The organism is Curtobacterium sp. PhB136 (assembly GCF_004346855.1).
Taxonomy (GTDB): Bacteria; Actinomycetota; Actinomycetes; order Actinomycetales; family Microbacteriaceae; genus Curtobacterium.
In genome coordinates this window covers 230,686-288,356 of the sequence record NZ_SMGH01000008.1, presented here as the reverse complement: position 1 = coordinate 288,356, position 57,671 = coordinate 230,686, and the positions used below count along the sequence as shown (strand labels likewise).

49 protein-coding genes and 1 other RNA gene (1 of these 50 running past the window's edge) are annotated in these 57,671 nt (G+C 68.5%); 25 read left to right on the top strand and 25 right to left on the bottom strand.

The features are described from left to right. Positions 1–883 carry the 5' portion of an MFS transporter gene (locus tag EDF27_RS15250; RefSeq protein WP_132049735.1) on the bottom strand. Its footprint begins 578 nt before the window's first position, so the window shows 883 of its 1,461 coding nt (coding positions 1–883); it begins with the start codon at positions 881–883; its stop codon lies beyond the left edge, outside the window. Between EDF27_RS15250 and EDF27_RS15245 the strand changes: the two genes are divergently transcribed. After that, positions 882–1,589, top strand: coding sequence for a TetR/AcrR family transcriptional regulator C-terminal domain-containing protein (locus EDF27_RS15245; RefSeq protein ID WP_132049733.1), 708 nt, complete (start codon positions 882–884; stop codon positions 1,587–1,589). The genes EDF27_RS15250 and EDF27_RS15245 overlap by 2 nt on opposite strands. 275 nt (positions 1,590–1,864) lie before the next feature. Here the strand turns inward: EDF27_RS15245 and EDF27_RS15240 are convergent, their stop codons facing one another. Further along, positions 1,865–2,272 (bottom strand): DUF2510 domain-containing protein, encoded by a 408-nt coding sequence (locus tag EDF27_RS15240; protein ID WP_243698378.1) that lies wholly within the window; start codon positions 2,270–2,272, stop codon positions 1,865–1,867. 439 nt (positions 2,273–2,711) lie between these two features. Further along, positions 2,712–3,200: a MarR family transcriptional regulator gene (locus EDF27_RS15235; RefSeq protein ID WP_132049729.1), complete on the bottom strand. Its 489-nt coding sequence runs from the start codon at positions 3,198–3,200 to the stop codon at positions 2,712–2,714. A 106-nt stretch (positions 3,201–3,306) separates the two neighbouring features. Here EDF27_RS15235 and EDF27_RS15230 point away from each other — a divergent pair, with 106 nt between their 5' ends. Then, the gene (locus tag EDF27_RS15230) at positions 3,307–4,098 is read left to right on the top strand and encodes an SDR family NAD(P)-dependent oxidoreductase (RefSeq protein WP_123704682.1); all 792 of its coding nucleotides are present in this window, start codon (positions 3,307–3,309) and stop codon (positions 4,096–4,098) included. Between the two features lie 76 nt (positions 4,099–4,174). Here the strand turns inward: EDF27_RS15230 and EDF27_RS15225 are convergent, their stop codons facing one another. Continuing rightward, positions 4,175–5,179, bottom strand: coding sequence for a hypothetical protein (locus tag EDF27_RS15225; protein ID WP_132049727.1), 1,005 nt, complete (start codon positions 5,177–5,179; stop codon positions 4,175–4,177). 176 nt (positions 5,180–5,355) lie between these two features. On the opposite strand from EDF27_RS15225, the gene EDF27_RS15220 reads away from it, so the two are divergent. Next, positions 5,356–6,582: a glycoside hydrolase family 76 protein gene (locus EDF27_RS15220; protein ID WP_165931520.1), complete on the top strand. Its 1,227-nt coding sequence runs from the start codon at positions 5,356–5,358 to the stop codon at positions 6,580–6,582. A 35-nt stretch (positions 6,583–6,617) separates the two neighbouring features. Beyond that, a complete protein-coding gene (locus EDF27_RS15215; RefSeq protein WP_132049723.1) occupies positions 6,618–7,643 on the top strand; it encodes an ROK family protein in 1,026 nt (341 codons plus the stop codon). Here the strand turns inward: EDF27_RS15215 and EDF27_RS15210 are convergent. Further along, positions 7,633–9,408, bottom strand: coding sequence for a class I mannose-6-phosphate isomerase (locus tag EDF27_RS15210; protein WP_132049721.1), 1,776 nt, complete (start codon positions 9,406–9,408; stop codon positions 7,633–7,635). The two genes, EDF27_RS15215 and EDF27_RS15210, sit on opposite strands and share 11 nt — an antisense overlap. Before the next feature lie 113 nt (positions 9,409–9,521). Then, positions 9,522–10,556, bottom strand: a complete 1,035-nt coding sequence (locus tag EDF27_RS15205; protein WP_132049719.1) for a LacI family DNA-binding transcriptional regulator — start codon at positions 10,554–10,556, stop codon at positions 9,522–9,524. Positions 10,557–10,683: 127 nt separating this feature from the next. Between EDF27_RS15205 and EDF27_RS15200 the strand changes: the two genes are divergently transcribed. The 5 genes from EDF27_RS15200 to EDF27_RS15180 all read left to right on the top strand — a co-directional run bounded on the left by EDF27_RS15200 (position 10,684) and on the right by EDF27_RS15180 (position 18,072). Then, positions 10,684–11,955, top strand: coding sequence for an ABC transporter substrate-binding protein (locus tag EDF27_RS15200; RefSeq protein WP_148070927.1), 1,272 nt, complete (start codon positions 10,684–10,686; stop codon positions 11,953–11,955). Then, positions 11,952–12,902 (top strand): sugar ABC transporter permease, encoded by a 951-nt coding sequence (locus EDF27_RS15195; RefSeq protein WP_132049715.1) that lies wholly within the window; start codon positions 11,952–11,954, stop codon positions 12,900–12,902. The genes EDF27_RS15200 and EDF27_RS15195 overlap by 4 nt, the downstream gene beginning before the upstream one ends. A gap of 13 nt (positions 12,903–12,915) precedes the next feature. Further along, positions 12,916–13,734, top strand: coding sequence for a carbohydrate ABC transporter permease (locus EDF27_RS15190; protein ID WP_132049713.1), 819 nt, complete (start codon positions 12,916–12,918; stop codon positions 13,732–13,734). Between the two features lie 54 nt (positions 13,735–13,788). After that, positions 13,789–16,908, top strand: coding sequence for a glycoside hydrolase family 38 C-terminal domain-containing protein (locus tag EDF27_RS15185; RefSeq protein ID WP_132049711.1), 3,120 nt, complete (start codon positions 13,789–13,791; stop codon positions 16,906–16,908). A 198-nt stretch (positions 16,909–17,106) separates the two neighbouring features. Further along, positions 17,107–18,072: a phosphotransferase gene (locus EDF27_RS15180; RefSeq protein WP_132049709.1), complete on the top strand. Its 966-nt coding sequence runs from the start codon at positions 17,107–17,109 to the stop codon at positions 18,070–18,072. Here the strand turns inward: EDF27_RS15180 and EDF27_RS15175 are convergent. Beyond that, positions 18,061–18,402 (bottom strand): hypothetical protein, encoded by a 342-nt coding sequence (locus tag EDF27_RS15175; RefSeq protein WP_132049707.1) that lies wholly within the window; start codon positions 18,400–18,402, stop codon positions 18,061–18,063. The two genes, EDF27_RS15180 and EDF27_RS15175, sit on opposite strands and share 12 nt — an antisense overlap. A gap of 97 nt (positions 18,403–18,499) precedes the next feature. Here EDF27_RS15175 and EDF27_RS15170 point away from each other — a divergent pair, with 97 nt between their 5' ends. After that, positions 18,500–18,805, top strand: coding sequence for a hypothetical protein (locus tag EDF27_RS15170; RefSeq protein ID WP_123653700.1), 306 nt, complete (start codon positions 18,500–18,502; stop codon positions 18,803–18,805). A 124-nt stretch (positions 18,806–18,929) separates the two neighbouring features. Here the strand turns inward: EDF27_RS15170 and EDF27_RS15165 are convergent, their stop codons facing one another. From EDF27_RS15165 to EDF27_RS15155, 3 genes are all read right to left on the bottom strand, one after another. Further along, positions 18,930–19,355, bottom strand: coding sequence for a hypothetical protein (locus EDF27_RS15165; RefSeq protein ID WP_132049705.1), 426 nt, complete (start codon positions 19,353–19,355; stop codon positions 18,930–18,932). Between the two features lie 298 nt (positions 19,356–19,653). After that, positions 19,654–20,319, bottom strand: a complete 666-nt coding sequence (locus EDF27_RS15160; RefSeq protein WP_132049703.1) for a response regulator transcription factor — start codon at positions 20,317–20,319, stop codon at positions 19,654–19,656. Further along, positions 20,316–21,485, bottom strand: coding sequence for a histidine kinase (locus EDF27_RS15155; RefSeq protein WP_165931519.1), 1,170 nt, complete (start codon positions 21,483–21,485; stop codon positions 20,316–20,318). The genes EDF27_RS15160 and EDF27_RS15155 overlap by 4 nt, the downstream gene beginning before the upstream one ends. Positions 21,486–21,630: 145 nt before the next feature. On the opposite strand from EDF27_RS15155, the gene EDF27_RS15150 reads away from it, so the two are divergent. Then, positions 21,631–22,200 carry a hypothetical protein gene (locus EDF27_RS15150; protein ID WP_132049699.1) on the top strand — a complete coding sequence of 190 codons (570 nt, stop codon included), beginning with the start codon at positions 21,631–21,633 and terminating at the stop codon, positions 22,198–22,200. Positions 22,201–22,519: 319 nt separating this feature from the next. Then, positions 22,520–22,852 (top strand): hypothetical protein, encoded by a 333-nt coding sequence (locus EDF27_RS15145; RefSeq protein WP_132049697.1) that lies wholly within the window; start codon positions 22,520–22,522, stop codon positions 22,850–22,852. A 313-nt stretch (positions 22,853–23,165) separates the two neighbouring features. On the opposite strand, the gene EDF27_RS15140 is transcribed toward EDF27_RS15145, so the two are convergent. The 3 genes from EDF27_RS15140 to EDF27_RS15130 all read right to left on the bottom strand — a co-directional run bounded on the left by EDF27_RS15140 (position 23,166) and on the right by EDF27_RS15130 (position 25,948). After that, on the bottom strand, positions 23,166–23,444 hold the full coding sequence (locus tag EDF27_RS15140; protein ID WP_132049695.1) for a hypothetical protein: 279 nt from the start codon (positions 23,442–23,444) through the stop codon (positions 23,166–23,168). 162 nt (positions 23,445–23,606) lie between these two features. After that, positions 23,607–25,505 carry an ABC transporter ATP-binding protein gene (locus tag EDF27_RS15135; protein WP_132049693.1) on the bottom strand — a complete coding sequence of 633 codons (1,899 nt, stop codon included), beginning with the start codon at positions 25,503–25,505 and terminating at the stop codon, positions 23,607–23,609. Between the two features lie 191 nt (positions 25,506–25,696). Beyond that, a complete protein-coding gene (locus EDF27_RS15130; RefSeq protein WP_123653692.1) occupies positions 25,697–25,948 on the bottom strand; it encodes a hypothetical protein in 252 nt (83 codons plus the stop codon). 78 nt (positions 25,949–26,026) lie between these two features. Between EDF27_RS15130 and EDF27_RS19780 the strand changes: the two genes are divergently transcribed. Next, positions 26,027–26,470 carry an HTH domain-containing protein gene (locus EDF27_RS19780; protein WP_165931518.1) on the top strand — a complete coding sequence of 148 codons (444 nt, stop codon included), beginning with the start codon at positions 26,027–26,029 and terminating at the stop codon, positions 26,468–26,470. A gap of 36 nt (positions 26,471–26,506) precedes the next feature. Here the strand turns inward: EDF27_RS19780 and EDF27_RS19775 are convergent, their stop codons facing one another. Beyond that, positions 26,507–26,671 carry a hypothetical protein gene (locus EDF27_RS19775; RefSeq protein ID WP_165931517.1) on the bottom strand — a complete coding sequence of 55 codons (165 nt, stop codon included), beginning with the start codon at positions 26,669–26,671 and terminating at the stop codon, positions 26,507–26,509. 126 nt (positions 26,672–26,797) lie between these two features. Between EDF27_RS19775 and EDF27_RS15120 the strand changes: the two genes are divergently transcribed. Together EDF27_RS15120 and sigJ are read left to right on the top strand one after the other, a co-directional pair. Next, the gene (locus EDF27_RS15120) at positions 26,798–27,961 is read left to right on the top strand and encodes an FAD-dependent oxidoreductase (protein ID WP_165931516.1); all 1,164 of its coding nucleotides are present in this window, start codon (positions 26,798–26,800) and stop codon (positions 27,959–27,961) included. Then, positions 27,952–28,848, top strand: coding sequence for an RNA polymerase sigma factor SigJ (sigJ, locus tag EDF27_RS15115; RefSeq protein ID WP_207909644.1), 897 nt, complete (start codon positions 27,952–27,954; stop codon positions 28,846–28,848). Before EDF27_RS15120 ends, sigJ begins: the two co-directional genes overlap by 10 nt. 13 nt (positions 28,849–28,861) lie before the next feature. On the opposite strand, the gene EDF27_RS15110 is transcribed toward sigJ, so the two are convergent. After that, entirely contained in the window at positions 28,862–29,224 is a 363-nt protein-coding gene (locus tag EDF27_RS15110; protein WP_123653688.1) for a hypothetical protein, read from the bottom strand. 119 nt (positions 29,225–29,343) lie between these two features. Between EDF27_RS15110 and prfB the strand changes: the two genes are divergently transcribed. The 9 genes from prfB (at position 29,344) to EDF27_RS15060 (ending at position 41,225) form a co-directional block, all read left to right on the top strand. Next, complete coding sequence (gene prfB / locus EDF27_RS15105; protein WP_123653687.1) at positions 29,344–30,453, top strand: peptide chain release factor 2; 1,110 nt, start codon at positions 29,344–29,346, stop codon at positions 30,451–30,453. 73 nt (positions 30,454–30,526) lie between these two features. Next, positions 30,527–31,285 (top strand): cell division ATP-binding protein FtsE, encoded by a 759-nt coding sequence (ftsE, locus tag EDF27_RS15100; RefSeq protein WP_123653686.1) that lies wholly within the window; start codon positions 30,527–30,529, stop codon positions 31,283–31,285. Continuing rightward, positions 31,282–32,196, top strand: coding sequence for a permease-like cell division protein FtsX (gene ftsX / locus EDF27_RS15095; RefSeq protein ID WP_132049689.1), 915 nt, complete (start codon positions 31,282–31,284; stop codon positions 32,194–32,196). Before ftsE ends, ftsX begins: the two co-directional genes overlap by 4 nt. A 114-nt stretch (positions 32,197–32,310) precedes the next feature. Continuing rightward, positions 32,311–32,787, top strand: a complete 477-nt coding sequence (gene smpB, locus EDF27_RS15090; RefSeq protein WP_123653684.1) for an SsrA-binding protein SmpB — start codon at positions 32,311–32,313, stop codon at positions 32,785–32,787. A gap of 96 nt (positions 32,788–32,883) precedes the next feature. Then, positions 32,884–33,261, top strand: a transfer-messenger RNA (tmRNA) gene (gene ssrA / locus EDF27_RS15085). A 1,027-nt stretch (positions 33,262–34,288) separates the two neighbouring features. Then, the gene (locus EDF27_RS15075; protein WP_165931515.1) at positions 34,289–35,497 is read left to right on the top strand and encodes a metallophosphoesterase; all 1,209 of its coding nucleotides are present in this window, start codon (positions 34,289–34,291) and stop codon (positions 35,495–35,497) included. A gap of 2 nt (positions 35,498–35,499) precedes the next feature. Further along, on the top strand, positions 35,500–37,371 hold the full coding sequence (locus tag EDF27_RS15070) for a hypothetical protein (protein ID WP_132049683.1): 1,872 nt from the start codon (positions 35,500–35,502) through the stop codon (positions 37,369–37,371). A gap of 1,201 nt (positions 37,372–38,572) precedes the next feature. After that, complete coding sequence (locus EDF27_RS15065) at positions 38,573–39,430, top strand: hypothetical protein (RefSeq protein WP_132049681.1); 858 nt, start codon at positions 38,573–38,575, stop codon at positions 39,428–39,430. Positions 39,431–39,557: 127 nt separating this feature from the next. After that, a complete protein-coding gene (locus tag EDF27_RS15060; protein WP_207909643.1) occupies positions 39,558–41,225 on the top strand; it encodes an APC family permease in 1,668 nt (555 codons plus the stop codon). Between the two features lie 5 nt (positions 41,226–41,230). Here the strand turns inward: EDF27_RS15060 and EDF27_RS15055 are convergent, their stop codons facing one another. From EDF27_RS15055 to EDF27_RS15030, 6 genes are all read right to left on the bottom strand, one after another. Beyond that, complete coding sequence (locus EDF27_RS15055; protein WP_132049679.1) at positions 41,231–42,538, bottom strand: LLM class flavin-dependent oxidoreductase; 1,308 nt, start codon at positions 42,536–42,538, stop codon at positions 41,231–41,233. A 2-nt stretch (positions 42,539–42,540) separates the two neighbouring features. Beyond that, positions 42,541–43,929: a PLP-dependent transferase gene (locus EDF27_RS15050; protein ID WP_243698377.1), complete on the bottom strand. Its 1,389-nt coding sequence runs from the start codon at positions 43,927–43,929 to the stop codon at positions 42,541–42,543. Positions 43,930–44,244: 315 nt separating this feature from the next. Next, positions 44,245–44,784, bottom strand: a complete 540-nt coding sequence (locus EDF27_RS15045; protein WP_132049677.1) for an NUDIX domain-containing protein — start codon at positions 44,782–44,784, stop codon at positions 44,245–44,247. Then, complete coding sequence (locus EDF27_RS15040; RefSeq protein ID WP_132049675.1) at positions 44,784–45,527, bottom strand: M50 family metallopeptidase; 744 nt, start codon at positions 45,525–45,527, stop codon at positions 44,784–44,786. The genes EDF27_RS15045 and EDF27_RS15040 overlap by 1 nt, the downstream gene beginning before the upstream one ends. 134 nt (positions 45,528–45,661) lie before the next feature. Beyond that, positions 45,662–47,443, bottom strand: coding sequence for a glutamine--fructose-6-phosphate transaminase (isomerizing) (glmS, locus tag EDF27_RS15035; RefSeq protein WP_132049673.1), 1,782 nt, complete (start codon positions 47,441–47,443; stop codon positions 45,662–45,664). Between the two features lie 406 nt (positions 47,444–47,849). Beyond that, positions 47,850–50,561, bottom strand: coding sequence for a LuxR family transcriptional regulator (locus EDF27_RS15030; RefSeq protein WP_132049671.1), 2,712 nt, complete (start codon positions 50,559–50,561; stop codon positions 47,850–47,852). 498 nt (positions 50,562–51,059) lie between these two features. On the opposite strand from EDF27_RS15030, the gene EDF27_RS15025 reads away from it, so the two are divergent. Then, positions 51,060–52,586, top strand: coding sequence for an MFS transporter (locus EDF27_RS15025; protein ID WP_207909642.1), 1,527 nt, complete (start codon positions 51,060–51,062; stop codon positions 52,584–52,586). 324 nt (positions 52,587–52,910) lie between these two features. On the opposite strand, the gene EDF27_RS15020 is transcribed toward EDF27_RS15025, so the two are convergent. From EDF27_RS15020 to aroA, 4 genes are all read right to left on the bottom strand, one after another. After that, complete coding sequence (locus tag EDF27_RS15020) at positions 52,911–53,693, bottom strand: inositol monophosphatase family protein (RefSeq protein WP_132049669.1); 783 nt, start codon at positions 53,691–53,693, stop codon at positions 52,911–52,913. 18 nt (positions 53,694–53,711) lie between these two features. Next, positions 53,712–54,875 carry a hypothetical protein gene (locus tag EDF27_RS15015; RefSeq protein ID WP_132049667.1) on the bottom strand — a complete coding sequence of 388 codons (1,164 nt, stop codon included), beginning with the start codon at positions 54,873–54,875 and terminating at the stop codon, positions 53,712–53,714. Positions 54,876–55,136: 261 nt separating this feature from the next. Beyond that, entirely contained in the window at positions 55,137–56,192 is a 1,056-nt protein-coding gene (gene rsgA, locus EDF27_RS15010) for a ribosome small subunit-dependent GTPase A (RefSeq protein WP_132049665.1), read from the bottom strand. A 1-nt stretch (position 56,193) separates the two neighbouring features. After that, on the bottom strand, positions 56,194–57,624 hold the full coding sequence (gene aroA, locus EDF27_RS15005) for a 3-phosphoshikimate 1-carboxyvinyltransferase (protein WP_132049663.1): 1,431 nt from the start codon (positions 57,622–57,624) through the stop codon (positions 56,194–56,196). Between the last annotated feature and the right edge of the window lie 47 nt (positions 57,625–57,671).

The following is a 57,671-nucleotide window of genomic DNA, read 5'->3' as shown; positions in this document are numbered from 1 at the left end:
CGAACAGGCTCGGCTCGAGGATCGGAGCGCTGCTGCCCCGGATCTGGCGGACCAGCGCCCATCCGGCGGGGACCGCGAGTGCGAGGAGCACGAACGACCACCAGGGCCAGCCGGACTCGCGTCCCTGGATCAGCGGGAAGACGAGGAGCGCCGCTGACACGGCGACGAGCGCCGCCCCAGCAACGTCGATGCGTGTACCGGGTCGACCGTCGTCGCGCGGGAGACACCGGACCGCGGCGATGAGGACGAAGAGTCCGATCGGGACGTTGATCAGGAAGATGGCACGCCATCCGCTCCCGCCGATGTCCCAACCGATGAGCGCTCCGGCGAGGATGGGCCCACCCACCCCGGCGATCGCGTTGATCGGGCCGAAGAGGGAGAACGCCCGGCCCTGTTCGCGCTGGTCGCGGAACAGGGCTCCGACGATGCCGTACCCCTGCGGGATCAGTAGTGCGCCGAACGCGCCCTGGAGCCCCCTCGCAGCGAGCAGGATGCCGATGGACGGTGCGAACGCGCAGGCGAGTGATGCGACCACGAAGCCGGCCGCGCCGACGAGGAAGACCCTGCGGCGGCCGAGGCGGTCACCGAGTCGCCCGCCCAGGATCAACAGGATGCCGAACGGGAGCGTGTACGCCGCGGTCAGCCACTGCAGGACGGCGTCTCCTCCGTGCATTGCTTCCTGCACCGAGGGAGCAGCGACGACCATCACGGTCGAGTCCAAGAGATCCATCGCGGTTGCGCAGAGGACAGCTGCCAGAGCGACCCACCTGTGATTGTGGTGGTGTTCCAAGTTGACTCCTAAGCGAACGTCGTTCGGGGCGAACGCTGTTCGTGACGAACACTGTACGCCTCGAACGTCGTTCGTCGCGTACGCTGGTCGCATGACGCCCGACACTCATCGGTCCGACTCGGCCCGGACGCGCCCTGCCAAACCACCGCTGAGCCGCGAGGCAATCGTCCACACCGCGCTGCTGCTCATCGACGAGTCCGGGATCGACGCCGTGTCGATGCGGAAGGTCGCGACGCGCCTCGACACGGCAGCAGCGTCGCTCTACGTCTACGTCGCCGACCGCAAGGACCTGCTCGAGGCCGCCTACGACCTCGCGCTGGCCGACGTGCCGGTCGGACACGGGGAACCCGCGGACTGGCGAGCCGAACTGGAGGGCCTCGTCACGGATCAGATCCACGTGCTCGCGACCCACGACGACATCGCTCTCGTCGCCCTGGTCGAGGCGCAGGTCGGCCCGAACGCCCTCGCCATCACCGAACGTGTCCTCGCCCTCCTCCGGAGGGGAGGTTTGGCCGAAGGGTCACTCCTGGCAGCCGCGGACCTCCTCGACCAGTACACGGCGTCGACCGCGGTCGAGCGAGCCAGCTGGGCACGCCGAGTTCGAGCGGAAGCGGAGCGTGCCGATGTGTCTGACGCGTCGATGCAGGCCGCTCGAAACCGCCTCGGGCGGGTGTACGACGCGCTTCCGGAGACCGAGTTCCCGGAGATCCGCGCGTTGCGAGCGCAACTCGACGAGTCCGACCCGGACGACCGTCACCGGTGGAAGCTCGGGGCGATCATCACCGGCATCACGAGCTGAGGCTTGATGCGAGTCGCGCAGGTCAGGCTTCATCGGAAGGACCGGACAGCTCCACATCCCATCGCCCGCAGCTGTCGCAGAAGACGATGAACAGGGACCAGCAGGTCGCCGCGATCATCGGGCGGGCTGGTGGCAGTGTTCGCCAGCGTGGGTGTGATCGTCGCATGGGCGACGGGGTTCATCAGCTTGTAGCGATCGACCAGGAGTCGCTGAGCGACCGAGCATCGGACACGGTTCTGACGTGTGCGCGTTCTCTCCGTCGTGCGCTGCCGCTGCTACGGGAGCATCTGGTGGAACAGTGCTACCGATCGGGTGATGCCGAGGACCACGCCGATGACGAACACCGCGAGGTAGACCCACAACGGCCACATTGCCCGTCCCGGGGCGACTCTGCGCACCACGACGTACCGGCCGATGACGTAGACGATCGGCGACAGGAACGCCCACGGCCACGAGAACGGGCGAACGACGCCGCGGCGTTTCAGCACCCGGTGGTCGAAGAGCGCCAGCAGGACGTTCGCGGCGTAGAGGAGCACGCTCACGCCCTGCACGATGGCGTACCCGGCGGTGTAGATCGACGTCGGGTCGATGGTCCGGATGTGTGATGGGCCGATGAACTCGTACCGGAAGTGCGGCTGGTAGACGAGCAGCAGCGGCGCCGTGACCAGGGGGAGCAACGCCATGAGCCACACGAAGACCGTGTCGGTTCGCGTGGTGTCGGGAATCGGCGGGCGAGGCATCTGCGACGTCGGCGGTCCGAGATGCTGCGTCCACTGCGCTCCATCCCACCAGCGGGTCCCGCGGGGGCCGGACGGGTCCGGGTACCACCCTGGCGGCGGGGCATACGACATCGGCAGCTCCTCGAACGTGAACAATGATCGTTACAGCGTTCGACGCTAGACCGGCCCTGACCCGACCACAAGCGCCCGTGCGTTCCAGGCCGCGCGGTGAGGCCCTGGCTCGTCTCAGCGATGCTGGGAAGAGGTCCTTCTCAGCTGTGTGCGGTTGTGAGACCGCGACGAGCTCCGGCCCCGATGAACGCCCGGCTTTCCGCGCCTGATCGCGGGGCGAACGATCCCAAGCACTCATCGACCTTCTTCGAGCACATCGCGCGATGCGTTCTCAATGTCGCCCGCCTCCGGGGGGTCGCCACGCTGGCGCAGGGTCCACCGCGCCGGCGACACCCCGCGCGATGACGCCGAGCTGGCGCGCCTGTGCCCGACTGATCGTGTCGAAGACCAACCGTCGGACGAGTGCCTGGTGCGCCGGCGTCGATTCCGCGACCTTCTCGTGTCCGTCCTCGGTCAGCACCGCGAGCGTGAACCGGCCGTCCGTCGGGTCGACGACACGGCGAACCCATCCCTTCCGTTCGAGTCTGGTGACAGCTCGGGACAGCCGGGAGAGTGTCGAACTCGCGTACCCGGCGAGGGTGCTCATCCGCAGCGTCCGATCAGGAGCGGTGTCGAGGGCGGTGAGCACCCCGTGTTCGAAGTGGGTGAGCCCGCTGTCCCGCTGCAGCTGCGCGTCGAGGGCGGTTGGGAGTCGTTCGAGCAGCGTCGCCACGGCCGCCCATGTCTCGAGTTGCTCGTCACTGAGCTCCGGCTGCGCCATTCCCACAGCGTAGGGCGAATGACTTGCCCAGGCAACTCATTCGCCCTACGGTACTTGCTCAGGCAAGTCATCGCGTCGTCCGGCGCGGGACGACCGAGGAGGAACCGTGGACCTGCAGCTCCAGGACAAGACGGCGTTCATCAGTGGATCGACGCAGGGCATCGGCTACGCGATCGCATCAGCTCTCGCCGCCGAAGGCGCGCGGGTGATCGTGAACGGCCGGGATCGCGCCCGCGTCGACGACGCCGTCGAGCGCCTGCGGCGAGAGCACCCGGGCACCGACCCCTCCGGGATCGCGGCCGACTTCGCCGATCCCGACGAGGTCGCGCGACTGCTCGAAGCACTCGACCACGTGGACGTCCTGGTGAACAACGTCGGACTGTTCGGACTCGCCGACTTCGAGTCGATCGCCGACGAGGACTGGGAACGGTACTTCGCGGTCAACGTGATGAGCGGTGTGCGGCTGTCGCGACACCTGCTCAACGGGATGCTCGAACGCGGCTGGGGTCGCATCGTGTTCATCGGCAGCGACTCCGGCGTCAACGTGCCGGTCGACATGATCCACTACGGCATGACGAAAGCGGCCATGATCGCCCTCGGCAACGGCCTTGCCAAACGGACCCGTGGCACGGCCGTCACGGTCAACACCGTGCTCGGCGGGCCCACGTACTCCGACGGTGTCGCGTCCACGGTCGACGCGATCGCGGCGACCCGGTCGCTCCCCGTCGAGACGGTGCAGCGAGCGATCATCAGCGAGAACCGGACTCTGCTCCTCGAACGCTTCATCGCGCCGGCCGAGATCGCAGCCCTCGTGACGTACCTCGCGAGCCCGATGGCGTCCGCGACGAACGGTGCGGCCGTCCGGGCCGACGGTGGTGTGCTCACGGGTCTTCTGTAGCCGTGGCAGCAGGAGACGCGCTCACCGGCGGACGACGCCGCCGGCGGCCTCGAAGCGCTCCGGCGATGGACAACGATCAGGAGGCGATGGGCTTCGGCTCCCACGCTGGGTCCGCTGTCGGGTGTGCCTCGACGTACCGGCGCGCTCGGCGGATGCGCATGATCATCCACGGGAGCGCCCACGCGAGGAACCCCACCATGAGCACCAGGAAGACGGTGGAGAACGTGACCAGGTCGCCGCGCAGGATCCCGCTGGCGAGCTGGAACGCGATCGAGACGTAGAAGAGCGTGATGTACGCCGTGTTGAACTGCAACACGAGCTGCACGACCTGCGCGTACCGCACCGCGCTCGGCTGCTCGGCCTCGTCGATGGGGATGTCCTTGCCGCGGAGCACCACCTTCGCGTACCGACGCAGCCGGTCCACGTCGCGCCCGCCGGCATCGCGGAGCAACCGGCTGAAGGGGAGGGCGACGACGATCGACGCGAACGCCGTGGCGAGGAACGTGAGCTGCCCCGCCAGCAGAGCCGCGATCAGCGCGTCGTGGGGAGGGTTGTGCACGAGGATGTCGAGCACAGCGACACCGACCGCCGAGACGATCGCGGCGATGACGAACGTGATGCCGATGACGACGACCTTGCGCCGGATGACGTCCGGACCGGGGAGGACCTGGTCGTGGAGCGCGACCATCGGTGGTTCCAGACGGCGGAGCCGGCTCCCGATCGGACGCGCGACGACGAACAGGACCGCGGCCCCGCCGACGAGCACCGCCGGCACCCACACCGGCGCCCGGGCGGACAGGCTCGCAACCACGACGACGACCGCTGCGACGACGTCGACGGCGAGCACGACGAGGGAGACGCGCTGCAGGTAGCGGCTGCGGCCGGACGGCGTCCGATCGTCGAAGTACGCGGCCCAGGAGCCGATGACCAGCGGCCCGAACACGAGGAACGGTGACGCGGAGGCGGCGGCGATGAGCAGTGCGTCGGGGGCTTCCCGCAGGTACAGCGCGGTGAGCAATCCCGCGCCGAGGGTGAGCGCGGTCGTCACGATGATCGTCACCAGGAAGGCCAGGACTCGCATGTGTGCTCCTCGGATCGCGTCGACGCGGTGTCCACGCTGCTCCCGATGATGGCCGACTCGTACCGCGTTAGAACGAACCATGCGGTTCCCCGCAGGAGGAGTGGCGGTCCGGCTCGTCCTTGCGGCCCGCACGGCAGCATCGTATGGTAACGATACCAACAACCAGGGGAGCAACGATGCTCAGCTCGATTCCCGCGCCGGCCACCCGCGCTGTTCGTCTCACCACCGCCGCGATCGTCGTCGGCGCACTCGCCGTTGCGGCACCGCACGCAGCCGCTGCCGCGACCGCCGGCCCGTCCACGCCGGACGCTGTCTGGCAGCAGCGCGCGAGCGCCACCTACGACGCCATGCAGGACAACCTCTCCACAGGAGCCGCGGGCCACGGGCTGTACCGCGAGAACACCGACACGACCACCGGCAACCCGTACTCGTTCCTCTGGGAGTACCGCGAGGCCACCCAGGCCGCGCTCGACCTGCAGGGGATCGGCGGCGTCGGCCCGGCCTACGCCAACTCGGCCGCGGCTCGTGTCGATGGGTTCCAGCACTACTACGCGGTCGCACCGGGCGGTCGCCCCGGGTACGAGTCGTACCTGCCGGCACCGCTCGGCACCGGCGGGGACGTGTACTACGACGACAATGCCGTGGTGGGTCTCTCGTTCATCAGCCAGTACCAGGCGACCGACGACCCCGCGTCCCTCGACCACGCGCGCGCGGCGTTCGACGTGGCGGTCCGGAGCTGGAACACCGACTCCTCGCTCACCTGCGCGGGTGGCTCGGACTGGATCGACCGCCCGGACAACACGACCCGAGCCGCGAACGTGACCGGGCTCACCGCCCAGCTGGCGGCGCACCTGTACGAGGAGACCGAGGACGCGTCGTACCTGCGCTGGAGTACCCGTCTGTTCGACTGGAACAACAGGTGTCTGCGTCAGTCGGCCGGGCTCTACCGGAACAGCATCGGTGACGACGGCAGCGTCGACTCCACGCTCTGGACCTACAACTCCGGCGCGATGATCGGCACGGCGACGATCCTCTACCGGGCGACCGACGACCCGAAGTACCTCCGGCAGGCGACCTCGGCTGCGCACGCTTCGCTTCGCTACTGGAGCGCGGCCGGTCGGCTCCAGCAGCAGCCGGCGGTCTTCGACGCGTTCTACTGGAAGGACCTGCTGCTGCTCGACTCCGTGCAGCACGACCCGTCCTACCGCGCCGCTGCCGAGCAGTGGGCGACGGCGACGTGGCGCGACAACCGCGACCCCGCGACCGGCCTCTTCCACTTCCAGCCGAGCGGCGGCGGTGACCCCGACTGGGATCGACCGGCGGCGACGCTCGACCAGGCGGCGATGATCCAGGTCTTCGCCGTGCTCGGGTGGTCGTCCGACCACTTGGGGGACGTCAGTTGAGCGAACGGCGGAGCAGCAGGGCCCCTGTCGGCGTCATGGACGTGGGCGGGGGCCACGTCACGGCAGCGCTCATCGACCCGGCGTCGGTGGGCGACGTCCTGGTCGAGCGAGGGGCGCCGGTCGATCCGCACGCGGAGCGCGATGCGCTCCTCGAGCAGCTCGCCGCTCCCGGGCGGGTACTGGCCGAGCACGAGACGCTCGCGGGCTGGTCGATCGCGATGCCCGGGCCGTTCGACGCCGCGGCGGGAACCGGCACGTTCGCCGGGGTCGACAAGTTCCAGTCGCTCGCCGGGATCGACCTCCGGGCCGCCCTCGCCGATCGGTTGGGCGTCGCTCCGGGAGCGGTGCGGTTCGTCAACGACGCCGTCGCGTACGGCATCGGCGAGTGGGCGTCGGGCGCCGGGGTGGGTGCGCACCGGATGATCTGCGTCACGCTCGGGACCGGGGTCGGTTCGGCGTTCCTCGTCGGCGGGGAAGAGGTCCGGAGCGGGCCGACCGTGCCGGAGGCGGGGGAGGTGCACCGGCTCACGATCGACGGTCGCCCACTGGAGGAGACGATCTCCTCGCCGGCGATCCGTCGCGCCGATCGCGCGCGATCCGGTCGGGAGCGGACCGTCGAGGAGATCTGCGCCGCTGCGCGGGCCGGCGACCGGGGAGCGCGCGAGGTCGTCTCGTCGGCGATGCGCGCGCTGGGTGTGGCGCTGCGGCCGTGGGCGGAGCGGTTCGCGGCGGATCGAGTCGTCGTCGGCGGTTCGATCGCGCGGTCGTGGGACGTCATCGAGGCACCGCTCCGAGCGGGGCTGACGCTGGACACGCACGGCGCGACGCACCCGCCGACGAACGAGTCGACGCACCCGCCGACGAACGAGTCGACGCACCCGCCGACGAACGTGTCGACGCACCCGCCGACGAACGTGTCGACGCACGCGCCGACGAACGAGTCGACGCACGCGCCGACGCACCCGCCGACCGGAGTGGTCCGGGCCGCGCTCGGCTCCCGGGCGCCGCTCGTCGGTGCCGCGATGGCGTGGGCGAGCGGCACCCGCCCGCTCAGTCGCTGAGCCCGGTCCCGCGGACCGACGCCTTCACCGTGCCGAGGCGCTGCCCCACCCCGCGTCCGCAGGGACGGATCGTGTAGCGGCCGACGCTCGCGGGCACGATGAACGTCTCGGCGTAGTGCACGACGAACGGCTCGAACGCACCGTCGGGACTCTCGACGACGGCCTCCGCCCCCTCGACGAGGTTGAGGACGTTCACGGTGCCATCGGTGTCGTGCGGGACGACGTCATCGAACCAGTGCCGCCGGACCTCGATGAACTCGAGCTCGTGGAGCCCGGTGCGTTCCTCGACCCAGCCGTCGCCGCGTGCGACCTCGGTCACCTGGTTGACGAGTTCGTCCCGGGTGAAGTCGGTGCGGCGGTCCCACTGGATGTTCGCGAAGGCGTGGTCGAGGTGCACCGGACGCGGGACTCCGTCGAGACCGACCCGGCCCCAGTCCCACATCTTGAAGGTGAAGATGTACGGCGTCGCTGAGATCTCGAGGACCATCGAGTCCGCCCCCGAGCAGTGCACGGTGCCCGCGGGGATGAGGAAGTGGTCGTGCTTCTTCGCGGGGAAGGTGTTGACGAAGCGGTCGGCCGGGAAGGGTTCCTCTCCGGAGGACGCGGTCCGCAGCGCGGCCTGCATCGCCGCGGGGTCGGCGTCGTCCCGGACCCCCAGGTACACGACGGCGTCCTCTGTCGCATCGAGCATGTAGTAGCTCTCGTCCTGCGTGTAGGGCATGCCGAAGACGCTCTGCATGTAGTCGGTCAGCGGGTGTACCTGCAGGGAGAGGTTGCCGCCGGCCATCGTGTCGAGGAAGTCGAAGCGGATCGGGAACTCGGCGCCGAACCGCGCGTACGTCTTCGCCCCGAGCAGCTCGCGCGGCTGCCGGAAGACGAGGTCGAGCGCGGGCAGCTCGACGACCGTGTCGCCGATGCGGAACAGGAGACTGTTCTCCTCGGGGACGCAGTCGAAGCACCAGGCGTAGTTGTCGGCGTCCCCGACTTCGAGGACCTCCTTCATCCACTGCCCGCCCCACACGCCGGGATCGAAGAAGGGGACCACGCGGAACGGACGGTGGCTGGCGAGCTCGAGGCCGGCGAGGAACGTGTCGCCCGTGATGAGCTTCGCGTCCGCCATCGAGCCGTTGGCGTCGAGGACCAGGTCGATCCGGTCGAACAGGGTGCGCTTGTGCCGGTCGGCGGCGCGCCACTCGACGAAGTAGCCGCGCTTGACCTTGCGTAGCTGGTCCTCGTCGGCGTTGTCGGCCCGCCAGTTCGGCGCGCCGGCTCGCTGACGGCGCTGGATCTCCCACCGTGCCAGGTCGGCGAGCACCACCGTGTCGAACGCCGTCGGCACGAGCGTGGCGCCCCAGCCGAAGACGACGACGGGGCCGTCGGCGGCGCTGATCCGCTCGGCGAGGTCGGCGAGGCGGGCCTCGTCGTAGAAGTCGGTGAGCACCTGGTGTCCGAGGACGCCGAAGACGCGGTCGTCGGTGAGGTTCGCGGCGATGCGCTCCTCGATGACGGCGTTCGGCAGGGCTGCTGCGGCTTCGACGTCGATGAGGACCGCGTCCGGGGCGACTGCTGCGAGCTCTCGGCGGAGGCCGTCCAGATCGCTCCCCGGGTACGTGTCCACGGCCATGACGTGCCGGCCGGAGAGGCGCGCGGCGAGTTGCTCCCAGGTGTCCTTGCCGGTCCAGACGTCGTGTCCCGGCGGGAGGTCGATGGCGGGTGCCTTGTCGTACTGACCGACGGTCACTCCGGTGGGCAGGAAGGTGGACATGGTGCCCCTTTCGCACTGATAACGTTACCAACACTACCCCGGAAGCCGTCCTGGGACGCAAGCCGGGCCTCCAGATCGAACGGAACGAGGCCGGGCTCCGGACGAACGCGCGCTCAGTGGTGGACGATGCGCACCGGCAGCTCGACCAACCGCGGCGGCTCGCCGTCGGCGGAACCGTCGAGCCGTGACAGCAGCATCCGCGCCGCGACGCGGCCGAGCTCCGCCGGGTCGTGGTCGATGACGGACAGCGGGATCGGTGCCATGTCCGCGAAGTCGAACGAGTCGAACGCGAACAGGCTCGGCGGCGAGGTGACGGTCCCGTCGTCGACGGCCTTCGCGATCGCGCGGATCGCGCCGACGCTGATCCGGTTGTTCGCGGCGAACACGGCGGTCGGCGGCTCGGGCAGGGCGAGGAGGCGGTGCATCGCGCGCTCGGCGGTGTCGGTGTCCTGCAGTTCCAGGACCACGAGGTCCTCGTCCGGCGTGGCCCCGTGTGCGGCGAAGGCGCTCCGGAACCCAGCGAGGCGGCGCTGGCCGGTGGACACGGTGACCTTGTTGCCGAGGAACGCGATCCGACGGTGCCCGTCGTCGAGCATGAGCGCGGTGGCGTCACGGGCGCCGTGCACGTCGTCGATCAGGACCGCGTCGGCCGCGACGTCCTCGACGGTGCGCGAGGCGAGGACGAGCGGCACGTCGTTGAGGCGGTCGGTGGCGAAGCGCTCGACGTCCTGTCCGACCGGCACCACGATGAGCCCTTCGACCTGCCGGCCGAGGAAGTCGGAGAGGAGCTGCCGCTCGAGGCCCGCATCCTCGTTCGTGGTGCCGACGAGGATGCGCCGTCCGGTGGCGGCGACGACCCGCTCGATGCCCTGCACGACGCCGGCGTAGTAGGGGTTGCCGATGTTCGTGATCATCACGCCGACGAGACCGGAGCGCTGCCCGGGGCGGAGGCTCCGGGCGTTCTCGTTGCGGTGGTAGCCGACTTCCGCGATGACGCGTTCGACGTGTTCCCGGAGTTCGGGGCGCACGTTCTTGCCCCCGGAGAGCACCCGGGAGACCGTCATCGGGCTGACCTCGGCGACCCGGGCGATGTCCTTCACGGTCATCGCCGGCTTCCGTGCCGGTCCGGACCCAGCGGCTGCGTGCATGTGTCCCTGTATACCGGACATCCCTCTTGCGGCTGGTCCGGCGCCGTGTATGCTCCCGTTGGTAACGTTATCAATTCACCGTCGAATGGAACGCCCGATGCCGAACCCGTTCTCCCGAGGGCCAGCCGTGACCCGACGCACCGCGCTCGCGCTGGGCGGTGGCGGCCTGCTCGCCATGACCCTGGCCGCCTGTGCCAGGGGCTCCGACACCCAGCCGTCCGCGCCCGGCACAGTGACCCTGAACAGCGACAACCCCACCTGGGGCCCCGGCTACGCCGCCGCGTCCGCCGTCCTGGCGAAGCGCATCGGCTACCGCATCACGTCACGGTCGATCGCCAGCGTGAACAACTACACGCAGGTCATCCGGATGACGGCCCAGACCGACAGCACGACCGACCTCATCAAGTGGACGAACGGGTACCGCCTGCAGGACATCGCCCGTGCCGACATCCTGACCGACCTCAACCCCGTGTGGGACGCCGCCGTCGACCGCGGCTGGGTGGACCCGGCGCAGCGCGAGTCGTTCAGCTACCGCGGCAAGGCCTACGGCGTCCCGCTCTACAAGAGCTACTACGCCGTGTTCTACAGCAAGAAGGCGTTCGCCGAGCACGGCATCGACGTGCCGACGACCTTCGACGAGATGCTCGACGCTGCGCAGCGGCTCAAGGACGCCGGCATCACCCCGTTCCTCTCGCCCGGCGCCACCACCTGGGAAGCCGAGATCTGGTTCATGCAGCTGCTCGCCTCGATCGACCCGGACTACTACAAGGCCGTCACGACGGACAAGGCCAGCTACACGGAGGCCCCGGCGCAGCGGGCGATGGACCTCTGGTCGTCGATGTACGCCGACGGGTTCTTCTCCGCGCCGGACGTCACGTCGAACGACCTGCCGGGTCTGGTCAAGAAGGGGCAGTTCGGCATGATGCTCTACGGCACGTGGTTCGCGAACACCCTCCTCGCCGCCGGGCTGAGCGACGCGGACATCGGGTTCTTCCGGGTCCCGCCGCAGGGGTCCGCGGCGCCGGCGATCGTCGTCGAGAGCGGGTCGCTGTCGGTCCCGGTCAAGGCGCACCGCCACCGTGCCGCGGTCGAGGTCGCACAGAACTGGCTCGCGACCGACGTGCAGACGGCCTGGGTCGGGTTCCTCGGCGACACGAGTCCGAACCCGCACGCGCTGCCGAAGTCGAACCTCGTGAAGGTCCTGGCGAAGGACATCGCCGACACCCGCCCCGTCGAGCTCACCCGCTACTGGGAAGCCTCGCCCACGCCGCTCATCGAGGGCAACGTGCAGGACCTCGGGTCCTTCATGGTGAACCCCTCGAAGTCGAACGGCACCGCCACCCTGCGCTCCATGCAGAACCGAGCAGTGACCGAGTGGAAGACCTGGAACGCCGCATGACACTCACACAACCTCCCGTCCCCGACACGGTGCTCGACCAGGAGGCACGGCCCACCGACCGACGTCGGCCCGCGTCGACGAGACAGGCACCGCTCAGGGCCCGCCTCACCGGCGGCGCCTTCCTCGCCCCGTCCGTGCTGCTGGTCGTCGCGCTGCTCGTCGTCCCGTTCCTGTTCACGATCTACCGCAGCTTCTTCAACGACAACGGGTTCACCCGGAGCTGGGTCGGGATCGAGAACTACCGCGCGATGTTCGCCGACCCCGCGTTCGGGCAGTCCGTGCTGAACACGTTCCTCTGGGTGGTCGGCACGCTGCTGCTGCCGGTGGGGATCGGCCTCGCGATCGCGGTCGGCACGTGGAAGCTCAAGCTCGGCGGGCTCGCCCGGTTCGCGATCGTCCTGCCCTACGCGATCTCCGGCTCGGCGACCGCCGTGGTCTGGACGTTCATGCTCTCCACGGACGGCGGCCTGGACACGCTCCTGCGGATGGTCGGCCTCGACGGGCTCGTCTCGCAGTGGCTGCTCCAGTGGCCGCTGAACACGGTGATGATGATCATCGCGACGACCTGGCAGGCCACCGGCGCCTGCGTGATCCTGTTCCTCGTCGGCCTCCAGTCGATCCCGCCGAACACGCTCGAAGCCGCGCAGATCGACGGCGCCTCCGGGTGGCGGCTGTTCTGGTCCGTGACGTTCCCGCAGCTCCGCCCGATGACGGTGGTCGTGGTCGGGATCTCGATCGTCGGCAGCCTGAAGGTCTTCGACCAGGTGCTGCTGCTCACGAATGGCGGCCCCGGCACGGCGTCCGAGACGCTGGCGCTGACGATGTACCGCGAGACGTTCACCCTCTCCCGGTACGGATCGGGTGCTGCCGTCGCCGTGTTCCTGACGCTCGTGGTCGTCGTGGCCTCGTGGGCGTACCTCCGCCGGCAACTCCGACCCACCGACTAGCTGGAGCCGTTCGATGACGAAGAACTCTCGCCGCATCCTGGCCGTCGTGCTGACCGTCGTGTCGCTGATCTGGCTGATCCCGTCCTACCTGCTCGTGGTGAACGCGTTCACGAAGAGCGCCGACTACTCGGGCACGCCGTCGTGGTGGCCGACCTCGTGGTCGCTGTTCGACAACATCGCCACCGCCTTCCAGAACGCGAACGTCGGGCAGGGGATGCTGAACAGCCTGCTGTACTCCGTCGTCGGAGCCGGTGCCGCGGTGTTCATCGCGGCCCTGGCATCGTTCGCGGTGACGATCATGCCGGTGAAGCGCCCGACGTTCTGGTTCTGGGTGATCTACATCGGCACGATCCTCCCGCTGCAGGCGTTCCTGTCGCCGCTGTTCACCGGGTACGCCGCCGCGTCGCTGTTCGACACCCAGTACGGGATGCTCCTCGTCTACGTCGCGCTGACGATCCCCTTCGCGTTCTTCGTGGTGCGCGGCCACATGACCGGGCTGCCGAACGAGGTCCGCGAAGCAGCGTCGCTCGACGGGGCGGGATGGGTCCGGATGTTCTTCCAGGTCCACCTGCCGCTGTCGACGAGCGCCCTCCTCGCCGCGTTCGTCTTCCAGTTCACCTGGATCTGGAACGACCTGCTGTTCGGCCTGACGCTGTCGACGAGCCCGAACATCCGGCCGGTGATGGCGACCCTTGCCGACCTGACCGGCAACTACTCGACGTACGGGCCGCCGGTGGCGCTCGCCGGGGCGCTCGTCGCGTCCCTGCCGACGATCATCGTGTTCTTCGCGTTCCAGCGGTTCTTCGCGCGTGGGCTCAACCCGACCGCCTGACCGACATCCCCGTCTCCCCGCACCTCGTCCCGACCCCGAAGGAAGTCCGTCTCGATGACCGAACCCGCCCTCGTCTCCGCACAACCCTGGTCCCACCTGGAGGCCCGTGCCGGCCTGCTCGACCGGGCCACCGTCGTGGCCGCGACCATCGGTGGCACCCGCGTCCGGGTCCTCCCCGAACCGCTCAAGACCGAGCGGGACGGCGTCGTCGTGCAGGCCGTGCGACTGCTCGTCGACGGGCAGCGACCCGACCCGGCCACCGCGACGCTCACCGGACCCGGCGGCGACCTGGTCGTCGGCGATGCGCCGGCCCCCGACGACACGTCCGTCCGGCTCCTCGTCCGCGCCGTCGACGAACCGACCGAGGTGTCCCTGGCGCTGCCGGACCTCGGCGACGAGACGATCTCCTTCCTGCTGCAGCCGCAGCGGGACTGGTCCGTGCACGTCGTGCACCACTCCCACTTCGACTTCGGGTACACAGACCCGCAGACCACCGTGATCTCCGCGCAGCGGTCGTACCTCGACTCGGCGGTCGAGCTCGCCGCGGCGACGAGCGAATGGCCGGACGCCGCGCGCTTCCGGTGGAACGTCGAGGCACTGTGGGCGTTCGCCGACTGGGAGCGACACCGCCCCGCGGCGAAGGTCGCCGAGTTCGTGCGGCTCGTGCAGCAGGGCTCGATCGGCCTCAGCGCCATGCCGTACAACCTGCACACCGACACCTGCTCGACGGAAGAACTCCACGAGCTGCTGCGTGAAGCCCGCCGCATCCGCGAGCAGTACGGCATCGACTTCACGACCGCGATGCAGACCGACGTGCCCGGGCAGGTCGCCGGGCTGCCCGACGCCCTGCAGGAGGTCGGGGTCCGGTACCTCGCCGTGGCACACAACTGGGCGGGACGTTCGATGCCCCACCAGAACGGCGCCCTCGAGCTGCCGCGACTGTTCCGCTGGCGGACGCCCGCCGGCAACTCCGTCGTGGTCTGGATGACGGACAGCCCGCACGGCCTCGCCTACATGGAGGGGCCGATGGTGGGCCTGACCGAGTCGTACGAGGTGGCCGAGACGTACCTGCCGGCGTACCTCACCGCACTCGCGACCCGCGGCTACCCCTTCCCACCCGGGGTCTTCGGCGCACACGGCGAAACGGCAGAGGGACGACCGGGATACCCCTGGGGTGTGCTGCACCTGCGCACCCAGGGCTTCATGGGCGACAACGGCCCGGCGCGACTGCACCTCTCCGAGGTCGTCCGGCGCTGGAACGACACGTGGACGTCGCCGACCCTGCGCGTCTCGACGAACGAGGACTTCTTCGCCGAGGCGGAGGCACGGCACGGCGACGAGCTCGTCACCGTCGAGGGGGACTGGGGCGACTGGTGGGTCGAGGGCGTCGGGTCGGCCGCCGTGCCGCTGGCGCTCACCCGCGAGGCGCAGGCGACCGTCAGCGACGCACGCTCCTTCTCGCAGGCGGCTGCATGGCTCGGGGGCCAGGCGATCCCGACGGAGCGTGCGGATGCGGACTCCGCGTACGACGCGATCTCGATGTTCAACGAGCACACCTGGGGCGCGAGCAACTCGTGGACCCACGGCGACGAGGGCTACGACTCGGGGGAGCGGCAGTGGCAGTGGAAGGTCGCGCAGGCGCTCACCGGCCACCAGCGCAGCCGCGACCTCGAAGAGCACGCGCTCGTCTTCCTCGCGGACACCGTGGCGGCGCCGGACGACGCCCTCGTGTCGATCGTGGTGGCGAACGCGTCCGGAGTCATCCGCACCGGAGCGGTCCGCTTCCTGGTGAAGGAGTCGACCGTGCCGCTCGACGCCGGCGTGCGCGTCCGTGACGGCCGCACCGGCGCTCCGCTCCGTCTGGTCGTCGAGCCGCAGTCGAACTCGCTCCACCGCGAGTCGGGCCGCTGGGCGAGGGTGCAGCTGACCGACGTCCCGGCGTTCGGGTTCGTGCGGATCGACGTGCTGCCCGCGGACGACGCCGCGGAGCCTCCCCGCGTCCACGATGCACTGACGACGCCCGCCGCGGAGCTGTTCTCGCTCGACAACGAGTACCTCCGGGTGCGCGTCGATCCGGGCACCTCCACCATCCGCTCCGTCGTCGAGGTGGCGACCGGGCGGGAGATCGTCGAGCAGGACGCCCCGGCCGGGTTCAACGGCTACGTCTACGACGAGTACGGCTCGTCCGGGGCGGGGGTCAACCACCTCTCGAACAAGCTGTGGAGCTCGGATCGCCTCGAACTCCTCGCCAGCCGCACGACCGGCGGGCCCGCCGTGCTGGTGGAGCGGGTCACGGACGCCGTGGAGGAACGGCTCGTCTACCGGTTCGCAGCAGCCGGTGTCGACGCGGTGACGGTCACGCTGCGCCTGCGGCACGGTGAGCCGCGACTCCGCATCGAGAACCGTCTCGAGAAGCCCGTCACCCGCACGAAGGAGAGCGCCTTCTTCGCGTTCCCGTTCGCCGCGACCGACCCCGTCGTCCGCTACGAGGTCTCCGGAGGCGTGACCGGCGACGGGCTGCCGCACGTCCCCGGCGCCCCGCAGCACATGCGTGCGGTCCGGAACTGGGTCAGCGTGCAGGACGGCGACGACGCCGTGGTGTGGGTGACCAAGGACGCGCCGCTCGTGCACCCCGGTACGATCTCGTTGCCGTACGCGCCGTTCCCCGCGAGCACCGCGCCGAACCGCTCGGCGACCGTCTACTCGTGGTTGCACAACAACGTGTGGGACACGAACTTCCCCATCGAGCAGGGGTTCACCGCCACGTTCGAGTACGCGATCGGCGTCCGGTCCCACGCAGCCGAGCCGACTGAGTCCGTGGCGGTGCAGACGACTGCCGACCTCGTCCGACCGCTCGCCGCGGTGCCGGCATCCGGTACCGGCACGGCGGACCAGGCGTCGGCGGAGCTCCTCACGATCAGCGATCCCCGCGTGCGGCTCGTGTCCGTGGTCGCCGGGGACGACGAGCACACGTCGATCGTGCGGCTCCAGTCGTCCGCGGACCAGCCGGTCGACGTCGAGCTCGCGTTCGGAGTCGACCTCGACACCGCCGTCCGCGCGACCTACCTCGGCGACGACACCGGGGCTCCCGTCGATCTCGTTGCCGACGTCGTGCGGACCTCGCTGGCGCCGTTCGAGGCGGCTGCGGTCCGCGTCCGGCGCGCGGCTCGGTGACCAACTGCGGACGGGAGGCTCGTGGCGGCGCCGCCACGAGCCTCCCGTCCGTCCTGTGGCGATGGCGGACATCCACCTGCTTCCGCACGGCGGTGCGCGGTAGCGTGCGCTCGTGCACCTCGCGAACATGCGCATGGTCGGGACAGGACGGCTTCGCCTTGCAGTCCCGCAAGGTCGTCGAGCCGATCGTGGGGATCGATGAAGATCGAGCTGTTGTGGGAACAGGACGACCCGAACGAGGTGCTGCGGACCCGGTTCGGCTTCGCGGGGCCGATTGTGCGCGATTGGGTCACGGCGGCGGTGGCGCATCACTGGGGCGTCCGAGTCGAGCCCCCGGAGCGCATCGTGATGAGCGGTGGCAACGCCCTCGCGTGGGTGCGCAGCGGCGACGAACTTCTCCTGGTCAAGTGGTCGGTCGCGCCCGAGCGGTTCGAACGGCTCGCATTCGCCGCCGACCTGACTGCCTGGCTCGGAGCGCAGGGGTTGCCGGTGTCCGCACCGCTGCCGACCCTCGCGGGTGCGGTCCAGGTGAGGAACGGCGGCACGTCGATGGGCCTGCAACGCGTCATCGAGGGAGACCACCTCGATGTCGGCGACGCCGATCAGGTCGCGGCCGCAGGCGCGACGCTTGCTCGGCTGCACGATGCGCTCCGTTCGTGCCCGCTGCACGACTCGGACCACGAGGTCCTGGCTCCGCCGTCACCGCTCCGTCAGCAGGTCTCCGACTGGCTCGCCTCCGAGCCGTCGACGTCGGCCCCGCACGCTCGCGACGTCGTGGAGCGCATGCTCGAACGAGCACCGGAGGGTCTCCCGCCCATGCAGATCGTGCACGGCGACTACCGTGCTTCGAACATCTTGCGTGCAGGCAGCGAGGTCGTCGGCGTGCTCGACTTCGAGGAGCTTCGACTCGACCATCGAGTCGGCGAGATCGCGCGCTCGGCGGTCTTGCTCGGCACGCTCTTCCGGGACGGGGGCCCCGTCCCTGCGTCCGTGCGACAGCAGTTCCTGGACGGCTACCAGGCAGTCCAGCCCCTCACGGACGAGGAGCTTCGCTGGTGGCCGGTCCTCGTGCTCTGGTACTCCCTGGCGCTCGTCCCTTCGGGCGATGACCCCAACGGGTGGGGCCGAGCAGCGGTCGAGCAGCTCGGGCACTCAACGAGGTAGCTGGTGGCTGGTGAGGGCTTCGTGGATGAGGTGGATGTCCTTCGCGCCCTGTCCCCAGTCGGAGAACGAGAGTCGCAGCGACGGGGCGGTCCGCACCTCGACGCTCGTGCCGCCGTCCTCCTGAGCGTCGAGCTCAACGGTGATCAAGTCCCCCCAGGTCGTCCAGCTCGGTGACGACATCAGCACCACGCGTCGCGCTGTCACGTACCGAACGCGCATGCCCCGGATGTCCTCGGCAGCGGCAACCAGCCGGTCCTTCACGGTGTCGGGAGCAAGCGGCAGGGAGAACCGAGCGCTGGAGCGCGACCACCGAGTGTGGATCTCGAGCATGGGTCCATTCAAGCCACTCCGCTGCAGGTCGGGTGAGGTCGGCTGGTGCCCTGGCAGCCACGTCCGGGAAATGACCGGTTCGAGCTATCATCCCGTCGTGGCTGCAACAGGTCTCCTCGTGGCGAGCGTCGCGATCTTGGTGGGTACAGTCGCGCTCTTCGGATGGCGTGTGCGGAACCCGGCCTGGGTACGCGACGCGCAGCTCACCCAGAACGCCAGCCCCGTGATCAGCCTGCTGATGCTCGTGTTCGGCGTACTCGTGGTCGCGGTCGTCCTCGCCCTCGGGATCTTCTGGGTCGCGACCGAGCACGGCGTCGTCGGGTGGGTGATGGTCTGCGTTGCTGCGACTGGACTCGTTCACGTCTGGGTGAACGTCTGGATCCGACGACGACCACTGCTGTGAGCACCTCCCGCACAGCAACGCCAGGCTCGTGGTGGCGGTCCGCATCGGTAGTGCTCGTGAGCCGGTGGTTGATGAACACCCGCCGCGACCCGCGTGGCTGCTGACCGTCCTCCTTCACACGCGGTCAGTCGGGAGAACGGGCTGCTCGAGTTCGGCGTCGGCGGGCAGCGATGGCCATGGCGAGAAGCACTCCACCACCGACCGCGAGCAGGACTCCACCGACGACGGCACCGGGGACCGCATTGTCCCGTTGGGCGTCATCGATCGAGAATCCGGCGGCACCGAGAAGCAATCCGAGTCCGGCGAACAGGAGGACGGAGAGCCCCGCTGCGACCCAGTGGCCACGTGTCGCCCGGGCGCCTGCCCGTCCGCGACTCTTCCACGCAGCGCCGAAGGTGGACCCGTATCCGGCGATGACCAGGGTCGCGACCGGGAACGCCGTGCCGAGGGCAACCAGTGCCATCCCGCTCACCAGGAAGCCCACAAGCCAGGGAACCCACCACCGTGCGCCGACCACGTGCTTCGCGCCGTCGTCCGGGATCGATTCCACACGGGGAGCGTATTGCGTGGGCGCCGGCAGGACGACTTTCATCTCGCGGCAACGTCCGCGCTGATGGTTGTCGTCAGTACGGTCGCGTCCGGCTCGTAGCGCCCCGGCCCCAGAACGCCGCGCGTCACCTCGTTGACACGATCAAGTGATCAGACGACAGCCCAAGTCGGGGTGCCTGTCAAACCACGTGAGCGCGTCCGGTAGTCGATCCTTCACCGGGCGGTGAGTCTCTTTCGATGTCTCTGGCCGCCATCGGGCGTCTCAATTCCGTCACCGACACTGGCGCCCTGAGCGCGCCTCAGCGAACAGGACGAACCCCCGCGCTGAACGCGAACGCCACGAGCTGTGCGCGGTCGCGCGCGCCGACTTTGGCCATCGCTCGGTTGGCGTGTGTCTTGACGGTGTACGGCGACAAGAAGAGCGTGTGCGCGATGGTGTTGACATCGGATCCAGCTGCGATCGCGCGCGTCACGTCGAGTTCTCGTGGCGTGAGAGCGGCGAACCGCTCGACGAGTTGCTCGTCGATGGGGTGATCGGGTTCATTTGCGACGCGCCCGATCAGTGCTGCTGCGGCCGCGGCGGACAGCGCGCCACCACCACCGAGGACTTCCTCGATCGCCGCCACGAGTTCGCGAGGTCCGGCGGACTTGCTGAGGTATCCGTTCGCTCCGGCGCGAAGCGCGGCCAGTACCGTCTCGTCGTGCTCGAAGGTGGTGAGCACGACGATCTTCAGCTCATCGCCATTCCACCGTTGACGAAGCCGCCGGGTCGTCTCGACACCGTCGATCCCCGGCATGCGGATGTCCATCAACACGACGTCGACGGGGCTGGCTTCCATGGCTTGGATGGCCGCGAGGCCGTCCCCTGCTTCCACTGCCACGTCGAAGCTCTCATAGGTGGAGAGGATCGCGCGGAGCCCGAACCGGATCATGTCCTGGTCGTCAACGAGTGCGATCTTGATCATGTGGGGAGTCCATCCGTTGTGGGAAGTTCGACTGAGACCACGAACACGACGCTGTTCCCGTCGATCGTCACGGTGCCGCCAGCCTGGGAGATTCGTTCGCGCAAACCGATCAGTCCCAGTCCGCTGCCGCTTTGCCGTCGATCGTCGTGTGGCGCGTTCCGGACCTCGAGGTGCACGCGTCCCGGGCTGGACCAGCACGACACCGTCGCCGATCCTCGGCCGTACCTGTGCGCGTTCGTGAGGGTCTCTTGCAGGACTCGGTAGAGGGTCACTCCGACGGAACCGCTCACCTCGGCGTCGACGTCGACACGGAGGTCAGCGTCGACTCGGAGACCGATTTGTCGGTACGACTCGATGAGATCCGGGATGAGCGTCAATCCGGGAGTCGGGGCTGAACCCGGGTGGTCTTCCGCGGTCCTCAGCAGCTCCAAGATGCGCTGTGTCTCGTTCAGGACGTTGCGGATGCCTGTCCGAGCGTTGCGCAGCGCCTCTCGTGCTTGGGTTGCGTCCTCAGGAAGCACGACTTCGGCGACGCCGATGTTCATGCTGACCACGGCGACTTCATGTCCGACGACATCGTGGAGGTCCCGCGCGATTCTGAGCCGCTCTTCCGCGACGCGTCGCTGCGCTTCGACTTCGCGAGTCGCGACAGCGTCCTCGGCGCGCTGCTCCAACGCAAATCGGTACTGCGTTTGCGATCGGAGGCCGAACGCGATGCCGGCACCAGCACCGATCGAGATGACCACGCCGATGGTGGTCGCAATCGGGTCTCCCAGTTCTCGGCTCGAGAGAGTTCCGATGAGCACCGGGATCGCTGTCGACACCGCCATCAGAATCGGTCGCCCTCTTCGCAGAGTCACCGCGAAGAGAAGGAACACGGCGCAACTCCACTCCACCAGCGGTTCCCAACCGAACACGCCCGCGGTGAGAGCCGCGCACGATGCGATGAGCAGACCGATGTGCGGAAAGCGCAGGCTCATCACGGAGCCGACTGCGAGGAGCACCACGGCGAGTGCGCCGCCGAGCGGTACGGGACGTTCCGAGCCGACGCGGATCGCTTCGGCGATGATCGCCGCCGAAATCGCTCCACCGGTGACGAGGTAGAGCGTGCGCCCGCCGCGCATCCACGAACGCGGGGGCACGTTGGAGCGTTCGAGTGGAGTCACCCTCCCATTCTTCTCCTGAGCCGTGCCCGCACGTACTGCGATCGCAGTAGGTGCGGTTACCGCGGAGAGACGATGAGCGGGCGCAGGACGACGGCGAACATCGATGTAGGCCAAGTCGGCCGACCAACGAGCAGAAGGACATCCCATGAGCACCGAAACTCCCCTCGCCGGCACCTACGTCCCGTACGAGTACACCCGTGTCAGCGTTCCGAAGAACAAGGAGACCCTCTACCGCGACACGTACCGCAACTTCGGATGGGAAGGCGGCACCGCTGAGCGCCCCCGCCCGGGTAGTGCCACTACCGAGATCGAGTTCAAGCGCAACCGCGACATCCGCAACCGTGACGAGGTCATCGATCTGCAGCGCAAGGCGCAGGGAGCGCTCGAGACCATCACCGGTCTGGAACGGTCCCGAACGATGGTCGCATCAGCACTCGCGTACTTGATCGGCATCGTGGGAGCGGCATTCCTCGGGCTGTCCGTCTTCGCGACGCAGAGCGACGTGAACGTGCCCGCCATCGTCGAGAACGCTGCCGGGATGCCCGCAGTCATCTCGGGCGCGATCGGCATCGTGCTGTGGGCTGTCGCGCCACTGGTGTACCTCGGCGCCCGTGCCTGGCGCTCCGCGCGGGTGCAGCCTCAGATCGACCGTCAGTTCGAGGTCGTTGATGGTGCCTGCGAACAGGCGAGCCAGCGCCTCCGCCGGGTTGCGTGACATCCAGGCAGACGGCTTCTCTTCACGACGACGATCAGCAGATCGCAGCGGAGGCAGCGGGCAAGTGCCGCGGTGAGGGAAAGGGTGGGGGTATCGGAACCCTCGCCCGTCTCCTCGCGCTGATCCCTGACGCGAGATGGTCCACCGCGTCGGAGGAACACAACTGCCGCGACAAACCGAATCCAGAACGCCGGCGCGCTCCGCTTGTGGGAGGCAGAGGGACCTCCGGAACGGAGGCGGGACTCGGGGGGACCTGATCGTCGTCTTCCATGACGCGGAGATCGGTGATCACCGTGATCTGTTCCACCTCGCACGAGCGGTGTGCGATTCCATCGCGTTCGTCGATTACCAAGGTCGTGCGTCGCGCGAGGTCACCGAGGGAATGCCGCCGCTGGACCTCTTACATCTCGCGGCAGCGTTCGCTCTCATCGTCTTCGTCAGTACGGTCGCGTCCACCTTGTGGCGCCCCGGCCGGTACGGGGATGGGCAGAACGCGGTGCGGTCACGTCGTTCACCGAATCAAAGTAACCAAACAAACCGTCAAGACCCTTCCGCGCGCGAAACCGTCGCACTCGCCTGCAAGCAACGGCGCCTCGCAGAAGGCAAGACCAGGAGAGCGGTGAAGTGCGTGCTCAAGCGCTACATCGCCTGACGATCTTCCGCCACCGCACCGTCGCCATGCCCGTCCGGGGCTTGCTGCGAAGGTCTCAGCTCGGTCGCAGGAACACCGAGACAAGCAGCACAGCGATACCGATCCACACCAGTCCGATCGCAGGGCCCTTGAGGAGGTCCGGTTGGTGACGACCCTCCTCGTCACCGCCACGACTGACCGTGTGCAGCAAGTCAGAAAAGACACCCGGTCGGATGAACAACAGGATCCCGGCTGCGATCGCTGCTGGGCCGAGAATGAGACCTGGTATCCACATGGTCACTCCTTGTCGCGTGAATCAGGCCTCACGAGACGGCTAGTGCGCATTGCTCTGGGCGCCGTCGACATCTCTTCCGGCCTGGCGACGCCGCCTGCGAGCGAGCTGTTGGCGGAGCTTGTGGATGAAGGTTGCTTCGAGGAACCCGACCAAGGCGAGCGCTGCGATGGCGAAGAGCACGTTCGCCGGGGCCTGAGCCTGCGTGAAAACGATGATGGGCAAGCCGATGACGAGTGCGGCACACACGATGACGTTGATCCACGCGCCGACGAGGCCGCCCGGAGCGTCGGGCACTCCATCCATCCATCGGTCCGCCATACGGCGGACGCTACTCCCTTGACCCCGCACAACTGGACTGCCGCCGCGTTGAGCGCGGACATCATCAACAGAGCTCGAAGTTGTACCCGTCGAGTACGGCTGCGCAGAACGGTGCAACCGCTATGGGGTCCTCGCAGTCCACCACGACGCCACTGACTCGGCTCATGGCGCGAGCGCGTCCTCGTCCTCCGCGACGTTCTTCTGCACCGCGAACTGGGTGCGGTGCAGTTCTTCGTACCGCCCACCCATGGCCAGCAGTTCCTCGTGCGTCCCGCGCTCCACGATCGAGCCGTCCTCGACGACGAGGATCTGGTCCGCACTGCGGATGGTGGAGAGACGGTGCGCGATCACCATCGCCGTCCGTCCCTCGAGCGCCTCGCTGAGCGCCGCCTGCACCGCGGCCTCCGACGTCGAGTCGAGCGCCGCCGTCGCTTCGTCGAGGATGACGACCCGCGGCTGGGCGAGGAGGAGCCGCGCGATGGTCATCCGCTGACGCTCACCGCCGGACAACCGGTAGCCACGCTCACCGACCATCGTGTCCAACTGGTCCGGCAAGGACCGGATGAGGGATTCGAGCCTCGCGCGGCGGACGGCGTCCCACACCTCGTCGTCGGTCGCCTCGGGCCTTGCGAGGCGCAGGTTCGACCGGATGGTCTCGTGGAACAGGTGGCCGTCCTGCGTCACCATGCCCATGGTGTGCCGCATGGAGGCGAAGGTCACGTCGCGGACATCAGCCCCGGCCAGGCGGACGGCACCGCTGTCGACGTCGTACAGGCGCGAGAGGAGCTGCGCGATGGTGGACTTGCCGGCACCGGACGTGCCGACCAGGGCGACGGTCTGCCCCGGCTCGATGCGGAAGGACACGCCGTGCAGCACCTCGTCACCGCCGCGGGTGTCGAGGGTGGAGACCTCCTCCAAGGAGGCGAGGGACACCTTGTCCGCGGCGGGGTAGGCGAAGCGGACGTCGTCGAACTCGACGGACACCGGTCCGTCGGGGACGGCGTCGGCGTCGGGCTTCTCCTGGATGAGCGGCTCGAGGTCCAGCACCTCGAAGACGCGCTCGAAGCTGACCACGGCGCTCATGATCTCCACGCGAGCGTTGGCGAGGCTGGTCAGCGGCGCGTAGAGGCGGGTGAGGAGGAGCGCGAGGGTGACCACGTCACCCGTGTTCAGCTGCCCGCCGAGTGCGAGCGCCCCGCCGACCCCGTACACGAGCGCGAGGGCGAGGGCGGACACCAGGGTGAGGGCAGTGACGAAGACGAACTGCAGCAGGGCGCTCCGCACCCCGATGTCGCGAACACGGGCGGCGCGGACCCGGAACTCCTCGGCCTCTTCGTCGGGACGGCCGAACAGCTTGACGAGCGTCGCGCCGGGCGCCGAGAAGCGCTCGGTCATCTGCGTGCTCATCGCGGCGTTGTGGTCGGCGGCTTCGCGTCGCAGCGCTGCGAGACGGGTGCCCATGCGGCGAGCCGGGATCAGGAAGATCGGGAGCATCACCACCGCGAGGACCGTCACGAGCCACGACGTGCTGAGCATGACGACCAGGGTGAGGATCAGCGCCACGACGTTCGTGACCACTCCGGACAGGGTGCCGCTGAAGGCCTGCTGCGCGCCGATCACGTCGTTGTTGAGGCGGCTCACGAGGGCGCCCGTGCGAGTGCGGGTGAAGAACGCGATCGGCATCTTCTGCACGTGGTTGAACACGGCGGTGCGGAGGTCCAGGATGACGCCCTCGCCGATCCGTGCCGAGTACCAGCGGGTCAGCAGCGACGTGGCAGCATCCGCCACGGCGACGAGGGCGATGACGACGGCGAGCCAGACGATCGTGCCGACCGCGCCGCGGGCCGCGATGACGTCGACCACCTGACCGGCGAGCACCGGCGTCGCGACCGCGAGGAACGCCCCGACGACCGAGAGCGCGATGAAGAGCACGAGCTTCGCCCGGTAGGGCACGGCGAACGTCATGATCCGCCGCACCGACTCACGGGAGAAGCCGTGCTTGCCGTCCTTGGCGGTCGAGATCTTGTAGAGCGAGCTCCAGGCTGCGCCTTCCATGCTCATTGCAGTTCCTTCCATGGGCAACGCCGACTGCGACGTCGTGCGCCCGAGCTCGGGATCCTCCCCAGTGGGGGCGAGCAGGCAGTCAGGATACGGCTCAGGACAGGATCGTGAGGAGCCGGTTGCCGAGCGCGTCCACGTTCATCCCGAAGGTGCTTGGGAAGTAGGCGCTTCCGCGACTGCCGACTTGTCGCTCAGCGGGTCGCGGACTCCCCGTCGTCGTTCTGGGTGCGCTGCAGTTCCTGTCGACGGGCGTAGGAGATCGAGCCGATCTGGACGGCGGCGAGGATCGACCAGACGATCGCCATGGACCTGTGGAATCCGGACGGATCGACGACGGCAAGGACGATCCAGACCACGGCAAGGGCGACCCACACCCACGCGAGCCACGGGAGTGGCTTGCCGACGAGTCGTTCGAGGAGGCTGCGCCGCGTCGTCTCGCTCATGTGCGCGATGCTAGCTGGCGAAGACAGGGTCTGAACGCGATCATCGCGCGCTGCGCGCGCTCATGAAAGGGAGAGTGCATGACCGAGAAGCAGGATGTTGCGCACGAGCTCCGGCACATCGTCGAGGTCGATGGGGTGCCTTACGACACGATCGGAGCGATCACCGGCACGACGCCAGAGAAGTTGCGGTCGTACGTCGAGACATCCCCCAACGGGTTCGCTGACCCTGCCGACGGCGGCCTCAGCCCCGACGAAGGGGCGCGCGTGTCCGTTCTCGTCGCGCACCTCTCGGCCGTCAAGGAGATCCCCGACGCAGAACGCGTCGAGGGCATGTTGGCAGTTCTGACGCAGACCTTCGGGTTCCCCGTCGATGCGCTGGCGTCCGTCATCGGCGTCGAAGCCGCCGTGCTGGACGACCTCGCAACGACTTTCGACGACCTGCCCGCGACAGTCCGGACAGCGGTCGCGTTGCGCTTGTCCTTCCTCGTGAACGCGATCAACCTGGCATCCCCGACGAGCTGATACGACGACGACCGTGCGCCCAGGCGAGAGTCGGTCTCAGCGCACACCCCGGGGCGGTGGGTTCACGTCGTGATCGGGGCGCACGCTCCGTCGCACTGCTCGGCGGAACCCGGTGAGCACGGTGGCACCGCCGAGCCCGACGACGATGCCGGCCAACGCCGCGACCGCCAGGGCTCCGTAGACCGACGATGCGCCGGACATCCGCCAACCGTCGTGTGCGAACCAGTCCTGGACTCCGCGGACGGTTCGCGCCCTTCTCCGTCTCGGTCACAGACCGACGTCGACCGGTGTCCCATGCCCGGAACCGTTTTCGGAAGGGGAACGAACATGTCGGAACACGTCGTGGTGATCGGTGGAGGGTACGCGGGTGTCATGGCCGCGAACCGGGTGGCGGGGAGCGGTGGCAGCGGCGCGGTCGTGACGACCCTCGTGACGGCGGAGGAGGCATTCGTCGAGCGGATCCGTCTGCACGAGTTCGCGGCCGGGTCGTCGGCGACGGCCACGGTCACGTTCGCGTCGGTGCTCCACCCAGCCGTGCGGCTGCGTGTCTCCCGCGTCGACCTGATCGATGCGGGGGAGCGGCTCCTCACCCTCTCGGACGGCAGCCTGCTCCCGTACGACCACCTCGTCCTCGCGGCGGGGAGCAGCGGGCGCATCCCTGCTGGTGACGGTGTCCACTCGCTCGCGGACCTGCAGTCCGCAGCGCGGCTCCGCGCCGCTCTGGCGGATCTCCCGTCGGGCGCGGCCGTCGCGGTGGTCGGCGGTGGCCTGACCGGTCTGGAGGCTGTCAGCGAGATCGCGGAACGGCATCCGTCCCTGACGGTGCGGCTCCACACCGCGGGCGCGATCGCGCCGAGTGTCTCTGCCGCGAGCCGAGCCCGGCTCCGACGTCGCCTCGTCCGCCTCGGGATCGAGCTGCGCGAGGGACTGACCGTCCCTGCCGGGAGCGACCTGCGTGCGGAGCTCGACGCCGAGCTCGTGGTGTGGTGCGCGGGGTTCGCCGCGCCGGCGCTCGCCGGGGACAGCGGCCTCCCCACCGCTCCGGACGGACGCCTCCGGGTCGGCCCGACGCTTGCGGTCGTCGGCGGTGACGGGCGCGTCTTCGGAGCGGGCGACGCGGCGGTCATCGACGACCCGCGGTACGGCTACCAGCGCATGAGCTGTGCTTCGGCCCTGCCGATGGGCGCGCACGCAGCCGACAACGTCCTGCGACGGATCGCTGGCGAGGCGCTGCGCCCGCTCTCGTCGGGCTTCGTCGCGCAGTGTCTCAGCCTCGGGCGGCGCGACGCGCTCGTCCAGGGCGTCACGTCCGACGACCGACCGCGCCGGGTGGCGCTCTCGGGTCGTGCCGCCGGCGTCGTGAAGGAGATGATCTGCCGTCAGACACTCCGGTGGCTGCGCGGGGAGGCCCGGCGGAGCGGCTCCTATTCTTGGCCCAGCGGCCCGGTCTCGACGGCGCCGATGGCGATGGAGGAAGCCGCGTGGAACTGACTCGGGCGGATGTGTTCCAGCAGCATCGCGGACTCGTCTTCACCATCGCGTACGACATCACCGGGTCGGTGGCCGACGCCGAGGACGTGACGCAGGAGACGTACCTGCGCTGGCAGTCGGCCGACGCCGACGTGACGGACGGCCGTGCGTACCTCGCCACGATCGCCGCGAACCAGGCCCGGAACTCCCTGCGGACGAGTGCGCGTCGCCGGGAGGACTACATCGGCCCGTGGCTCCCGGAGCCCCTCATCACCGGTGCGTCCCGGGACGGCGCTCCCGACGACCCGGAACGGATGGCGCTCCAGGCCGACGCGGTGTCGACCGCGCTCCTCGTCATGCTGCAGCGCCTGAGCGACGACGAACGGATCGGCTTCCTGCTGAAGGAGGTGTTCGACTTCCCGTACCCGATGATCGCCGCGGTGTTGCGTCGGAGCGAACCAGCCACCCGGCAGCTCGTGCACCGTGCACGGGGTCGGGTGCAGAACCGCCCTCCACGGAACGAGGTCAGCGCCGCCGAGCACCGACGGGTGGTCGATCAGTTCCTCCGAGCCGCGAGCACCGGCGACGTCGAGACGCTGCTCGGCACCCTCGCCCCGGACGTCGTGCTGGTGTCCGACGGTGGCGGCAACGCCACGTCCGCGCTCCGCCCCGTCGTCGGCGCGGAGAAGACGGCGCGGTTCGTCCTCGGGCTCGCCGAGAAGCACGGTTCGACCTCCGTGGCGGTCCCCACGGAGCTCAACGGACTCGACGCCGTCCTCTTCGCCGAGCACGCCGCGATCACGACGACGTTCCAGTTCGACGTCGCCGACGGGCTGCTCCAGGCGATCTACGTCGTCCGGAACCCGGTCAAGCTCCGACACCTGCAAGCACCACCGCGCGAGGGCTAGGGCTGCTCGTCGACTAGGGCTTCTCGTCGACCAGGGCGACGAACCGGCTGCCGATGCCCTCGACCTCACGCCGGACGTACCCGGCGGTGGGTTCGGGCGCCTGGTACGGCGCGTGGTAGTCGCAGACCAGGTGGTCCCAGTCCGGCCACCACTTCTTCGGCCGCGCCGTCTCGTCGTACCCGCAGACCGCGCACACGAGGTGCACCCAGACCTTCTTGGCGCCCGTGCGGTTGGCCCGGGACTGCACGAGCCAGGCCGGCGGGTCCTGCTCGATGGCGTCGAGTTCGGCTTCACTGAGTCGCGAGGGGATCCCGTGGTGCGTCGCCATCTCGATGGGGATGTCGAGTCGAACGGCGGCGTCGCGTCGGGAGAGCATCCGTCAAGCGTAGGTCGTGCCGGAGTGTGGGGGAGGACCACCGCGACCGGCGGTGCGGGCCCGCACCGGGCCTCCAGGCCGTCGTCCGTGTCCTGCGCGCGCCGGTAGACTCGGTGACCATGGTCGAACTGGACTTCACCGAGCAGATCTCCGCCCTCCGAGAGACCTTCGGCAACATCCGCTCGGTGGTCGACGTCGACCGCCTGCAGCGCGAGATCGCCGACCTCAGCGAGCAGGCCGGGGCCCAGGACCTCTGGGACGACGTCGAGCACGCGCAGCAGGTGACGAGCGCGCTCTCGCACCGGCAGTCGGAGCTGAAGAAGATCACCGACACCGAGCAGCGCATCGACGACCTCGAAGTGCTGATCGAGATGGCGAACGAGGGCGACGACCAGGACTCCGCCGACGAAGCGGCCGCCGAGCTCAAGGCCATCACCAAGACCATGGGTGACCTCGAGGTGCAGACGCTCCTCGACGGCGAGTACGACGACCGCCCCGCCGTCATCACGATCCGCGCCGGTGCCGGTGGTGTCGACGCCGCGGACTTCGCCGAGATGCTGATGCGCATGTACCTGCGGTACGCGGAGCAGCACGGCTACAAGACCACCGTGATGGACACCTCGTACGCGGAAGAAGCCGGCATCAAGTCCGCCACGTTCGAGGTCGACGCGCCGCACGCCTTCGGCACGCTCTCGGTGGAGGCCGGCACGCACCGCCTCGTCCGGATGTCGCCGTTCGGTGCCGCCGGCAAGCGCCAGACGTCCTTCGCCGCGGTCGAGGTCATCCCGCTCATGCCGGAGACCGCCGTCATCGACATCCCGGAGAACGACATCCGCGTCGACGTGTTCCGCTCGTCGGGCCCCGGCGGACAGTCCGTCAACACGACGGACTCCGCGGTCCGCCTGACCCACCTGCCGACGGGCACCGTCGTCTCGATGCAGAACGAGAAGTCGCAGATCCAGAACCGTGCGGCCGCCATGCGCGTGCTGCAGTCGCGCCTCCTGCTCCTGAAGAAGGAAGAGGAGAACGCGAAGAAGAAGGAGCTCGCCGGCAACATCACGGCGAGCTGGGGCGACCAGATCCGCTCGTACGTCCTCGCGCCGTACCAGATGGTCAAGGACCTCCGGAGCGAGCACGAGGTGAACAACCCCTCAGCGGTGTTCGACGGCGACCTCGACGGCTTCATCAACGCCGGCATCCGCTGGCGGAAGCAGTCGGTGGAGTCCTGAGCGCGGCCGCTGACGGACGTGAGCCGCGCGCCTCGCTTGCTTTCCAAGCGGGGCGACCTACCCTGATCCGGTCATGATCAAATTCGACCAGGTCACCAAGCTGTACTCGGGCAACCCGAGTCCCGCGCTCGACAACATCACCCTCGAGATCCTCAAGGGCGAGTTCGTCTTCCTCGTCGGCGCGTCCGGCTCCGGGAAGTCGAGCTTCCTGCGCCTCGTGCTCAAGGAGGAGAAGCCGACGCGCGGCCAGATCCACGTGCTCGGTCAGCGCCTCGGTGCCCTGTCCTCGCGGAAGGTGCCGTACTTCCGACGGAACCTCGGCGTGGTCTTCCAGGACTTCCGGCTGCTGCCGAACAAGAACGTCTTCGACAACGTCGCGTTCTCGCTGCAGGTGATCGGCAAGAGCAAGGGCTTCATCAGCGAAGCCGTCACCGACGTGCTGAAGCTCGTCGGCCTGAACGGCAAGGCCACCCGCATGCCGCACGAACTCTCCGGTGGTGAGCAGCAGCGCGTGGCGATCGCCCGCGCCGTCGTCAACAAGCCGTCGGTGCTCCTCGCCGACGAGCCCACCGGCAACCTCGACCCGACCACGTCGGCGGGCATCATGGCGCTCCTCGAACGCATCAACCAGGGAGGCACCACCGTGCTCATGGCGACGCACGACGCCAGCATCGTCAACCAGATGCAGCGCCGGGTGATCGAGCTCTCCGGCGGCGTCGTCCTCCGCGACGAGCAGTCCGGCGGGTACCAGACCCAGGCGCTGCCGACCATCCAGCAGGCCGGCGTCTCGAACACGACCGGCATCCAGACCATCCCGGGGCTCATCCGATGAGGCTCGGGCTCGTCATATCCGAGGTCGGTTCCGGCCTCCGGCGGAACGCCTCGATGGTCGTCTCGGTCGTCCTGGTCACCTTCATCTCGCTCACGTTCGTGGGCACGGCGATCCTGCTCCAGATGCAGATCAACCAGATGAAGGGGTACTGGTACGACCGGGCGCAGGTCGCGGTCTACCTCTGCACCGACACCGACACCACCGGCAACTGCACGGGGGCGAAGGCCACCGACGACCAGCGCGAGCAGGTCGAGGAGCAGCTCAAGGGCTCCACGCTCGCGCCGTACATCGAGAAGACGTACTACGAGGACCAGCAGCAGGCGTACACCCGCTTCAAGCAGCAGTTCAAGGACTCGCCGGCCACGGAGTTCGTCAAGCCCGAGTACCTCAACGAGACGTACTGGGTGAACCTGAAGAACCCGTCGCAGGCGGACGTGCTGCAGGAGAGCCTGTCGAAGGTCGCCGGCGTGCAGAGCGTCGTGGACCAACGCGGGTACCTGCAACCGATCTTCAACCTGCTGAACGCGTCCTCCTACACGGCGATCGGCATCGCGGCGCTGATGCTCATCGCGGCCGTGCTGCTCATCGCCACGACGATCCGGTTGTCCGCGTTCAGTCGACGGCGCGAACTCGGGATCATGCGACTGGTGGGCGCGTCGAACCGGTTCATCCAGACACCCTTCGTGCTCGAGGGGGTGATCGCCGCGGCAATCGGAGCAGTCCTTGCCGGCGGCGCGATCACCGCGGTGGTCTGGTTCTTCGTCCGGAACTACCTGACGAAGCGGTTCACCGGCACGGCGTTCATCGGGATGAGCGACGCCGCGATCGTGGTGCCGGCCGTGATCGTCATCGGTGTGATCCTCGCTGCGGTGTCCGCGTCGATCGCGATCCGCCGGTACCTCAAGGTCTGACGCCGCGCCGCGCCGTCCCGGGGCCGCGCCGCGCCGGGAAGGTGCGGCGGGCCGCGGTTGTTCAGTAGGCTGTAGGGCTGCACACCGGCAGGGGACCAGCGAGAGGAGACGCGCATGGCGAAGGAACGCGGCGAGAAGATCGTGGCGACGAACCGTCGTGCGCGCCACGACTACCTCATCGAGGACACGTACGAGGCGGGCATGGTGCTCTCCGGCACCGAGGTGAAGTCCCTCCGCGAAGGCCGGGCATCGCTCGTCGACGGGTACGCCTTCGTCGACGCCGGGGAAGCCTGGCTCGACGCCGTGCACATCCCCGAGTACACCGAGGGCACGTGGAACAACCACGCACCTCGGCGCAAGCGGAAGCTGCTCCTCCACAAGCAGGAGATCGTGAAGATCTCGCACAAGACCCAGCAGGGCGGGTACACGCTCGTCCCGCTGCAGATCTACTTCCACGACGGCCGGGCCAAGGTGGAGATCGCGGTCGCGAAGGGCAAGCGCGAGTTCGACAAGCGCCAGGCCCTCCGCGAGAAGACTGACAAGCGCGAGGCCGAGCGGGCCATGCGCACCAAGAACCGCCTCGGCGACTAGCGGACGCCCAGTTCGTTCGGTAGACTGAACAGCTGCCTGCGGAAGCAGGCCTTCAAAACTCCACAGTGTGACAGCGGCTCGCTGCTAGGCCCGTACGGGGATGATCGGTTTCGACATCGCCTGTGTGCCGACGGGAAGCGGGCCGAGGACCCACGGTTATCTCGTGAACGATCCGTGGAAAACAACAAGTGCCAATTCCAAGCGCACTGACTTCGCTCTCGCTGCGTAAGCAGCCCAGCACATGAAGTCCGTCGGCCAGGTGATCGTCTCCTAACCTGAGTTCCGGCGTCATCCAGGGGGCTTGCTGCACGGTTGCGCCTCAGGGCCGTGCGGGACTTGCACTGAGACTGGGCCCGTCGTCCTAGAAGCCGGTAGCAAAGGACGGGGCCGAGCAGAACGAATCATCCGGATACGCCCGTAGAAGACGTCGAATTGCAGCGATGGACGGGGGTTCGATTCCCCCCATCTCCACCAACGCCGTAGCGACGCAGCCGCTGTCACACCGTGGCCTGAGCGATCAGGACCGAGCGCCCCAGAGGTGTGAAGGACGCCGACGGGGCGCTCGCGGTTGTATCGGCATTTTCGCGACTGGTCGGCTGAGATCCGCTAGGATGACCGTGTGGGCACTGCTGCTGAAACCGACGTCGACGTAGCTTGGGCTGAAGGTCGTATTGTCAGCGATTCGGCCAAACAGCTGCGTCCTTTCGTTCGATGGGCAGGATCGAAACGTTTATTGCTTCGTCAGATTCGAGCTCTCGTCCCCGCGTCATTCGGAACTTACTTTGAGCCATTTCTAGGGGGAGGATCCCTCCTTCTAGCGATTCGTCCGGATCGAGCTGTGGTAGGCGACGCGCTCGAACCTCTCATGTCCGCGTGGCGATCCATCAAACATCGACCGCAATCTGTTCTCAACCAACTTAGTACTTGGTCCTTTGACGAGCAGACGTATGCGCAATTGCGCGGCGCTCGGTTTCAAACAGAAGTTGAGAAGGCAGCGCAATTTCTCTATCTCAATAGAGGGGCGTACGGCGGCCTGTGGCGAGTCAATAAAAAGGGCACGTTCAATGTCCCTTGGGCGACCCCAAAGACGCCTAGCGAGATTGATGAGCAGAATCTATTCAGAGTCTCGTCTTATCTGAATCAGTCGTCAGTGTTGCTCATCACAGGCGATTACGCTAAGACTACAATCAATGCTAGCGCTGGCGATTTCGTATTCTTGGACCCTCCGTATTCGCGAGGGAGGCCGGTTCGGCCGTTCATAGAATATACGCACGACATTTTTTCATGGGATTCCCAAATTGCTCTGGCGCGCGAAGCAGCGCGACTAAGGGACCTAGGAGCGTCCGTCATTGTCACTAACTCGAGCCACCCCGATGTGCTCTCCTTGTATCCGGGGTTTCGTACGCTAGACGTTACGCGCCATAGTTCACTTGGGTCACACGTAGGAAGCTCGCGGACTATCACCGAGCGCATCTTTGCTTCAGTTTGAAGGAACACCATCTTGGGAAAGTCAGTTCGCATCCTCTTGGTTTCTGATCTGCACGCTATCGACGACCCGAAAGCCTTGCGAAGTTCAGTAGCAATTAACTATGCTCAAATGGGCGCGCCAAGAGCGCTATTTAACCAGTGCCTAACTACGGTGCGAGAGCGTTTCCCAGAAGGTCTTGACCTAATGGTGGTCGCAGGAGACATGACCGACCGAGCGGGCGGGATAGCGCTTTCGAAGGTGTGGGGTGACCTCCATTGGCTCGCGGAGCAACTATGTATACCGCTGGTTGCAACGTCTGGTAACCATGATTACGATTCCCGGGCCACGCAAAGTGTCTCGCCGAAGCAAAGCTTAATGGGATTAAATCCGCCGTTTCCTTTTGGAACCACGGCTGACAGGGACCACTACTTTGCTCAAGAACATGCGGTTTTTGTCAATGATGAACTAGTAGTGGTTACGGCCAACTCGTCCGCGTTTCATGGCTACATACCCAAAGGGCAAAAAGAGTCCGAGCATGGGCGGTTTGCGGATTACCTGCCCGAATATATAAAGACGTCGTTGGACAGTCTTGATTCGCTGGCACCATACAAGATACTGTTGACGCACCATCATCTTAATCAACTCCCCAGTTTCGATACCGAGGAAACAAGTTCGTCTCGAGGGCACGAGCAGGTGCTTCGCGCTCTCGCTGATTACGGTGACTGGTTGATCATCCACGGACATAAGCATCGCGGGTGGCTTCAATATGCAAGTGGCTACGGCGATGCACCTCCGTTGATATCGTCGTCGTCTTTTTCAGCGGACCTGGGTACAAGTTCCTTTGCTGACAAGGTGCGACATCAATTTCATGTCGTAGAACTAGAACCATCAAGCAAAGCTGCCCCGGGACTGGGTGGGCAATTTGGCAGCGTTTACTCATGGACGCATAGTCCAATCGGGTGGACGGAAGCGATTGCGTCGGACGATCTACCCGGCGTTTCAGGGTTTGGCTGGAAAGCGAATATCCATCAGTTTGCTGCCTCTGTTCGCATTGAAGTATCGAAGAAACTACTCATGGATGAAGCCGACCTTGAGAAGTTCGAACCGCGCTTGAAGTACCTGACCTTCGATGATCGACGGCGGCTAATTAACTATCTACGAACCGGCTCACCCAAGGTTGAAGTAAGTACACACACGAACGGAAGCATACGCGAGTTCGCTCTCACGAAAGCAACGGTGTAGTGATGACCCTTACGGAAAGCCTTGAGGTTGGGTTTCCCATCTTCTCTTACAACGCTACGAAACTCTCGCCCCGCGAGGTAGCAAAGTCGTTTGTGCCGCCCGCCGCCTACCCTGTACTTCGGGACTCAGGTAATGCGATACTGGTGGGGCCACGAGGCAGCGGTAAGACGACTTTGCTCAAAATGCTTACTTCCGAAGCACTTGAAGCATGGGGCGGGTTGGAGAGTATCGAGTCCCGAGATCGCGTGCGCGCTGTGGGCGTGTTCGTCGGAGTCGACGCGATGTGGGGGGAGCAGATATCAAACGTGCCAAGCGACGCCGTAGCATCGTTCGGCGCGGCGGCCTATGGGCTGCACATCGGGCGTGCCTTCGTAAAGACGATCCTAGGGCGATTGGGACGGTTCGACAGCGAACCGATAGTCGAGGCACAACACCTTCCTTTGAGGTTGGATCGTTCTGCCGAGGTCGACCTTGCGAGTAGAGCCTCGCGCCTCTTCAAGCTGCCGAGAATCAGTCCCTCTCTTCGTAACCTCTACCAGGCGTTAGGCGACCAAGTCGCGGAGTTGGGCACGTACCGGTATCGACTTCGTCAAGGCGAGCGTCTCCCCGAGTGGGCGTATTTAAATCCGCTCGTAGCCGTTTCGGAACTTGCAGAGATGGTAAACATTGCGGCAGGGGAGAGAGACCGAAAGTGGTCTATGCTGTTCGATGAACTTGAGTTGGCCCCGCCGCACATCGTCCAAGATATTCTGGCTCGACTTCGCGGGCAGGAGCCTTATCTTCAATTCAAGCTGTCACTCTCACCTGTTATCAAATCGACGCGGCTGCTGAATGGGGAGATAGGTGCTACTCATGGCCAAGACCTCGAATTGATTCCGCTTACAACGCCCGACCGCTCAGACGAACTGGCTCGCCATTTCTTCGAACGCTTGCGATCGTCAGTTGGTCAACCGCCCTCCGTGTCCCCACGAACAGTTCTAGGCGAAAGCCTCTTTGATTCCGGCGATAGGGGTGGCCGTATGCGAGGGCGTTTAGACCCATACCGGAGGGGGTCGCGTCTATGGAATGCGATGCACTGGCTCCAGGAGACGGATCCCAGTTTTTCCGCCTATTTGAGTGCAAGTAGCGTCGACCTCGATCGACTTGGTGATTTGTCACCCGCTGCGAGGGCCTCTCGGATCCGAAAGATTCGTAACTTGGCGGTCGTCCGCTCGCATTACCGGCAAGGTGCGAGAGTTGACACTCAGGCTAGTCGAGAGCTTTATAGTGGTGAGCTGACTTTGCTCGCGCTTGCTGACGGTAACCCAAGGATGTCGACTATCTTGGTGAGGGAGATCTTAGCTCGCGTTTCGTCAGATAGCGGGCTTCCCCTGTCACGAGCAGCTCAGGCCGCTGCCATCGAAGCTACCACAACTCGTTTCCTTGCGCTTCTGCATGCGCAGAAAGGCATGCGGCTGGGAAGTCGTTCAGTCACCATGGTCAACCTGATCGACGCCATTGGATCGGCTCTCCATCGCAGGGTAGTTCTGGATGCGTTCAGTGCAGATGTGGCGGGAGGCTTCTTTGTGGATGAAAAGTTTCCCGCTCGGCTGCATCCGTTGCTAGTTCAAGCTGTCAACACGGGAGCCATCATTCATATTCCTCGTGACAATTCCTCGCAGCCCGTCTCGGAGTCGGTGCTTGGTCGTCACTATCGCCTCTCTTATCTGCTCGCTCCGCGTTACGGGCTGCCAATTCGGCAAGCCAAGACTGTGGCACTCTGGAAGCTCCTCGAAGGTGATTCAATACTTGGTCAGACTCAAGCTCTGAGACGTAGAGCAAACATCAGCATGGAGCAGCCGACGCTTCTCGATTTCGGAGTCGACGATGTCTGAGGCTGAGTTCGTTTTCGTTCATAATCCAGCCACTGGCCGGTACGCTGCCCTGATAGCGGCATGCGGATACGAGACCCGCTCGTCGTATGTAGCGCGAGCAATGAAGCAGCGGTTTGGTATGGTCTATGCGTACGCATACGCAGGTCCTGAGAGTTCTCGATATTTGGAGAATGTTTCCTATTTTGACGAGCACGCTGTTCTTCGTCGGCCATCTTCCGCAGACGATTTCGCCTCCGTGCTGGAGAGGGATATCCGGTTTGTTCTCTCAAGTTCGGGGACTCAGGCGATAGCGATTGATGTCTCTTCGTTTGATAGAGACCGTCTCTCGCGAATCGTCCGCGTTCTCGATGTTGTAGGCAGTGAGCGGGAGCTTCGTGTCGACTTCTTATACTCCGCGGCAAGCTTCGATTCGCATTCCAGCGCGTCAGATGAAACTGTGATGGTGAACGGACCGCTCGACTCTTTCGAGGGGTGGGCAAGTGACCCTAGCGCCCCCGTAGCTTGCGTCATAGGCTTGGGTTTCGAAAACGTGCTCGCTTTGGCTGCCCTTGAAACTCTCGAGCCGTCGAAGACTATTGCTTTTGTCGCTCGCAGCGATGATGAACGTTTCCAAGATCGCGTAGTGCACGATAATAATCAGCTTATGCGGTCTGGTGAGTTGGCCGTTGTCGATTACGACTTGATGCGGCCGTTCGATATCGTGCATAAGGTCGAGAGCGTCGTTCATTCACTCGTGTCGTCTTACCGCGTGGCCCTAGTGCCACTGGGTCCCAAACTCTTCGCTCTAGCCTGTCTCCTTACAGCCCAGGCTTATGGAGATCAGGTGACAATCTGGAGGGTGTCCGCCGACGAAGGGCGGGACCCCGTGGACCGCGAGCCTACCGGCCGAGTAGCCGTTTTATCGGTAGTCACGAGGCAACCGGGGTCAAAGTTTGAACGTGGCTGAGGCGCGGGCCCTTTCGACTTCGATGAGTCAATAATGCCGCACTGTTTTGAGTATCGCCAGTCTTAACCTCTCCTAAACTAGCTGGCTGGGCAGGTGTGGACAAGCTTTTCGGTGCGACGTCGGCGTGAAGAACTAAGTGCCGGGTGGTTGCTGAACCGAGTTTGGGGTGGTCCTTTTCACCTTGTAGACGCTCTAGGACTACGCTCCGCACCAGGCGCAGGAACACGCCGGCGCCCGTGAGTGGAAGGTCCCGTCGTGCAGGAGATCGCGATCCGTGTCCGGCTGCGAGAGCAGGAACGAGTCGGCCTGGCCGAGTACGAGCGCATCGTGGGGTCCGTCGCCACGGTCGCTGCGCTCACCGCCTGGCTGCCGACGCCCGATGCCCGCCTCGTGATCCGGGGGAGGGGCGCCGAACCGGTCCGGCTCGAGACCGTCTCGTACGGCTCGACCTTCGAGATGCTCGTCGTCCTCGACCAGCGGAGCGCCGCCGTCGAGCGCGCTGCCGCTGCCGTCGCCGCACTCATCGAGTCCGTCCGGCACGAGCACGTCGAGGACGACGTGTCCGGGGTCGCCGGCGAGCTCGACCGTCTCGACCGTTCCGCGCCCCGGGGCCGATCGGCCGTCGAGCGCTCGCTCCGGGCGTTCCTCGAAGGCGCTCGGGCCGATGTGCTCGCGCGGAAGAGCACGACCCGGCTCCGCGCCGCGTCCGCGCTCGTGCGCCTCGCCGAGGACGCCGCCGAGCTCACCGTCGAACGGGTGGAGGACGCGTTGGCGTCGGAGCTCACCGAGCAGCCGGTCGACGTCCTCGCGGACACCGGTGCGGCGATCGTCGTCGAGCCGGTGGACGGCGTGGATGCTCCGGACGAGCCAGAGGTCGAGCCTGTGCCAGAGCCTGCGCCTGCACCGAGCTCGAAGTCGAAGCAGCAGGACAGCGGCAAGAAGCAGGACAGCGGCAAGAAGAAGAAGGACGACGGCAAGAAGTCCGACAAGAAGAGCGACAAGAAGAGCGACAAGAAGGCCGACAAGAAGAAGGCCGACAAGAAGAGCGACAAGAAGGCCGACAAGAAGAAGGCCGACAAGAAGAGCGACAAGAAGAAGTCCAAGAAGTCCTAGCCTGAGTGCTTATACAGGGCATTTGTTTCCACCTCGTTAACAAATCGTCCGAGAACGCCGCACAGTGCCAGAGTCGATGACCACGACCCCTGCAAAGGGGCCGTGGTTCATCTCGACAGGAGCAACTGTGGCTACATCCACCTCGCAGGCGCTGCCCGATTCCGGGCTGAAGCGCAACGTCGGCTTCATCGGCCTCATCTGGGCCTCGACCGGATCCATCATCGGTTCCGGCTGGCTCTTCGGCTCGCAGGAAGCCCTCAAGACCGCCGGCCCCGCGGCGATCATCTCGTGGCTCATCGGCGGGGTCGCGATCCTCGTCCTCGCACTCGTGCACGCCGAACTCGGCGGCATGTTCCCGATCGCGGGTGGAACAGCGCGGTTCCCCCACATCGCCTTCGGCGGCGTCGCCGGAGCCTCGTTCGGCTGGTTCTCGTGGCTGCAGTCGGTCACGGTCGCCCCGATCGAGGTGGAGGCCATGATCAAGTACGCGCAGCACTGGCAGTTCGCGCACCCCTGGCTGCACACCACGACGGTGGACGGCGAGACGCAGCAGCTGCTGACGGGCGCGGGCATCGCGGTCGCAGTGTTGCTGATGGCGGTCGTCACCGTGATCAACCTGCTCAGCGTGAAGATCCTCGCGAACACGAACTCTGCCGCCACGTGGTGGAAGGTCGCGATCCCACTGCTCGTCATCATCGTCCTGGCGTTCAGCGGCTTCCACGGCTCGAACTTCACGGCGGCGGACGGCTTCATGCCCGAGGGCGCGAAGGGCATCCTCGCGGCGGTGTCGACGTCGGGCATCATCTTCGCGTTCCTCGGCTTCGAGCAGGCGGACCAGCTCGCCGGCGAGGCCAAGAACCCGAAGCGCGACATCCCGCGCGCGGTCATCGGGTCGGTGCTCATCGGCCTCGTGATCTACCTGCTGCTGCAGGTCGTGTTCCTCGGCGTGCTGCGACCCGAGGTGATCCAGGGCTCGTGGGCGACCGCGGACTTCACGAAGTACACGGGTCCCTTCGCGGACATCGCGATGGCGGCGGGCATCACCTGGCTGGCCGTGATCATCTTCATCGACGCGATCATCTCGCCGGCAGGCACCGGCCTGATCTACGTCACGGCGACGTCGCGCATCTCCTACGGCCTCAGCCGCAACGGCTACTTCCCGAAGGCGTTCGAGTGGACGACCAAGCAGGGCGTGCCGTGGGTCGGTCTCATCACGGCGTTCGTCGTCGGGTGCGCCTGCTTCGCGCCGTTCCCGTCGTGGCAGGGGCTCGTCAGCCTCATCACGAGCGCGTCGGTGCTCATGTACGCCGGGGCGCCGCTCGCACTCGGGGCGTTCCGGAAGCGGATCCCCGAGATCGAGCGTCCGTACCGGATGCCCGCGGCGACGGTGCTCTCACCGATCGCGTTCATCGTCGCGAACCTCATCATCCTCTGGACCGGGTGGGACACCGACTGGAAGCTCGGCGTCGCGATCCTGATCGGCGCCGCGGTGATCATCCTCAACAACGTGTTCCGCGGTGCTTCGAGCGTCCGGCCGCGGTGGGACTGGAAGGCGGCCCAGTGGCTGCTGCCCTACCTGGTCGGCATGGGGCTGATCGTGTTCCTCAGTGACTTCGGTCCGCTGACGAACCCGGTGTTCCCGCTCTGGATCGACATCGTCGTGGTCGCCGTCTTCTCGCTGATCATCTACTACTGGGCGATCAACTCGGCGTCCCCGCGCGAGGAGATCCTCCGCACGGCCGAGGACGTCCGCGACACCGAGGAGTCCTCGGTGGTGGACCCGATCCGCCACTGACGCCGTCAGAAGTCGAACAGGTTCGCGCGGATCCCTCCGGCGCCGTACTCGCGCCGGAGGAGTCCGCGCTGCCGCAGCACCGGGACCAGGTCGCCGAACATCCGGTAGACCTGGGCCGGGTGCAGGTCGCCGGAGAAGATGATCCCGTCGTTCTCCGCGTCCGCGCCGAGCTCCTCGATGAAGTCCGCGAACTCCCCGGCGGTCCCGACGAAGCCCGAGCGGGAGGACACCCGCCCCTTGCGGGCCTTCCGCGTCAGGAGCTCGCGGAGCGGTGCGTCCGGTGTGTCACCGACGAGGCCCCGGATCGTCCCCGCTGAGACGTGGTCGCCGAAGGTCCCTGCAGGGATCGGGGCGTCGAGGTCGAGTGCCAGCAGGTCGGTCTCGGAGTCGCTCGACCACGCGATGGCGGCGGTGCGGAGGTCGTCGTCGGACGGGTGCAGGGAGGCTTCCACGATGCGATCGGCCTCCTCCTGGGACACCGCGATCTCCGGCTTCAGGACGAACAGGATGCGGAGCTCGTCCGGGGAGCGCCCGGCGTCCGCAGCGGCCGACAGCACGCGCGCCCGGTAGTCCGACACCGCGGACGCCGACAGCGGCGCCAGCGCGAGCTGGACGTCCGAATGGGTCCCGGCGAACCCGAGTCCGCGGCCGGAGCCGCCGGGGGAGACGACGATCGGATCGGAGTCGAGCGGCAGCGCGTTGAGTGGCCCGTCGGCGGTGAAGTACGCGCCCTCGTGGTGGAACGCGTCGAGCTCGTGCCCGTCCGCGAAGTGCCAGTCGGGACGCGATCCGACGTACCCGTCGGACCCCCAGGAGTGCCAGAACCGGCGGAGCAGGGTGATCCACTCCTCGGCGCGGTCGTACGCCTGGTCGTGGGGGAGCGGCGGCAGGCCGGCGTGCCGGGCGCTGCCGACGTCGGTGACGACGTTGATGCCGAGGCGCTCCGACGACAGGTGCGCGAGCGTGGCGAACTGCCGTGCGGCGAGGTACGGCGGGGTGATCCCCGCGTTCACGGTCGGCGCGATCCCGATGTGCGAGGTCGCGGCGAACAGGTACGGGGCGAGCAGCAGCGGGTCGTGCTTCGGGCCGCCGTACGCCTGCCGGATGCGCAGGTCGAGCGTCGACGGGTTCCCGAGCGAGATCGCGTCCTCCGCGATGACCAGGTCCATCCCGGCCTGCTCCAGCGCCCGCACGGACTGCTGGTACAGGTCCGGCTTCGTCCAGTCGTGGCCCCAGTCCCAGTCGGACCGCCCCCACGCCTGCGGGCCGAACCCGCGCGAGAAGAAGTACCCGAAGTGCTGCAGGTCCGCCATCGTCAGATCTCCTCCGCGATCACGTGACGCTCCGGGACCGTGTGTCCCAGGGACTCGAGCTCCGTCCCGGAGCCGAGCCGAGCCTCCGGACCGGTTTCCCCACGCACCGCGGCGAACCCGCGTTCCAGGTCGCGGAGCAGGTCCGCGACGTCCTCGATGCCGACCGACAGACGGATCAGGCCGTCGTCGATGCCCTGCGCGGCCCGTTCCTCCGGCGTGCGGCCGGCGTGCGTCGTCGTCGCCGGGTGCAGGATGAGCGACCGGACGTCACCCAGGTGCGTCATCCGGCTGAACAGCTGCACCGCGTTGATGAAGTCGCGTGCGGCCGGCTCACCGCCGGCGAGCGTGAACGCGAACACGGACCCGGCTCCCCGGGGCAGGTACCGCTGCGCCAGGTCGTGGTACGGACTGGAGGCCAGACCCGCGTGGTCGACGCTCGTCACCTCCGGCTGCTGGTCCAGCCACTCGGCGATGGCCAGCGCGTTCGCGCTGTGCCGCTCCACCCGCAGGCTGAGGGTCTCGATGCCCTGGCGGAGCAGGAACGCGTTGAACGGGGACGGCGTCGGGCCGATGCGGGAGCTGATGACGTCACGCGCGAAGACGATGTACGCGCGGTTGCCGTACTTCTCCACGTAGCTCTGTCCGCCGAGGGACCGCTCGGGGTTCGTCAGGTGCGTCCAGCGCTCCGGCGAGGCGGACCAGTCGAAGGTGCCGCCGTCGACGACCACGCCGCCGAGGCCGGAGCCGTGGCCGCTGAGGAACTTCGAGGCGGAGTGCACGACGACGTCGGCGCCGTGCTCGATCGGGCGGACCAGGTACGGCGTCGCGAGGGTGTTGTCCACGATGAGCGGGACACCCGCCCGGTGCGCGGTGTCCGCGACGCCGGTGATGTCGAGCACGTCGTTCTTCGGGTTCGGGATCGTCTCCGCGAAGAAGGCCTTCGTGTTCGGACGGACGGCCGCCGCCCATGCGTCGAGGTCCCGCGCGTCGGCGACGAAGTCCACCTCGATGCCGAGCCGGCCGAGGTTCTGGAGGAGCAGCCCGCGGGTGCCCTCGTAGATGCTCTGGGCGCTGACGACGTGGTCGCCGGCCTGCAGCAGCCCGAGGAACGCCACCGTCGCCGCGGCCTGCCCGCTCGACACCAGGATCGACTCGGAGCCGCGTTCGAGCAGGGCGATGCGGCGTTCGACGTCACCGTTCGTGGGGTTCCCGAGACGGGTGTACGTGTAGCCGTCGTCGGTGCCGGCGAAGCGGTCGCGCGCCTGGTCGAAGTCGTCGAAGAGGAAGCCGGACGACATGTGGATCGCGGGCACCCTCGCACCGTGACCGGCGTCGGGAACGAACCCGCCGTGCACCTGCTCGGTCGCGAAACCGTGGTCGTCGTTCGACATGGCATTCCTCCGATGATCTGTTGTCCGTACTCTCGCAGGCCTCGCTCTGCGGATACTCCATTGCGGCCCCCGGTTACGACGGGATGGGGGCGGCCGTGGCATCCCGGTGGGACGGTGTTCGACGGCGCCGACCTGGCACGGCACAGCACGGCACGGCACGGCGCGGCACGGCACCCCAGGTTCCTTCTGCGCGGTGACCGATCCGGTTCACGATCCCCGGGGATCGTGAACCGGATCGGTCACGGCCAGGAACCGGAACGTGGACCGGCGGGCGGCGGTCGGCGGACGACCAGCGGCGTGCGGTGACCGTTCGGGTCAGTGCACCCCGTCCCGGACCGCCGACAGGACGCCCTCGAGCCGCCGAGCGAAGCCGTCGGGCAGCGCGTCGGGGAGGGCGTCGACGGGGAACCACCGGACGTCGTCGCTCTCGTCGCTGACCGTGGTCTCGGTGTCGCGTGGGACGACCGCGACGAAGCCGACGTCCCAGTGCGCAGCACAGGAGAACCCGCCGTGCAGGTCGTGGCGGTCGAGGTCGACGATGCGGGATGAGGAGAGTTCGAGGTCGGGGATGCCGGACTCCTCGCGTGCTTCGCGGCGTGCGCTGGCGGCGAGCGACGGGTCGTCCGGCTCGAGGTGTCCGCCGAACTGCACCCAGAACTCGCCCTTGCGGTGGTGGCAGAGCAGCACGTGCGCCAGGTCCGGCGAGAACACGAAGCACGACGCCGTGAGGTGCTCGGAGCCGCCAGCTCGCCACAGCGCGGCGTCCCCGTGCTCCCCGACGAACGCCAGGTACCGGTCTCGGAGCGTGCCGGCGGGTGCAGCCCGGAGCTCGGACGCGACGGAGTCGACGCGCATCAGACGAGCGCGCGGACGCCGGCGGCGATCGTGTCCCAGACCTCGAGCAGGGGACCCCGCGCGAGCCAGACAGCGACGCCGTTCACCAGGACGAACAGCACGAACCAGAGCCCGGCGGGCAGCCGCATCTCGGCGGCTGCGATGTGGAAGTCCGTCTGCACCCGTGCGCCGGTGAGGAGCCAGCGCGCGACCTGCACCACCGACCGCAGCCCGTCCACGACGAACAGCGCACCGACCGCGGCGACGACGAGCACCGTCGCCTCGGACGGCCGCAGCGCCACCCAGAGCGCCAGCGCGTCGAAGCCGACGACGACCAGCAGCCCGAACCAGTTCCGCACGAACACGAGCGCGACCAGCCCGATCACGCCGAGCACCACGACCGGGAGCCATCGCGACCCGTGCAGCACCCCGGTGAGCAGCAGCGCCCCGGCCCAGAGCGGCGCGCTGTACCCGGCGTAGAGGTTGAGCACCCGGACGAGCCACCGGATCGCGCCGGGGACACCGCCGAGCTGCACCCAGGCCTCACCGGAGCCGTCCGGGCGGAGGTCGATGCGGCGGATCCGCCCGCCGAAGGGCACGACGACGATGCAGTGCCCCACCTCGTGCGCGATCGTCGCGGCGATCCGGGCGACCCGTCCGACCACGGGGACGAACGGGAGCACGGCACCGACCAGGATCGCGACGAACACCAGCGAAGCAGACGACACCAGTGGGACCGACGAGATCAGCGGGACGGAGGACATCGTCCGCAACTGTGGCAGATGCGGCTAGGAGAGCACCGAGGGGAGCACCAGGATGACCACCAGCGTCACCAGGACGGCCACCACGGTGAGGACGGTGAGGAACACCGTCAGACGGTTCATGCGCGGCTGCCTCGCTATTCGACCGTCACCGACTTCGCGAGGTTCCTCGGCTTGTCGACGTCGCAGCCGAGCTGCAGCGCGAGTTCGCGGGCGAGCATCTGGAGCGGCACGACGGCCTCGAGCGGACCCCACGGTCCGGTCTCCCCGAGCGCGGGGATGTCCGAGCCGGGCCCACCGATCGTGATGACGAATCCGCCGCGGGCACGGACCTCGGCGATCGCGGCCTGCAGCCGGTGCTCGCCGTGGTCGATGACGACGACGGGGGTGCCCTCGTCGACGAGCGCCAGCGGGCCGTGCTTGAGCTCACCGGACGGGTAGGCCTCGGCCCACCGGTAGCTGAGCTCCTTGAGCTTGAGTGCCCCCTCGGCGGCGTACGGCAGCCCGACGCCCCGCCCGAGGAACAGGAACCCGGTCGCCTCGCGGACGCTCGACACCAGCAGCGGGATGCGGTCGGCGGCGACACGTCCGGCGTGCTCGATGCGCGCGGGCAGTTCGCGGAGCGCGGTGACGTGGACCGCGGCCTCGGCGGGGGAGATCCGCCCGGAGGCGACGAGCGCCGCGATCATCGCCGCGACGCCGACGACGACCTGCGCGGTGAAGGTCTTCGTCGCGGCGACGCCGATCTCGGGGCCGGCCTGGCAGTCGAGCACCGCATCGGCGCGGCGGGCGAGGGAGGAGTGCACGTTGTTCGTCAGCGCGAGGACGGGGTGCGCGTCCCCGAATCGGTCGAGGGCGCGGAGCACGTCGGCGGTCTCGCCGGACTGGCTGATCGCGATGACCAGGGTGCCTGGGCCGAGGACCGCCTGGTCCGCCTCGCTGGCGACGACGATGTCGGTGGGGACGCCGCCGATGCCCCGGAGCGCGGTCGCGATGACCTGCCCGGCGTTCAGCGAGGTGCCGCACGCCACGATCGCGAGCCGGTGGAACCCGGGGAGCCCGAGGCCGACCCACATGCTGCCGTCGGCGGTGCGGGCGGCGATGCGCTCGACGATCTCGGCGACGACCGCGGGCTGCTCCTCGATCTCCTTCGCCATGTGGTCCGGGTGGTCGCCGAGCTCGAGCGCCGCGGCCGCGAACGGCGAGGGCGTCGGGAACGGCACCGGGACGGACACCCCGGCGGAGGACCAGTTCCAGGACTCGCCGAGCTCGACGACGTCACCGTCGCGGAGCGCCACGAACGTCTCGCACCACTCGGCGATCGCGCCGATGTCGCTCGCCACGAAGTCCCCGCGGGGAGCCCGGGCGACGACCAGCGGCGAACGCTCGGCAGCGACGACCATCCGGCCACTGCGGGCGTCGAGGACGACGATCGCCCACGACCCCTCGAGCTGTGCCGCCGCGATCTGCACCGCGAGCATCAGGTCCTGGTCCACGGCGAGGGCGCGCTCGACGAGGTGCGTGATGACCTCGGAGTCGACGTCGGAGCGGAACACGTGTCCCTGCGCCTCGAGCATCGTGCGCAGTCGCTCGGCGTTCTCGATGATCCCGTTGTGCACGACGCTGATCCGGCCGGTGCAGTCCAGGTGCGGGTGGGCGTTCCGCTCCGAGACGCCACCGTGCGTGGCCCAGCGGGTGTGGCCGATGCCGGTGCCGGTGAGGGCGTCACCGGAACGCGCTGCGACGAGCGTCCGGAGGTCACCCACCCGTGACACGGACCGGATGGTCTCGAAGGAGCCGGAGGCCGTCCGCACGGCGATGCCCGCGGAGTCGTAGCCGCGGTACTCGAGCCGTTCGAGGCCGTCGAGCAGGTACGGGGTCGCGTCGTCGGAGACGCGGGCCGCGATGATGCCGCACATCGGGAGTCCCTTCGGGTGGGGAAGCAGGCGGTGGGGGAGCGGGGTCGGCACCGACCGCCGCTCGGGTCTGCCACGCGATCGGGGCCGTGGCCCGTACCGGCGCCCGTCCTCGGATCAGGCGAGGACGGACGTCGGCGTACGTGGGCCGACGGTTCGGGTACCGATCGGGGTACCGTGGGCTGGCCTCCGGGGAGACGCGGCGGTCGGTGCAAGAACGAGCATCACCGGCCGGGCCGCCCTCCGACAACGCTCCGCGACGCTTGTTGCGGTTCTTCGCGCGCACCGTGCGAGACCGCGCGGTGGCGTGCGGAGTCGCGCAACGGCCCGCACCGTGGGCAGACGACGAACGGGAGGCACGGTGCCAGCTGGCACCGTGCCTCCCGTCCGGGGTGACGCGTGTCCTCGATCAGGTGAGCAGCGCGACCAGGTGGGACCGCGAGCGCGCCCCGACCTTCCGGTAGATCTGCGTGAGCCGCAGCTCCACCGTCCGCTGGGACATGTAGAGCGACGAGGCGATCTCGCGGTTGCGGTACCCCTCGGTCACCTTCTGCACCACCGCGCGCTCCTCCGCCGTCAGCGAGGTGAGCACCGCCGCTGCGTCCGGAGCGCTCCGCGGGGTCCCCGGCGTCATCGGGGTCGTCGCGGACAGGAGCGCGCCGGAGCGCACACCGCCCGTGAACGGACCGGAACCGATGCCGGTGCCGCCGAACGACGGCATCGCGACGGTCGGGGCCGGCGTCGCGAGCGGACGTCGGAGACCGGCGGCCTCGTACGCCGCCGCGGCCGCGGCACCGAGCCGGGCACGGTCCGCCGGGACACCGATCGCGGCGAGTGCCGCGAAGGTGCGAGCACGCTCGAACTGCGAGTCCGCGGGCTGGAAGATCTCCAGTGCACGACGCCGCGAGGTGTCCCTCGTGGTGTCGTCCGCGATGAGCGCGAGGCTCCTCGCGAGGACCAGCGCACCCCAGCGGGACGGCCGGGCGTGGTGGTCGGCCGCGAGCCGCGCGGTGATGTTCCGCGCGTCGTCGGTCCGGCCGAGCCGGGAGTACGCCTCCACCAGGTCGCCGAGGTGCCGGAGCACCGCCGGGTTCCGGAGGCTGCGACCGATGGCGTCGGCGGCCTCGAGGGACGCAGCCGCCTCCTCGAGACGACCGTCGAGGAGCAGCACGCGACCACGGAGGGCGTACAGCTTCGCCGTCGCTCCCCACAGCCGGTTCGTGGAACGCTGCCGCAGGCAGTGGTCGACGACGTCGAGGGCGTCGGCGGACCGGCCCTCGGCGAAGTGCCGCCACGCGACGGCGATCGCCCGCGACGGTTCGCGGAGCCGTTCGACGACGGCCGAGCCGGCCTCCCACACGTCGATCGCGCGGAGCGCCTGCCGGAAGTTCCCGGAGCGCACCTCGTTCTCGGCGGACAGGTAGCGGGCGGCCTCGAGCCACACCGGCGCGGTGTCCGTGGCGCGGGCCAGGACGAGCGCGAAGACCCGGCGGGCGCTGCGGTAGCGCTCGGCGAGGCTCAGCGCGTGGGCGAGGAGCAGCAGTGCGGGGTCGGACATCGCGAGGAGCTTCTGCGCCGCGAGGCCGTCGTGCAGCTCCGCGTCCGGCGGCAGGGTGCCGTCGACCGCGGACACGAGGTCACGCGCCGTGCCGAGGATCTCCACGGTGTGTGCGGAACCACGGGCTTCGAAGAGCTCGGCCCGGTGCAGCAGGTCGCGGGCCTGGTCGAGCTCCCACGCCTCCGCCCGGAAGGACGCCACCATGGCCAGGAGCCCGGCGAGCGAGTCCGCCTCGCTGTCGTCGTCGGTGTCGATCGGCACCATCAGCTCGTCCGCGTGGACCGCGTCGCCGCTGAGGTACTGGACGGAGTACTGCAGCCGGAGCCGCCGTACCTCGTCCGCGAGCTCCTTGAACGGCTTGATCGCCGCCAGGTAGCGCGCCGCGAAGCCGAGGAGCCTGTGTCCGAGGAGGACCTCGGCGACACCCAGCAGGGCGACGTGCTCCGCTTCCGATCCCGTGCCGATGTGCAGGGCACGTTCGGTCAGGGCGACGGCGGCGTGCGAGTCGCCGTCGACGGCGTAGGAACGAGCGGCGCGGAGCAGCGCGGCGGCGTCGGGGACGTCGTCGACGAAGCTCGCGTGCCACGCGGCCGAACGGTCGTCGTGGGCAGCGGCGCTCGCAGCCAGCTCGGCGTGCGCCTCGCGGCGGTCCCGTGCGGGCATGCTCCAGTACAGCGCGGAGCGGACGAGCGGGTCACGGACGGAGATCGACTGCCCGCGGACCGTGGCGAGGCCGGCGCCCACGAGGTCGTCGATCGCGTCACGGTCCCAGCCGGCGACGCGCGCCGTCGGGACGAGGGCCAGCCGGGCGAGGACGTCCAGATCGCGTCCCGCAGCGGCTTCGAGGACGAGCTCCGCGGCTGCGGAGGTCGTCGGGGTCGGTCGCAGGGGCACGACGATCGGCTCGGTGCCGACGAGCTGTTCACGGCGGAGTGCGCCGATCTGCTCGCGGAGGGCACCGGGGTTGCCGCCGGTCTCCTCGGCGAGGACGGCGAGGACGCCGTCGTTCGCCTCTTCGGGTGCCATGTCCCGGGCGAGCACGAGTGCTTCGTCCGGCTGCAGCGGTTCGAGCCGCAGGATGGGCAGCGACGCCAGCGGACCGCCGGCGGGGACACGGCGGACCGTGGCCACGAGGCGGAGTGCCGTGCCGGCGAGCCGTCCCGCGAGGAACGCGATGAGCTCTTGGCTCTCGGCGTCCATGCGGTCCAGGTCGTCGATGAGCACGAGCGTCGGCGGGAGCGTCAGCGCGTGCACGGCGTCGAGGAAGTCGTGCGCTGCGGCGAGGCCCTCGTCGACGTTCCGGACCAGGCGCGCGATGTGCGCCGAGGCCCGGGGGTCGTCGAGGGCGGTGAACAGGGAGGTCACTCCCGACATCGGCCAACGGGCTTCGGAGCCGTTGACGCCGAGCCGGACGACGGGGATGGAGACGCGGTGCGAGACCGCGTCGAGGACGCTGGAGCGTCCGGAGCCAGGGTCGCCGACGACGACCATCGCGGACTCCCGAGGGAGCACTGCGAGGGTCGCGATCCGGTCGACCTCAGAACGTCGACCGGTGAGTTCCATGCGGACTCACCGGCCTCCGGGTCCTGAGACGGACTGGACGGCGGGGCGCACGGAGGCGGATCGGACGAGGGTGCGGGGGTTGGCCGCACGACTGATCGATCGTGAAGCGCTCATCAGGGGAGCGCCGGAGGATTCGTGGTTGGAATGCGGTCGAGTGAGGGTGCACTCGATCTCGCTCGGGAACGATGATGTCATCGTCTGTATCACCCCTCGGGTTAGGGTTTCGACGAACACGACCGGCCGGATCTGCATCGGGACTAGGGATCCCGAGACGCCACCTGACCTGCCGTCTGACAGCGACGATAACCCAGGCGCGGGTCGGATGAGCCAGTCCGCGCAATCGGATGTGACGCTTCATCACCCCAGTACGGGGGGTGTGACCCCCCGCGCGGGGGGTCACGATTGGTGTTGGCGAGTACTTCGTGGTACGGAAACGGGGTACACCCGTGTCCCCTGCTGCTCGGCCGCGCCCGGCGTGGTCCGGGTAGAACCGGTGGGGTGACCGACGACCTCCCCGACGACCGGACGCGCTGGCGGGCCTTCGGGGTCTGCGTGGCGGTCGCCGCCCTGACGATCCTCGACCTCTCGAAGGTCAACGTCGGCCTGCCGTCGATCGAACGCTCCCTCGACGCGACGAGCTCGTCCCTGCAGCTCATCGTCGCGGGGTACGCCCTGGCGTTCGGGCTCGCACTCGTGCCCGCCGGGCGGCTGGGGGACCTGAAGAGCCGGCGTGCCCTGTTCATCACCGGGCTCGTCGCCTTCACCACTGCGAGCCTGCTCTGTGCGATCGCCCCGACCATCGAGGTGCTCATGGTCACGCGGATCCTGCAGGGGTTCGCCGCCGGCACCCAGATGCCGCAGGTGATCGGGCTCGTCCAGCAGCTGTTCCGCGGTGCCGAGCGCGGTCGTGCCTTCGGGCTGTTCGGCGCGATGATCGGCATCTCCACCGCGCTGGGTCCGACGATCGGCGGCGGGCTCATCGCGATCGGCGGCGAGCAGGACGGGTGGCGGCTGCTGTTCTGGATGAACGTGCCCCTCGGCATCGCGGCGCTGCTGTTCGCGCTGAAACTCCTGCCGAAGGGATCGCAGCGCCGCGCGGCCGACCGCGAGCTCGACATCGTCGGCATCCTGCTGCTCGGCGCCGCGATCGTCACCCTGATGCTGCCGTTCGTGCTCACCACCGGTGCGGGGGACTCCGGCGCCCGGTGGCTGTGGCTCGTCGCCTTCGCGGTGTTCCTGGTGCTCTTCGTGCTGTGGGAGATGCGGTACAAGCGGCACGGGAAGTCGCCGGTGGTGCACTTCGAGCTGTTCCGGCTGTCGTCCTACCGGAACGGGCTCGCGATCGTCGCGGTCTACTTCGCGGCGCTGCCGGCCTCGTTCCTCATGGTCACCCTGTACCTGCAGGAGGGCCTCGGGCTCGCGCCGCTCTTCGCCGGCATGGTGAGCATCCCGTTCGCGGCGACGAGTGCCGTCGGGGCCTACGTCGGCGGGCGGATCGTGAACCGCGTCGGGCGGGCCCTCGTCGTGTTCGGGCTGTTCATGGTGGTCGTCGGCTTCGTGCTGCTCATGCTCGCCGCGACCCTGACCACGCCGGACGTCACCCCGTGGGCGATGGCGGGCGCGTTCCTGGTCGGCGGGCTCGGCGGCGGGTTCGTGGTGTCGCCGAACCAGACGCTGACGCTCGCGGAGATCCCGGTGGAGCAGTCCGGCGTCGCCGGGTCGATGCAGCAGCTCGGGCAGCGGGTCGGCACCGCGATCGGGACGGCGGTGGCGACGAGCATCTTCTACGGGATCGTGCGCGGGTCGACGGCGGCGTCCGGGTCGGGGTCCGGTTCCGTGGGGTCCGTCGGGTCTGCTGCGCGGTTGGACGCGTACCACGAGGCGTTCCGGAGCGGCACGACGTTCACGGTGTCGTTGATCGCGCTCGCGCTGGTGCTCGCGGTGGGGGACCTGGTGGTGCGGGTGCGCGCATCACGGCGCGAGGCCGTGGACGCGGGGTCCGCCGGAGGCGAGGCGCGCGCCTGACGCGGGCCGGGCCTCCCGTCGGGTCGAGGGCGGGGTGCTGCGGACGCGGCCCGGCGCTCCCGACGCGGAACGGCCGGGCGCTCCCGACGCGGCACGGCCGGGCGCTCCCGACGCGGCACGGTCGGGCGCTCACGACGCGGCACGGTCGGGCGCTCCCGACGCGGCACGGTCGGGCGCTCACGACGCAGAACGACGACGTTGCTGTCGTACGACAGCCGCCCTGTCGTCGCCACGCGCCTGCAACTGTTGCGGGCGCGCGGTTGCGACGACGTCGCTGTCGTACGACGACGACCGTGTCGCCCGCCGCGAGCGCGACGAGCGGGGTCAGCGGCGGATGACCTCGACGACGGCGTCGTGGACGAGGCCGTTCGTCGCCAGCGCGCTGCCGTGCCAGGGGCCCGGGTCGCCGTCGAGCGAGGTGAAGCGGCCGCCGGCCTCCTCCACGATGGGGACGAGTGCCGCCATGTCCCACGGCTTGAGGTCCGGTTCGCCGGCGATGTCGAGGATGCCCTCGGCCACCATCATGTACGACCACATGTCCCCGTACGCCCGGGTGCGCCAGACCTTGCGGGACAGGTCGATCAGCGGCTGCAGGCGGTCGTCCTCGTCCCACTGCTGGATGCTGTTGTAGCTGAGGCTCGCGTCCTGGAGCTCGGCGACCCCGGAGACGTGCAGCTCCCCGTCGAAGGAGTGCGCGCCGAGCCCCTCGGCCGCCCACCAGCGCTTGCCGAGGGCGGGGGCGCTCACGACGCCGAGCACCGGGCGGCCGTCGACCGCGAGGGAGATCAGCGTCGCCCAGACCGGCACACCGCGGAGGTAGTTCGCGGTGCCGTCGATCGGGTCCACGACCCACTGGCGGTGGCCTTCGCTGGTGGCGTCGGCGCCGGAGTCCGCGGTGGTCTCCTCGCCGAGGAACGCGTCGTCCGGGCGTTCGGCCGCGATGCGCTCCCGGAGGACCCGCTCGACGGCCTGGTCCGCGTCCGTGACGTGGGTGCTGTCGGCCTTCTTCGACACGTGCAGGTCAGCGGCGCGGAAGCGCTCCAGGCTGATCGCGTCGGCGGTGTCGGCGAGGGAGCGGGCGAAGTCCAGGTCGGCGCTGAGGTCCACGGGTCGAGCGTAGCGGCGCTACGCCGCGACGACCTCTTCCTCCTCGAGGCGGCTGACCTCGCGCTCCCGGGCGATGCGGGTGCGGCGGGCGACGAGGCCGTGCACGACGACGCAGAGCAGCACCGCGCCGACGAGCCACAGCGTGAGCACGAGGGAACTCCGGCCGAGCGACGCACCGGGGAAGTACTGCAGGTCCTGCGCGGCCTGCAGCCAGGCGGCTCCGCTCCAGAAGGTGTTGAGCGCCGCGAAGAACCCGGGCTGGAACGCCGGCTGGAAGATCCCGCCGGAGGACGTGAAGTTGAGCATCACGAACAGCATCGTGAGCACCGGCGTGGTCCACCGCCCGAGGATCGGGTGCAGACCGATCCCGAGACCGATGATGATCGCGTCGTACATCCACGCGAACAGGAAGATCTGCCACTGGTGCGTCGTGATGACGCCGTAGATCGGTCCGGCGATGACGATCCCCATCCCGGCGACGACACCGGCGGTCGCGAGGCCGATGGCCGCCGTCCACACCGTCCGGAGCTTCGTGGCGAACGCGGCGACCGCGATGGCCGAGGCGTACCCGCCGACGCTCAGGGCGACGAGCAGGAAGAAGAGTCCCTGGCTGGTGCTGTCCTGGTCACCCGAGGGCACGACGTCCACCACGTGGAAGGGCAGGTGCTGGTCGTAGGCGATCGGCATGAAGATCTTCTGCGCCGCGGTGGCGGTGGTCTCACTGGCCGCCGAGGAGACGTAGAGCGTGGCACCGGACGCCGACGTGGAGAACACGGCGGCGAGGTCGCGGTCCTTCACCTGCTGCTGCGCCTTGCTGTCGCTGGCGACGACGTGGGCGACGAGGGCACCGTCGGACTGGTCCGTGACCGTCTGCGCGAAGACCTGCGTGGCGGCGCTCTGCCCGACGATGCCGACGGGGAGGTCCTTCGGCGCGGGGGCGTGGAACGCGCCGAGGTAGGCCAGGCCCATCCCGGCCGCGAGGAACAGCGGGACGAGGATGTGCGTGGCGAAGGTCAGGAGGGTGCGGCCGAGTCCGACGGGGCGGAGGACGTTCGGGGCGCGGTGCGGCGGTCGGGGAGCGGCGTGGCCCCGGTGCTGGTTCGCGGCGTCGTCGGCGCGGTCGATGGAGGCGGGAGCGTCGACGCGGGTCGGCGCAAAGTTGTACTTTGCAACTTCAGACACGAGGGGCAATGGTACGCCTCCGGTACGACTTTGTCGACGCCCGGTCCCGCCGGCGCCCGCCGGGCCCCGCCGGGCCCCGCCGGGGCCCGCCAGACCCCGCCGGGCCCGCCGGCGCCCCTCGAGGCGGGCGCTGAGATCGCACTTCGTGTCGGCTTCACGCTGCGGAGGCGACACGAAGTGCGATCTCACCGGGCGGGCGGCGGCCGGCGGCCGGGCGGCCGGCGGCCGGCGGCCGGCGGCCGCGTGCCGCGCGCCGCGCGGCTACTCCGTGCCCGGGTCGTGCGCGCCCATGCCCGTCAGGAGCGCACGGAAGGAGTCGAGCCGCTCGATGCCCGTCGGGCCGAGCTCCCCGGCCTGCACCCGGTCGACGATCTCCCAGTCGTGCGCCTGGTCCAGCGGGATCCCGTCGACGGGCGCGGCGACGGGGATCGCGTGGGACGCGAACGCCCGGAACACGTTCGCGGGGTCGACGTGCCCGAGGCCGAACGACCGGACGCCGGGTGTGTCGATGATCCAGCCGCCGTCCCGGACCTGCAGCGCGATGGAGGACGACGACGTGTGCCGCCCCCGCCCGGTCACGGAGTTCACGACGCCAGTGGCCCGCGTGGACCCGGTGAGCGCGTTCACGAGCGTCGACTTGCCGACGCCGGAGTGCCCCACGGTCACGGTGACCTGACCGTCGAGGACCTCGTGCATGGCCTCGAACGGGACGTCGTCCGCGCGGCTCGTCACGATCCGCAGATCGAGGCACGCGAAGTGCGCCAGGAACGGTGCCGGGTCGGCGAGGTCGGTCTTGGTGATGCAGAGGATCGGGTCGAGGCCGGCGTCGAACGCGGCGACGAGGTACCGGTCGATGAGGCGGGTCCGCGGCTCCGGGTCGGCCGCCGCCACGACGACGAGCATCTGCGTCGCGTTCGCCACGATGACGCGCTCGACGTCGTCCGAGTCGTCGGCGCTCCGGCGGAGCAGGGTCGACCGTTCCGCGACGCGGACGATGCGGGCCAGGGACCCCTCGGAGCCGGAGACGTCCCCGGCCAGGAAGACGTTGTCCCCGGTGACGACGGACTTCTTGCCGAGCTCGCGGGCCTTCGTCGCGGTGATCAGCCGGTCCCCGTCGGGTGAGCCGACGAGGACGCCGAAGCGGCCACGGTCGACGTTCGTCACCCAGCCGGTCGGGGCGTCGTCGTACGTCGGACGGACCTTGGTGCGCGGCCGGTTGCCCTTCGGGTTCGGCCGGACCCGGACGCTCGACTCGTCGTACTGGCCGTACGGCTCGTCCTCGTCCGCGTCGCCGTCGACGTCGTCCCACCAGCTCACGTCAGACCCCCGACCCGGGAGCAGGAGCAGGACCAGGAGCAGGAGCAGGCGCAGGAGCAGGAGCAGCGCCAGCGCCGGAACCAGACCCGGTACCGGTCGCCACGAGCTCGGCCCACAGCTCCGGGAACTGCGGCAGCGTCTTCGCCGTCGACCCGATGTCGTCCACCGCGATGCCGTCCACGACGAGCCCGACGATCGCGCCCGCCGTCGCCATCCGGTGGTCCTCGTACGCGGCCCAGCCGCCGCCGTGGAGCCGCGCCGGCTGGACCAGGAGGCCGTCGTCGAGTTCCTGCACCGTGCCTCCCGTCCGGTTGACGTCCGCAGCCAGCGCTGCCAAGCGGTCCGTCTCGTGCCCACGCAGGTGCCCGATGCCGGTGACGGTGGTCGGTCCGTCGGCCAGCGCCGCGAGCGCGACGAGGGCGGGTGCGAGCTCGCCGCCGCGGGTCAGGTCGAGTTCGAGACCCGGGACGGAGGCGCCACCCCGGATCCCGACGCCGCCGTCGAACACCAGGTCGTCACCGTCACGGGCCACGCTCGCCCCCCACAGGGGCAGGAGCGTCTCGAGGTCGGCGCCGACCTGCGTCGTCGCGGTGGGCCAGGTGCGGATGCGGACGGTGCCGCCGGCCACGAGGGCCGCGATCGCGAAGGGAGCCGCGTTGGAGAGGTCCGGTTCGATGGTGACGTCGACGGCGGCGATCGGACCGGGGTGCACGACCCACTCGCCGACGGCGGGCTCGTCGACGCGGACGCCGCGGGCGCGGAGGGCGGCGACGGTCATCTCGATGTGGGGGAGGCTCGGCAGGCGCTCGCCCGCGTGCGTCAGGTGCAGGCCCTCGTCGAAGCGGGGCGCGGAGAGGAGCAGGCCGGAGACGAACTGGGACGAGGCGGAGGCGTCGATCGTCAGCGCGCCGCCACGGACCGAGCCGGTGCCGGTGAACGCGAACGGCAGGGACCCGTCGCCGTCGTCGGTGACGTCGACGCCGAGGGCGACGAGGGCGTCGATGACCGGGCGCATCGGACGGCGGCGCGCGGCCTCGTCGCCGTCGAACACGACCGGGCCGGTGGCCAGGGCGGCGAGCGGCGGCAGGAAGCGCATCACCGTGCCGGCGAGGCCGCAGTCGACGCGCACGTCGCCGTGCATCGGGGCGGGGGTGATGCGGAGATCGGGGCCGTAGGGGTTCTCGCCGGGCAGTTCCTCGATGCCGACGCCCAGGGCGCGGAGTCCCTCGATCATCAGTGCGGAGTCGCGGGAGTGCAGGGGGAGCCGGATGGTCGAGGGGCCGTCGGCGAGGGCGGCGAGGACCAGCTCCCGGTTCGTCAGCGACTTCGAGCCGGGCAGCGAGACGTCGCCGCTGAGGGGGCCCGCGGCGACGGGGGCGATCCAGGGGGCGGGCTCGTGGTTCGCGCGCTGGGAATGCTGTGTCTCGGCCATCGGTTCACAAGACTACTGAAACGATCGGGAGGACCCTTGGCGACAGC

What these genes read in the sequence shown, in the direction of transcription:
- glmS (WP_132049673.1), bottom strand. Translation starts at nt 47,443, where the DNA reads ATGTGCGGCATCATCGCGGCCCGCGTCTCCGACGACGCGACCCCGTAC.
- smpB (WP_123653684.1), top strand. Translation starts at nt 32,311, where the DNA reads ATGGCGAAGGAACGCGGCGAGAAGATCGTGGCGACGAACCGTCGTGCG.
- EDF27_RS15180 (WP_132049709.1), top strand. Translation starts at nt 17,107, where the DNA reads ATGAAGATCGAGCTGTTGTGGGAACAGGACGACCCGAACGAGGTGCTG.
- prfB (WP_123653687.1), top strand. Translation starts at nt 29,344, where the DNA reads ATGGTCGAACTGGACTTCACCGAGCAGATCTCCGCCCTCCGAGAGACC.
- EDF27_RS15195 (WP_132049715.1), top strand. Translation starts at nt 11,952, where the DNA reads ATGACACTCACACAACCTCCCGTCCCCGACACGGTGCTCGACCAGGAG.
- EDF27_RS15160 (WP_132049703.1), bottom strand. Translation starts at nt 20,319, where the DNA reads ATGATCAAGATCGCACTCGTTGACGACCAGGACATGATCCGGTTCGGG.
- EDF27_RS15140 (WP_132049695.1), bottom strand. Translation starts at nt 23,444, where the DNA reads ATGGCGGACCGATGGATGGATGGAGTGCCCGACGCTCCGGGCGGCCTC.
- EDF27_RS15240 (WP_243698378.1), bottom strand. Translation starts at nt 2,272, where the DNA reads ATGGCGTTGCTCCCCCTGGTCACGGCGCCGCTGCTGCTCGTCTACCAG.
- aroA (WP_132049663.1), bottom strand. Translation starts at nt 57,624, where the DNA reads ATGGCCGAGACACAGCATTCCCAGCGCGCGAACCACGAGCCCGCCCCC.
- EDF27_RS15210 (WP_132049721.1), bottom strand. Translation starts at nt 9,408, where the DNA reads ATGTCCACCTTCCTGCCCACCGGAGTGACCGTCGGTCAGTACGACAAG.
- EDF27_RS15045 (WP_132049677.1), bottom strand. Translation starts at nt 44,784, where the DNA reads ATGCGCGTCGACTCCGTCGCGTCCGAGCTCCGGGCTGCACCCGCCGGC.
- EDF27_RS15130 (WP_123653692.1), bottom strand. Translation starts at nt 25,948, where the DNA reads ATGAGCGAGACGACGCGGCGCAGCCTCCTCGAACGACTCGTCGGCAAG.
- EDF27_RS15205 (WP_132049719.1), bottom strand. Translation starts at nt 10,556, where the DNA reads ATGCACGCAGCCGCTGGGTCCGGACCGGCACGGAAGCCGGCGATGACC.
- EDF27_RS15190 (WP_132049713.1), top strand. Translation starts at nt 12,916, where the DNA reads ATGACGAAGAACTCTCGCCGCATCCTGGCCGTCGTGCTGACCGTCGTG.
- EDF27_RS15040 (WP_132049675.1), bottom strand. Translation starts at nt 45,527, where the DNA reads ATGTCCTCCGTCCCGCTGATCTCGTCGGTCCCACTGGTGTCGTCTGCT.
- EDF27_RS15175 (WP_132049707.1), bottom strand. Translation starts at nt 18,402, where the DNA reads ATGCTCGAGATCCACACTCGGTGGTCGCGCTCCAGCGCTCGGTTCTCC.
- EDF27_RS15135 (WP_132049693.1), bottom strand. Translation starts at nt 25,505, where the DNA reads ATGAGCATGGAAGGCGCAGCCTGGAGCTCGCTCTACAAGATCTCGACC.
- EDF27_RS15030 (WP_132049671.1), bottom strand. Translation starts at nt 50,561, where the DNA reads ATGGAACTCACCGGTCGACGTTCTGAGGTCGACCGGATCGCGACCCTC.
- EDF27_RS15225 (WP_132049727.1), bottom strand. Translation starts at nt 5,179, where the DNA reads ATGCGAGTCCTGGCCTTCCTGGTGACGATCATCGTGACGACCGCGCTC.
- EDF27_RS15110 (WP_123653688.1), bottom strand. Translation starts at nt 29,224, where the DNA reads ATGCTCTCCCGACGCGACGCCGCCGTTCGACTCGACATCCCCATCGAG.
- EDF27_RS19780 (WP_165931518.1), top strand. Translation starts at nt 26,027, where the DNA reads ATGACCGAGAAGCAGGATGTTGCGCACGAGCTCCGGCACATCGTCGAG.
- EDF27_RS19775 (WP_165931517.1), bottom strand. Translation starts at nt 26,671, where the DNA reads ATGTCCGGCGCATCGTCGGTCTACGGAGCCCTGGCGGTCGCGGCGTTG.
- EDF27_RS15150 (WP_132049699.1), top strand. Translation starts at nt 21,631, where the DNA reads ATGAGCACCGAAACTCCCCTCGCCGGCACCTACGTCCCGTACGAGTAC.
- EDF27_RS15215 (WP_132049723.1), top strand. Translation starts at nt 6,618, where the DNA reads ATGGACGTGGGCGGGGGCCACGTCACGGCAGCGCTCATCGACCCGGCG.
- EDF27_RS15235 (WP_132049729.1), bottom strand. Translation starts at nt 3,200, where the DNA reads ATGGCGCAGCCGGAGCTCAGTGACGAGCAACTCGAGACATGGGCGGCC.
- EDF27_RS15185 (WP_132049711.1), top strand. Translation starts at nt 13,789, where the DNA reads ATGACCGAACCCGCCCTCGTCTCCGCACAACCCTGGTCCCACCTGGAG.
- EDF27_RS15050 (WP_243698377.1), bottom strand. Translation starts at nt 43,929, where the DNA reads ATGTCGAACGACGACCACGGTTTCGCGACCGAGCAGGTGCACGGCGGG.
- EDF27_RS15055 (WP_132049679.1), bottom strand. Translation starts at nt 42,538, where the DNA reads ATGGCGGACCTGCAGCACTTCGGGTACTTCTTCTCGCGCGGGTTCGGC.
- ftsX (WP_132049689.1), top strand. Translation starts at nt 31,282, where the DNA reads ATGAGGCTCGGGCTCGTCATATCCGAGGTCGGTTCCGGCCTCCGGCGG.
- EDF27_RS15120 (WP_165931516.1), top strand. Translation starts at nt 26,798, where the DNA reads ATGTCGGAACACGTCGTGGTGATCGGTGGAGGGTACGCGGGTGTCATG.
- ftsE (WP_123653686.1), top strand. Translation starts at nt 30,527, where the DNA reads ATGATCAAATTCGACCAGGTCACCAAGCTGTACTCGGGCAACCCGAGT.
- EDF27_RS15070 (WP_132049683.1), top strand. Translation starts at nt 35,500, where the DNA reads ATGACCCTTACGGAAAGCCTTGAGGTTGGGTTTCCCATCTTCTCTTAC.
- EDF27_RS15220 (WP_165931520.1), top strand. Translation starts at nt 5,356, where the DNA reads ATGCTCAGCTCGATTCCCGCGCCGGCCACCCGCGCTGTTCGTCTCACC.
- EDF27_RS15245 (WP_132049733.1), top strand. Translation starts at nt 882, where the DNA reads ATGACGCCCGACACTCATCGGTCCGACTCGGCCCGGACGCGCCCTGCC.